This is a genomic window from Pseudomonas farris, assembly GCF_019145235.1.
Classification (GTDB): Bacteria; Pseudomonadota; Gammaproteobacteria; order Pseudomonadales; family Pseudomonadaceae; genus Aquipseudomonas; species Aquipseudomonas farris.
Genome location: NZ_JAHSTV010000002.1, coordinates 167827 through 223392 on the forward strand (window position 1 = coordinate 167827; position 55566 = coordinate 223392).

The following is a 55566-nucleotide window of genomic DNA, read 5'->3' on the forward strand; positions in this document are numbered from 1 at the left end:
TGCTACCCGATTTCCCGACTCACCCAACACCTGGAGCGACGTTATGCCTTCTACTGAAACCGTCGCCGAGCCTCTGGTCAGCCTGCGTGACCTGCACCTGTCGTTTGGCAGCAACCCGGTGCTCAAGGGTATCGACCTCGACGTGCACCGCGGCCAGGCCGTGTCGATCATCGGCCCGTCCGGTTCCGGCAAGTCGACGATCCTGCGTTGCATCACCGGGCTATTGCAGCCTCAGCGCGGCAGCATACGTGTCGGCGCCACCAAGGTTCACACCCTGGCCCAGGAAGCCCAGCGCATCGAGTTGCGCAAACGCGTGGGGTTTGTGTTCCAGCAGTACAACCTGTTCCCGCATTTGTCGGTGCTGGAGAACCTGGTGATCGCACCGCGCAAAGTGCTGGGGCGCAACCGCGCCGAGGCGGAGAAAGACGCCCGCGCCTTGCTGGCCAAGGTGCGCATGGAGCACAAGGCCGATGCCTATCCGGGACAACTCTCTGGCGGTCAGCAACAGCGGGTGGCGATTGCCCGGGCGCTGGCCATGCGCCCGGAACTGATTCTGTTCGATGAAGTGACCTCGGCCCTCGACCCGGAAACCGTCGGCGAGGTACTGACGGTAATTCGCGAGCTGACCGAAGAGGGCATGACCTGCGTGCTGGTGACCCACGAAATGCGCTTCGCCGAAGAGATCAGCGACATCGTCTACTTCACTGAAAACGGCGTGATCGTCGAGCACGGCAGCGCCGCGCAGATCTTTCAGCACCCCACCAGCGAGCGCACTCAAGAGTTTTTGCGCCACGCCCTGGGCGATCCGGGACGCCGTCCCCGCGTCGCCAACGACCCGTATCTGTTGACCAACCTGAGCCGCTACAGCCTGTCCGTCTAATACCGAGGAGTCTGTTCATGAGTACCGATAACCGTGCCGCCGTCATCGAGGATTTCCTCAAGAAAATCCGCGTCATCAATCAGCGCGGCGTCGACCGCGCCGCGTTGACGCAAATCGTCGCCTTGCTCGAAACCCTGGCCGAGCGCCGCGATCTGTTCAATTTCGATGCGTTCCCGGCTCCGGTGCCAGGGCAGGGCAGCACCGCGTTTCGCTACCGTCTCAACGACGATGGCGACACGCCGACGCTGTACCTCAACTCGCTGTTGCCGGGCAAAAGCACCATCGCGCACAACCACGAAACCTGGGCGATCATCAGTGCCGTCGAAGGCCAGGAAATCAATTACGTCTACGCCCGTGATGACGAGGACCGCGAGCCTGGATTCACCACCCTGCACCTGGAAAAACAAGTGATCGTGCAGCCTGGCACGTCGATTTCGTTTCTCGGTGAAGACCTGCATGGCATCCGTGTCGAAGGCGAGCAACCAACCCTGCATTTCCACCTTTACGGTTTGCCGCTGGAATCGCTCAATGGCCGTTATGGGGTCGAGGCCGACGGGCGCATTCTCAATTACAACGCCTCGCAAATGGCCCCGTCGATCAAGGCCTACGCATGAATCGGACTGTAACTCCAGGGAAATTGCAGCAATGGCTGTTCGACGGGCAGGAAATTGCCCTGTTTGACGTGCGTGAGCACGGCCAATATGGCGAAGCCCATCTGTTTTACGGGGTGAACCTGCCCTACAGTCGACTGGAACTGGAGGTCCGACGCCTGGCGCCGAATCCTCAGGTGCGGCTGGTGATCTATGATCAGAACGGTGGAGATGTCGCGGCCCGCGCCGCTCAGCGTCTGCAGGCGTTGGGGTACGGCCGCGTGCATATTCTCGACGGCGGGGCCGAGGGCTGGCAGGCGGCAGGCCTGCAACTGTTTGCTGGCGTGCATGTGCCCTCCAAGGCCTTTGGCGAGTTGGTGGAAGAGGCCAGTCATACGCCGCATGTCACCGCAAAACAGCTGGCCGAATGGCAAGCCCGGGGCGAACCGTTGGTGGTGCTGGACGGTCGGCCGTTCGACGAATACCGCAAGATGACCATCCCCGGTTCCGTCTGTTGCCCGAATGGCGAACTGGGCTATCGCGTACACGATCTGGTGCCGGACGACAGCACGCCGATCGTGGTCAATTGCGCCGGTCGAACCCGCAGCATTATTGGCGCCCAGACCTTGATCAATCTGGGTTTGAAGAACCCGGTCTACGCCTTGGAAAATGGGACCCAGGGCTGGTACCTGGAAGATCTTCAGCTGGAGCATGGCAGCACCCGCCGCTATGCCGATGAGGTGTCATCGCAGACCTTACCGCAACAGCGTCTTGCCGCGGCACAACTGGCCGAACGGGCCGGGGTAAAAACCGTTGCGACTGCGCAAGTCGAGCAGTGGGCCGGGGAGGCCGAACGCAGTCTGTTTCTGTGCGATGTGCGCACCGCCGAGGAGTTTGCCGCCGGCAGTTTGCCGGGCGCGCAACACACGCCGGGTGGCCAGCTGATTCAATCTACTGATTTGTACATCGGCGTGCGTCAGGTGCGGGTGGTACTGATTGACAGCGATAGTGTGCGGGCACCGATTGTTGCCAGTTGGCTTCGGCAGTTGGGGCATGAGGCTTATGTTCTGGCGGGTGGGGTGAACAGCGGTCTGGCGTTGCCGGCGGTGGAGGCCGCCGCACACGAAGCGTTGCCAGTGATCACGGCGCAGGCCCTGAGCGATGCGCTGAAGGATAACGCGGTGGCACTGATTGACCTGCGTCCAAGCATGACTTGGCGCAAAGGTCATATTGCCGGCTCGCGCTGGTCGATCCGCTCGTTGCTGGCGACTGAGGTGATGGGAGAGCAACGGCCTCTGGTGCTGCTGGCCGATGATCCGCTGCTGGCCGCTTTCGCGGTACTGGAGTTGCCCGATGCTCAGCGTATACAAACTCGGTTGCTGGATGGCGGTGTCGAGGCCTGGCGTGCGGCGGGGTTTGCACTGCAAGAGGATGCCAACACACCGCCCGATCACCAGTGCATCGATTTCCTGTTCTTTACCCACGATCGTCACTCCGGCAACAAGGACGCGGCGCGTCAGTACCTGGCTTGGGAAATCGGCTTGTTGGCGCAAATGAGCGAGGACGAAATCGCCAGCCTCAAACCGCTGCGCGCGCAGCCTCAAGCCAGCCGTGATACGCGGGTTCGTACCCGTCTGGTGCATTCGGCGCGAACTGAAAAGGGCAATGGCGGTCGGGCGGTCAACGTGCCGGTCACTCGTTTGAGCACGGTGCTGTTCGACAACCTGGCGCAAATGCGCGACGCCCGTGCTCGTCGTGATAGTGAACGTGTTCTGAGCTATGGCGCCCGTGGCAATCCCACGGCGTTCGCCCTGGAAGATCTGGTGACGGAACTGGAAGGCGGTTACCGCACGCGCTTGTTCGGCACGGGGCTGGCGGCAGTGGCGCAGACATTTCTGGCCTACTTGCGGCCCGGCGATCATGTGCTGATCACCGATGCGGTGTATGCGCCCGTGCGGCGTCTGGCCCGGGAGCTGCTTGAGCCGTTCGGCATCCAGGTCAGCTACTTCGCGCCTGACGGCAGCGGCCTGCAAGCGCAACTGCAAGCCAATACCAAAATGGTCTACACCGAGGTGCCCGGCTCGCTGCTGTATGAACTCTGCGACCTGCCGGCCATCGCTGCATTGTGCAAACCGCGCGGCATACTGCTGGCCGTGGACAACACCTGGGGCTCGGGCTATCTGTACCGGCCGCTGACCCTGGGCGCGGATATCTCGATCATGGCGTTGACCAAGTACCTGTGCGGCCACAGCGACGTAGTCATGGGCAGCGTCTGTACCCGGCAAGAGGTTTGGCAGCCACTGTCGTCGATGAGCGACACCTTTGGCATCGCCGTCAGTCCCGACGATGCCTATCTGGTGCTGCGCGGTGCACGAACCCTGGCGCCGCGCCTCGACGTACACGAACGCCAGGCTCTGGAAATCGCTCAATGGCTACAGGCGCAACCGCAGGTGAAACGGGTGTTCCATCCAGCGCTGCCCAATCATCCTCATCACGCACTGTGGCGGCGGGACTTCACTGGCAGCAACGGTTTGCTGTCCTTCGAACTGCGCGATGTCGACGCCAAGTACCTCGAGCGGTTTATCGATGCGCTGCAGGTGTTTGGTCTGGGCGCGTCTTGGGGCGGCTATGAAAGCCTGGTCACCGTCGCGGATACCAAGGATCGCAACAGCGCGGTAGATCGTGCATTGAACCCGGTGCTGCGGCTGCATATCGGCCTGGAAGATGCCGACACGTTGATCGAGGATTTGCAACGCGGGTTCGCCGCCACTGTGGACTAGGGCTTGCGCAGCAGAAGCAACAACAACGCCGCAACCGCCAGCACCGCCCCGACGACGAAGGTGCTGGCTGAGCCCGAGGTCTCCCACAGCGCGCCCGCAAGTACACTGGCGATCAACAGGCACACGCCGCTGATCAGATTGAACAGGCCGAATGCCGTACCCCTGAGATGTTCGGGCGCGGTGTCGGCGATCAGTGTCGCGAGAATGCCCTGGCTGAAACCCATATGCAGGCCCCACAGAGCCACGCCCGCCAGCATGGTCATGATCGAATCTGCTTGCGCCAATAACAGGTCCGCCAGGATCAGCAGGACGATGCCGACACACAACACTTTGGTGCGGCTGATCCGGTCGGACAACCAGCCGGCAGGGTAGGCGGACACCGCATAGAGCAGCGACATGACCACCATCACCATCGGCACCCAAGTGGCCGTCAGGCCTGTTTGTTGCGCCTTCAAAACCAAAAAGGCTTCGCTGAAACGGGCCAGCGTGAAGAGCCCGCCGACGATCACCACCCACCAATAATCGCGCGAAAAATCCCGCAGAACTTTCCAGTGGATTGGCGAGTGAAAGGCACGTTCGCCAGCGACAGTGGTCGGCTCTTTGACCCCGCCGACAATCAGCGCCACTGATATCACCGCCGGAATTACCGCAAACCACAACACCAGATGGATCTGCCCGAGCCATAACATCAGTACGATCGCCAGCATCGGGCCAAGAATGGCGCCCACGGTGTCCATCGATTGGCGCAAGCCAAAGCAAGCGCCACGGATTTCAGCGGGTGCGATATCGGCGACCAGCGCATCTCGCGGCGCGCCACGAATGCCTTTACCGATGCGATCCAGAAAACGTGCGGTGAACACCACATCCACCGACTGCGCGAGGGGAAAGAGCGGTTTCGACAAGGCGGCGAGACCGTAGCCCATCAACAGCAGGCCTTTGCGCCGGCCAATAAAGTCGCTGATGGCCCCGGAGAAGATCTTGGTCAGCATCGCGGTCGCTTCGGCGGTGCCCTCGATCACCCCGACGGTCAATGCGCTCGCGCCCAAGGTCGTGACCAGAAATACCGGCAGCAGGCTGTGCACCAGCTCCGAAGACAGGTCCATGAACAGACTGACAAAACCCAGGGCCCAGACCGTGGAGGGGATGCGTAATGAGGTCGGTCTGGGTTTTGAGAGGTTGTCCATGCTGGTTTCCGGGATTGAATGCTCACCGATTGTTTATGTCGCCAACCCCAGCGATCAGGTCTTAAAGGTTCTGACTCAAAAAGAGCAACGTATTGCCATGTGCCTCAACCGCCGCCCGTTGGTTGTAGCTGTCACGGTGTGAGCAGTTGAAGCCGTGTTCGGCCCCCGGATAAACCTCGATATCGACGTCATCGTTGAACTCGAAACGCTCGGCGATTTGTTTCACGGCGTCGATGGGGATGTGGCTGTCCTGTTCGCCGAAGTGCATCAGCACTGGCACTTTGATTTCATCGGCTCGATCCAGTTGGTTCTGAATACCGCCGCCATAGTAGGCGATCGCCACGTCGACGAAACCGTTGGCCGCGGTGTTGTACGACAGCATGCCGCCGAAGCAGAAACCGATAGACGCGATTCTGCCGTCCAGCCCAGGTTGTGCTTTCAGGGCGTCGATGGCCAGTTTGATGTCGGCCTGCGCTTTTTTGGTGTCGGTGGCATTCATCAGTTCGACGGCGCGTTTCCAGCCTGCTTCGTCGTAGCCCAGTTCGATACGGTGGCCGTTGCGCCAGAACAGATCCGGCGCTATGACCAGGTAGCCGTCGGCGGCGTATTGCTCGGCGACCGAGCGGATGTGTTCGTTGACGCCGAAGATTTCCTGAATCAGCACAATCCCCGGACCTTTAAGGGTATGGGGGATGGCCAGGTAAGCGCCGAATGTGCCCTCGGCGCTACTGATCTCGATCCATTGGGTGGTTACGCTCATGATGGCTCCTTTACATAAGTTGGGTAGGTTATCGAGACGCTGCGTATCAGCGGTGACTGCGCCGCCAGAAGTATCGAGCCAACAGCGCGTCCACGCTGAGTTTGCCGGCCCCCGAGAGCAGCAACGGCATGAGGGCTGCGAGGTAGATCAGCGGCAGTTTGAAGTTACCATGGCCTTTATTGCTGATGGCATAGCCTTGGGCAAGTTCACTCAATGTAGACCAATCGGCCGGCCAGTGAACGGCAGCGGTCGCAACGATCGTGACTATGGTCAGAATAACCGCCGAAACCCGCGTTCCCAGGCCCACCAGCAGGGCGAGGGCGCAGATCAATTCGGCCCACATCGCCAGTTCCCAGTTCAGCGTGGCCGGCACGTGGTTGAAGGGAAACGGGAAGTTGTGCTGAATGTCGGCGAACCAGTTCTGACCGTTCCATTTTTCCAGGCCTGACTCGAAAAATTCCCAGGCCAGAAACACCCGCAAGGTCAGGGGCGCGATCCAGCTACCGACACGGTCGAGGTTCAGGTGCAGGCCTTTGATGGCCGATGAGAGAGAGGTGTTCATGGGCGTGAGCTCCGAGGATTCATTGTGGGAGCGGGCTTGCTCGCGAAGACGGCGGCACATTCAACATTGATGTCGCCTGACACACCGCTTTCGCGAGCAAGCCCGCTCCCACAGGGGATTGTTGGTGTTGTTGAGATTTCATTCAGTCAACAGCGCATTCCTGAGCGACCGTTTGTACTTCAACGCAATCTTGCCCAGCAGCCGAACGACGATTGCCGAAAACATCAAACCGAACGGCAGGACGTACCAGGCGCTCATGGGGATGCGTTTGAAGTTGGAATAGGTAAACACCGCCGCGAGTACCCACATGCCGCTGACGTGCAGGGCTTTCCAGGCTTTGGGGCCGATCAGCCGCGCCGTGGTTTTGAACGAGGTCAGTGCCATGAGCAAAATAAACAGATAACCCACCGAGCCCGGGATGTTGCCGACCGTGGTGCGGCTGGGCCAGAACTCGGGGTTCAATTGGCCGTAGCTGTAGATCAGGATGGCGTGGACCAGGTGGGAAAACGCAAAGGCCAGGCCGATGAAGCGTCGTTCGCGCACCAGCGATCGGGTGAAAGGCGAGGGCACCAGCACAGCCAAAGCGGACGCAGTGAACGCAGCGAGAAACAGTGCAAACGAAGTGCGTGCAGTGGCGCGAATGGCGCTGCGGGTGGCTTCCACCAGATCCGGGTTCAGCAACAGAATCAGGCCGGTCATCAACAACACCAGCAGGGACAGCAGGCCAAACAGCGACCAGCCGTGGTAACGGGGAACTTGGGTCAGCATGGCAACACTCCTGAGCAAGGGCCGACCCGGTTTTGCCGGTGGTCAGCGGACGGCAGGAGTGTTTCAACCAGGTGTGTGGGCGGTATGTCCGAAAGGTCGCCCGGTGCAAGTTCATGTATCCCGGGCCGCGACAGATACATTCCCATACAAAACTGTGATTCATCACCGACCAGCAGCGTCTAGCGACAGTGTCCCCGCAATCCCATGGGGCGAGACTTCGGAACCCGGCATGCAAGCGCTGTTGAACGAGATCCTTGACGCAGTCCGACCGTTGATCGGTCAGGGCAAAGTGGCTGACTACATTCCCGCCCTCGGCACCGTGCCGTCCAATCAGTTGGGCATTGCCGTGTATGGCAATGACGGCGAGTTGTTTTGCGCGGGAGACGCCGACACGCCGTTCTCGGTGCAGAGTATCTCCAAGGTATTCAGCCTGGTGCAGGCCATCGACCATTCCGGCGAAGCGATTTGGGAGCGCCTGGGACACGAGCCGTCCGGCCAGCCGTTCAACTCACTGGTGCAGCTGGAGTTCGAGCGCGGGCGCCCGCGCAATCCCTTCATCAACGCTGGTGCGCTGGTGATCTGCGACATCAACCAGTCACGTTTTGCCGCGCCGGCATTGTCGATGCGCGATTTTGTCCGGCGCTTGTCCGGCAACCCGAATGTCATGGTGGACGGCAAGGTCGCCGAGTCGGAATACCAGCACCGCGCGCGCAACGCGGCCATGGCTTATCTGATGCAATCGTTCGGCAACTTTCATAACGACGTCGAAGCCGTGCTGCGCAGCTACTTCAGCCATTGCGCGCTACGCATGAGTTGCGTGGATCTGGCCCGCACGTTCTGCTTTCTGGCCAACGACGGTTTCTGCAAACACAGCGGCGCCCAGATCCTCAGCGCCCGCCAGACCCAGCAAGTCAACTCGATCATGGCCACCAGCGGGCTGTACGACGAAGCCGGTAACTTTGCCTATCGCGTCGGCCTGCCGGGCAAGAGCGGCGTGGGCGGGGGCATCGTCGCGGTAGTGCCGGGGCAATTCACGGTGTGCGTCTGGTCCCCGGAATTGAACGCTGCCGGCAATTCTCTGGCGGGCATGGCGGCGCTGGAGTTGTTGAGTCAGCGGATTGGCTGGTCGGTGTTCTGATGGCATCTCTTGACTAGCGACCGATGACCGCTACCGTGAAGCAGGCATTCTTTGACTCACCCGAACGGGTGAAGGGCTGGGTGACTTCATGGTGAAATTCGGTTCCGCGCTTCTAGTCTTCAATGAGCCGGACGCTCATTTGCGCAAAGGGTTGTCCGCCGTGGTCCAGATTGGCAACACCCTGTGGGTCGCCAATGATGAATCCTTGACGCTGGAGCGCTTCACCCTGCGTGAGCGCGCCGGTGCGGCCGAGTTTTTGTTTGACGAACACAAACAGTTCTCGCTGGGATCCCTGTTGGCGCTGCCGGTCATTCCGAAGAATGGCCAAGAATTCGTTGAAGCAGACCTGGAAGGCATGAGCTACGACCCCGACACGGGGTATCTCTGGATTGTGGGGTCTCACAGCCTGATACGGAAAAAAACCGATAGCACCAAGACCCTGAAGAAAAACGCCGAGCGTCTGGCAACTGTCAGCCGCGATGGCAATCGTTTTCTCCTGGCCCGGATTCCGGTGGTCGAAGAAAACGGGACGTTCACTTTGGTGAAGAGCACCGCCAGCGATGATCGAGTCGCCGCCCAATTGGCCGGCAATCAACTGGGTAACGAATTGCTCGATGAACTCAAGGACGATGAGCATGTAGGGGCATTCCTGCACATTCCTGGCAAGGACAACGGGTTCGATACCGAAGGCCTCGAGGTCAACGGCAAGCGTGTTTTTATCGGGTTGCGAGGGCCAGTGCTGCGGGGCTGGACCATTGTTCTGGAGATCGAACCCGAGGACCATCCCCAGACCGCCCACACGCTGACGCTGAAAAAAATCGGGCCTGGGGGGCGAAAATATCGAAAGCATTTTCTCCAGTTGGGAGGACTCGGCGTCAGGGACTTATGCATCGAGGGTGACGACATGTTGATCCTGGCCGGGCCGACGATGAACCTCGACGGGCCTGTCAGCGTGTTTCGATGGCTCGACGGCGCCAGGCCAACAAAGGAAAGTTTTGTCTTCAGCGAACAATTGACGCCAGTCCTGGAGGTTCCTTACGGGCAAGGCGAGGATAAAGGCTGCGATCATGCCGAAGGACTGACCTTTATCAGCACCGCGGGCGTAGAAGAGCCCTTGCTGCTGGTGGTCTATGACGCGAACGCCAGGTGGCGCAAACAGGGGAGCAATCGCCTGGAGCAAGATGTATTTCGACTTGCGAAAAAGTAACCGTTACCGCGCCCCAATGAATGACGCTCCACGGATTTTCCTATACATTTTCTGGCCGCTCTCCTGCATGGTGAAACCGTTTCATGTCTCTTGCGCTCGAACGTCTAGTCGCTGGCACGCCAATCCCTTTTGCCGGTAATCGTGTCACTGTCGTCAGCCCCGAACTGGCGGCGCGCTTTCAGCCCGGCGACCATCTGCTGGTGGAGCAGGTCAGTGGCGAATTGCTGCTGATCCCGGTAGCGGACCAGCAAGCGGCGGCGGTCGCCATCGAACGTGCCGAAGTGGCGTTCGCTGCGATGTCTGGCGTCTCGGATCAGGCCATTAGCGAGTTCTTCGATCGCTTTGCCCAACGCCTGGAAACGCCTGAATGCTGGGCCTTGATTGCGGCCGCGAACCTGGCCGACATCGAGCGAGCCAAGGCGCGCGGGCGTTCCACCACGCGGTTGCTCGCCGATGAACGCATGCGCGGCGACATGATTGCAGGTCTCAGGGCCTGGCGCGATGCACCGGCCACCCGCGGCAAGGTTGTGAGTTGCGTCGAGCACGACGGCTGGAAAGTCGAGCAAGTGGTGTCGCCGCTGGGCATCGTCGCATTCGTGTTCGAAGGCCGGCCGAATGTCTTTGCCGACGCCGCCGGTGTCTTGCGCACCGGTAACACCGCGGTGTTGCGCATTGGCAGCGATGCGCTGGGCACCGCTCAGGCCATCGTCACCCATGCATTGAACCCTGCATTGAGCGATGCCGGATTGCCGAGCGGTGCGGTGTCGCTGGTTGAAAGTGTCAATCACGCCGCTGGTTGGGCGATGTTCGCCGACCGACGACTGTCATTGGCTGTGGCCCGTGGTTCGGGACGTGCGGTCAGCCAGTTGGGCAGCATCGCGCAACAGGCCGGCACCGCGGTCAGCTTGCACGGCACCGGCGGCGCATGGCTTATCGCCGACAAGGACGCCGATGCCCAGCGCTTTGCCGCCGTAGTGCGCAACTCGCTGGACCGCAAAGTCTGCAACACCCTGAACGTCTGCCTGATCCACCGTGATCGCGCCGCTGAACTGCTGCCGTTGTTTCTCGACGCACTGCAACAGGCCGGCACCGCTCGGGGCCAGGGCTGCAAGTTGCATATCGTCAAGGGTAGCGAGCAGCATTTGCCAACCGATTGGCAGACCGCGAGCGTCGAGGTGTACCGCGCCGAAGGCTATCAGACCGAAGCGTTGGCCGAACCGCTGCCCGAGGATCAGTTGGGTCGCGAGTGGGAATGGGAAGAAACCCCGGAAGTCAGCCTGAAGATCGTCGACGACCTGGATCAGGCCATCGCTCTGTTCAACCGCTACAGCCCGCAATTCACTGTGTCGCTGATCAGTGAAGATGCCCCGGCGCAGGAGCGTTTCTACAACGCGGTCAACGCGCCTTTTGTTGGCAATGGGATTACCCGCTGGGTCGACGGTCAGTACGCGCTGAACAAGCCAGAGCTGGGGCTTTCGAACTGGGAGAGTGGGCGCTTGTTTGCACGCAGCGCGATTCTCTCGGGGGATGGCGTGTTTACCATCCGTAGCCGCATGACGCAGACGGATTTGTCGGTCAAACGCTGAAACAACACTCCAGAACAGCCGCGCAAACCTGTGGGAGCGGGCTTGCTCGCGAAAGCGGTGTGTCAGGCGACATCAATGTTGACTGTGCCGCCGTCTTCGCGAGCAAGCCCGCTCCCACAGGATATTCGTCGCTCTTATATCTTACCGGCATCAGGGACAGCCCCCGCCCGCAGGCAACGGCCGCACTATACTTAATGTGTGTCCGTGTCTGCGGTGGGGCGGGCGGCGCATCTGATTACGTCAGGGAGAGTTGCGTCATGAAACTTCATTCCTTTCAACATTACTCTCATGATCTGGAAGCGGTCGTTCACGACGCGTGGATTACCACCAGAGTGAAGTCGGCCCTGGCATTGGCCGACTCAACCCTTGGCCTGCATGTCCATGTCAAAACCCATGCGGGCAGGGTGGCATTGAGCGGCCGCGTCAACACTCACAGGCAGTGTGAGCAGGCTGTTGCTCTGGCCCGTTCGGTTCAGGGTGTCGTCGACATCGATGCCAGCGAATTGCTCACTCACGTGTTCACGCCGGGCAGTTTTCCAGAAGCGCCCAATGCTGAAGACACGCCTGAACGTCGGCCACCATCGTCAGCAAAGACGGACGACAAATGACAAGGATGATCTTGTGAGTATCACATTCCCGGTCGGGAACCGAGGACGGGTGTAGTCGCGCGCGTGCTCACTTTGTAACGCTGCGCCAAGCCTGGCGCAGCTCGAGCGGGTGAAGCCTTCAGGCGGCTTCGACCGCTTGACCATACACCGCACAGGTGTCCGGGTGCTCGGCCAGCGACACGAAGTTGCGACGGCTGGCATCCAGAGCATCGACCGAACCGGTCTCGATGTCATAAACCCAACCATGCAGATTCAGCAGACCTTTTTCCTGGGCCAGACGCACGCTCGGGTGAGTCTGGATATTCGCCAGTTGGGCGATGACATTTTCCCGGACCATCGAACTCACCTTGGCTGCGTCGCTGGCGTGAGGGCGGGAATCGTTGATCACCTTGGCCGACTCGGCGTGTTGCAACCAGCCGCTGACGGCGGGCAGGTGATCCATGCATTTGCACTGGGCGATGGCGGTCATGGCACCACAATCCGAATGCCCGCAGATCACGATGTCGGTCACGCCCAATACCGCGACCGCATATTCGACCGTGGCCGACACGCCGCCGGGATGCGGACTGTAAGACGGCACGATATTGCCGGCATTGCGCACCACAAACAGTTCGCCGGGCTCTTGCTGGGTCAGCAGTTCCGGCACCACACGACTGTCGGAACAGGTGATGAACAAAGTGCCGGGATGCTGGGTGGTGGCCAGGTGTTTGAACAGGTCGGTACGTTGCACAAAGGCTTCGTTCTGGAACTTCAATAAGCCTTCGATGAGCGCTTTCATAGCGGACTTCCTTGCAATGAATGAGGGGGCAGTTAAGTGCAGAACCTGTGGGAGCGGGCTTGCTCGCGAAGACGGAGGCACAGTCAACATTGATGTCGCCTGACACACCGCTTTCGCGAGCAAGCCCGCTCCCACAGGTGGGCAGTGTTCAAATTCTTAACTGACTGGCATTAGTCGATTTCAGAACGGACGCAGCGGCAGGAACTTCCCGTCCAGGGTAATCACTGCGCGGGAACCACCTTCCGGGTCTTCAACTTTCTTCATGTCCAGCTTGAAGTTGATCGCGCTGATGATGCCGTCGCCGAATTGCTCGTGAACCAGGGCTTTGAGCGTGGTGCCGTAGATCTGGATCATTTCGTAGAAGCGGTAGATGGTCGGATCGGTCGGGACACCCGCGAGGCTGCCGCGCAACGGAATGATCTGCAGGCGGGCCACGGCGTCGACGTCCAGTTCGAGTTTCTCGCCAATCACCTTGGCGGCGTCTTCCGGCAGCGGATGCTGGCCGAGCAGGGCGGCGGTGACGTAGGCCAAACCCAGGCCGGTGCCGTCAGTCAAATCCTGCCAGGACAGATTCTTGCGTGCCTTGGCATCGAGGATCGAAGTGGTCAGGGCCAGACTCGGGTCCTGGTAAGCGTGGGACTGTTGCATGGTGTGACTCCTATCGGTTGTGGCTGGAAAGTGGAGCCATCTTCGGTCGATTGATTCATAGCGTCCAAGACCGATATACAATGCTTCGCATAAGCCCTGCCTATAGATGGTGTGCCCCATGCTGCTCCGACATTTGCGCTATTTGCTGGCGGTCGCCGACCACGGCGGCTTCACCCGCGCCGCCGAGGCGTTGCACGTCTCCCAACCGACGCTGTCCCAGCAGATCCGGCAACTGGAGGAAACGTTGGGCGTGAGCTTGTTCGACCGCACCTCGCGCACGGTCAAGCCGACCGATGCAGGGCTGGCCTATATCGAAAGTGCCCGTCGGGTACTGGTGGAACTTGAAGCAGGGAAACGCGCACTGCATGACGTGAAGGACTTGTCTCGGGGCTCCTTGCGACTGGCCATGACGCCAACGTTCATGGCGTATCTGGTGGGGCCGTTGGTGCGCGACTACGTGGCGAAGTTTCCGAACATCCATCTGCAGATTTTCGAGTTATCGATGGATGACATCGAGGCCGGGTTGCTCGATGACTCGCTGGACATCGCCATCGCCTTTACCCCGGTGAGAAGCCCCGATATCGAGTGCGTGCCCGCGTTTGTCGAAACGTTGGGCGTGATGGTCGGGCGCAGTCATCCGTTGTATGAGCGCCAGAACCCGCTATCGCCAAAGGAGGTGGCGCAGCTGGAGTTCGCGTTGCTGACGCCGGACTTCATCACCCGATCCTCTATCGACGGGTATTTTCGGCAACAGAACATTACGCCCAAAGTGGCAATCGAGGTGAACTCGGTGAGTACGCTGCTGGAAGTCATTCGTCACGCGCCGATGGCCACCATCCTCCCGGAACCCATCGCCACTGCGGAACGGGCATTGCGCAAAATTCCGCTGCTGGGGGAGGCGCCCAACCGAGGGGCCGCGCTGCTTCGGCGCAAAAATAACTATCACAGTGCGGCGTCGGAGGCCTTTATGGACCTGGTGTTGGGCACGGCTGCGGTCGCGTCGGCGAAGTCAGTCATCCACTGATTGGCACAGCCCATTGGGAGCCTTGCCGGTGGAGGACACGGTCACCGAATCGTCATCGGCGAGGATGATCGAGATCGTGATGCCCGAACCCCTGGCTTCGAAGCGGCGATCGTCGATGGCTTTGGTTACCGCCTCTTTACTGTTGATCAATACCGGGCCGTCCTGATCCGCATGGACAACGACTTTACCGGGGCAGTCCACATCGAATGAGGGAATGCCAGGGAGGGTGTTCGCATGGGCAACATTCGCCATCGCGAACACTATGAATATCAGGATTTTGTTCATCGCAAGCCTCCAGAGATCCAGCAGGGCATACGGTTAACCATAGCTTTGTTTGGTGCGCACGAGACAAACGAAAAGGCCCCGCTCGATATTCCGAGCGGGGCCTTCTTTCATTACAGAGAGGGGATATCAATACAACCGATCAATCACCCGAACTTCGTTCTGGTTCTGCATCGATGCCCACGCCTGTTTCAGCGTTTGCAGCACATTACCGATGAAGTCCTTGTCGGCCGCGGCTTTTTTGCCGACATAACCCTGGCCGCGACGGTACATCTTCAGTCGGGCGAGCAGGTTCTGGTTGCTCTGGTCGAACGCTTCTTCGTGGGCATGGGGCGACAGGCAGTCGATATGTACCTGGCCCGATTTGCTGATCCACAGAATATGGCTGTCCTGGCTGTCTTTTTGCGCAGCGAACAAACGAGCCAGTTCATCGATAGTAGGTTGATTGTTCAGATTCATTGTAAGCCCCTTGACCATTTGGTGATCTTTCAAAGTTGATTCGCTAATACAAGTAGCCCATCGGTTAGTTGATCCCTGGCACCGAAACCAGGACGTCAGCGGTCGGCCGTCAATACGACGGGGTCCCGCGTCTGTTGCATGTAGTCGTGTTGAATAACTGCTACGCAATAGCGTCACAACGAAGAGAAGCAGCGAAAACCTGGAGGCCACTGCCGACATTTTCAGGGTCGGCCACAAGCTTCATGAGGATTGATCGCCAGCGCTTCTCGTCCTTGTACTGGACGTTCAGGCCAGGTCAGCTTCTTCAATCTGCCTTGTGGGCAGCGTGTATCCGGGAAAAACAGCTCGGCGGTCAGACGAGCTTGCTCAAACGTGTTACCTGCACTCCCGATCGGGGAGATGTCTGCATCATGCAAGGGCAAATCGGAGGCGTCAACGGTTTTGTAGTGATTATTTTTGCTCACTACATATTGTCGGACAAAGTGGTTTTGGAATTAGAACGTCAGGTGTGGCTAGCGATTGGAGGCTGTGATGTCACAGAATCGCCAAGATCGCAGCCTTCGGCAACTCCTACAGGGCCGGGGTAGGAACTGCCGAAGGCTGCGATCTTTTAAAGCGGTAAATGGTGCACGGATAACCGTCGATCGGCAGATGATGCAGGGTGAACTCACCGTCCGTGAGATCAGGTATCACCTTGGCCCAGAACAGCCTTGCAGGCTGGTTGGCCTCGATGTGGAAAATCTGCCATTGACCGGGGAACCGGTTCAAGAGGGCAGAGACGACAAATCTCGCGACGCCTTGGCCACGAAAGCGTCGACTGACAAAAAAGTAGCCGATGTTGTGCTTCGCGCCGACGATATGGGTTTCGTTATCCACGGTCACAAAACCAGCAAGTTCGTCGTCAACCTTGATCAGAAACGGTCTGGTTGCGGGATTGCGCCAATAATCAAGCCTGGGCTGGATGTTGAAGAAGCCATGTTCCCCGAGTTTCAGCGGCAGCCATTCGCTGAAGTCATACACGTAGAACTGCATCAGGTTTTCGATGGTTTCCAGTTCGTCGCGCTGAGCGGCGTGCAATTCTATTGAGGGCTGGCTTCTGATTGTCGTCATGGTCGTACCTTTCAGAAAGCAGGGCTGATGCCTGACGCTGAACCTGTGGGAGCGGGCTTGCTCGCGAAGAGGGTGTGTCAGTTAACATTGATGTCGCCTGACACACCGCTTTCGCGAGCAAGCCCGCTCCCACATGGATTGCATGTTGCCGGACATGAAGAACACTAGACCATTTCGATTCGTTGCAAGTGCTCTCAACCCTTGCTCGCCGGTTTCGCCGCGCGTTTGGTGCTGGTCGAGGGCTTGCGTTTGGTCGGTTTGCGTTTGTTTTTCCACGGTGTGGCGCCACGCCCGGCCGGGCTTGCCGGCCCGCTGATGGTCAGGTTCAGGCCGGCGCAACGGGCCACCTGCTTGCTCATCCATGCAGCTTGTTTGGTGACGAATTCTTCCAGGCTCATTTCACCGCTCTGCACCATGTCCAGGGCCTGTTCCCAGATTGCCGTGGTGCCGGGATCGGCAATCGCGCGCGGCACGGCATCGATCAGGCTGAACGCTGCCGGCGTCGCGGCCAGGGCTTTGCCGTTCTTGATCAGGTAGCCGCGGTCCAGCAGGCCCTGGATGATCGAGGCGCGGGTGGCTTCGGTACCGATGCCGGTGGTGTCCTTGAGCTTTTGCTTGAGCAGCGGATCTTCCACCAGTTTGGCGACGTTCTTCATCGCCTTGATCAGATCGCCTTCGGTGAATGGCTTGGGCGGCTGGGTCCAAAGGTCCTTGAGCTTCACATCGGCCACCGCGCAGTCACGCCCTTCGGCCAGTGCTGGCAATGTTTGCGGCGCCGGTGCTTCGCGGCCCTTGGCTGGCGCGAGGGCCTCGGGCAGGGCGCGTTTCCAGCCGGGCTCGACAATCTGCTTGCCCACGGCGCGTAAGGCTTCACCGGCACAGTCGAAGTCGGCCTGAGTCCGATCGTACTCATGGTTGGGCAGGAACTGCGCCAGGTAACGCGCACGAATCAGGGTGTAAACCGCCCGTTGCTTGCCTACCAGCCGGTCGAGGTTTTTCGCCGCCGCTGTGGGGATGATGCCGTGGTGAGCGCTGACCTTGGCATCGTTCCAGGCCCGTGAGCGGCGCTGAGGCTCTAGATGATCGTGCAAGGCGTTCAGGGCCGGGTCGGCTTGCCGAAGCGCCGCCAGAATACCCGGGGCTTCGCTGTGCTGACTCAGGGGCAGGTAGCCGCAGTCGCTACGCGGGTAGGTGATGACTTTGTGGGTTTCGTACAGCGCCTGGGCGATATCGAGGGTTTCTTGAGCACCGAGCCCGAGCTTCTTCGAACAAACTTCCTGCAACGTGCCTAGATCGAACGGCAAAGGCGCGACTTCGCGCATCCGCTCGGTGCGCAGTTTGATCACCCGCGCGCTCGCCGCACCGCCAATGGCCGCAGCCGCTTTCTGAGCCAGCGCCTGATTCAGGCAGCGGTCCTGATCGTCGCAAACGTCGGAGGACGCGCGCCATTGGGCGGTGAACGCGGTGCCGTCGTGCAGCAGTTGCACTTCGATCGCCCAGTAGGCCACCGGGACGAAATCGGCAATGCTGCGGTCGCGATCCACCACCAGGCGCAAGGTTGGTGTCTGCACCCGACCGACCGGCAATACACCCTGATAGCCGGACTGACGCCCCAGCAGGGTGAACAGCCGACTCATGTTCATCCCGATCAGCCAGTCGGCCCGGGAGCGCCCCAATGCCGAATGATAAAGGCTGAACGTCTCGGCCCCAGGCTTGAGCGCCGCCAGTGCCTTGCGGATCGATGCATCGTCCAGCGCCGACAGCCACAGCCGCCGGATCGGCCCGCGATAACGGCAATGCTCCACCAGTTCCCGGGCGATCATCTCGCCCTCACGGTCGGCGTCGGTCGCAATCACCAGTTCACTGGCCTCGCCGAGCAAGCGTTTGACCGCCTTGTACTGGCTGGCCGTGCGCGGTTTGACGGTCATCTTCCATTTTTCGGGAATGATCGGTAGATCCGCCAGCACCCAACGCTTGTAACGCGCGTCATAGGCATCCGGCGGTGCGGTTTCCAGCAGATGGCCGATGCACCAGGTCACCGTGACGCCCGTTCCCAGCCAGCAGCCGTCGCCCCGGCGCTTGGCGCCGAGCACGGCCGCGATGTCTTTGGCCTGGGAAGGTTTTTCACAGAGGTACAGCTGCATAACCACCATCGTCGATCAGTGTCCGAGAGGTGCACAGAATGGCGGCTGATGAGCGATGGAGCAATCTTTATCTGTATGGATGTACAGCTTGAGCTGTTGCGCTTGATGACAGCGGTCAGTCCACCACAAACAACCTGGCGCCAGTGGCGGTGGATGAACGATGCGCTTCGGCATTGTCCGCCACTTGATAGCTCATGCCCGGCGTGAGAACGAAGACTCGACCGTCTTCCAGTTCGGTGTGCAGTTCTCCCTCCAGGCAAAACAGCACATGCCCCTTTGAGCACCAGTGATCGGCCAGATACCCCGGCGTGTATTCGACGATGCGCGCACGAATCGCGCCGAACTGCCGGGTGCGCCACAGGGCGCTGCCAGTCTCGCCCGGGTGCTCGGTGGGCTCGATTTGCGACCAGTCGGTGGTGCCGAAGGGGATGTTGGCAATGTCCATGCTGCTCTCCTGATGGGGCATGCTGTTTTGGGGGCCTCACTGTAGCCCAGGCAAGCTCCGTTCGGCTGTGAAGCAGTCGCGATGCCGAAACATGAGGTATACCTGTCGGAGCGCGGATACAGCGCAACAGCGACAGAGGATCCTACTCTATGAAAGCCCCCGGCCCCGGTAATCCCATTGCCATCAGCCCTCAACCCGGCTGCGTGGTGGTGAAGTTCCATGGCATTCAAGTGGCGTCATCCACTCGGGCGCTGGTCATGCATGAGGCCAATTATCCTCCGGTGTACTACATCCCCCGGGAGGACATCGCCGAACAATATTTCGCCCGCACCGACCACACCAGCTATTGCCCGTACAAGGGCGATGCCAGCTATTTCAGCCTGCAAATCCCCGGGCATGAAGGTGCCAATGCGGTATGGAGTTATGAGCACCCGAAGGTGTCGGTTGCGCAGATTGGCGGGTATGTGGCGTTTTATCCTGAAGAAGTGACGTTTGAGGTGCTTGATACCTGAGGTGCAGAAAGCATTGTGGTAAGGGGACTGTTGCCCGCACGCAATCCATGTGGGGGCGGGCTTGCTCGCGAAGGCGGTGTGCCAGGCAACATTAATGTCGACTGACACTCCCTTTTCCCGAGCAACCCGCTCCCACAGGTAAGCCTGGGCTAGAGGTTCGTGCCGTCAGTTCTTGTCCAGATCCACATTCTTGGTCTCACGCAAACAGATCATTCCCACTACCAGGCTCACCCCGGTAATCACCACCGGGTACCACAGCCCATAGAAAATATCCCCGGTGTACACCACCAGGGCAAACGACACCGTCGGCAGGAAACCACCGAACCAGCCGTTGCCGATGTGGTAGGGCAGGGACATGGAGGTGTAGCGGATACGGGTCGGGAACAGTTCGACCATCAGCGCCGCCAGCGGGCCGTAGCACATGGCGGAGATGATGATCAGCGCGACGATCAGCGCCACGATCATCGGTTTGTTGATCAGCTGGGTGTCGGCTTGCGACGGATAGCCGGCCAGGGTCACCGCGCCGCGCAGGGCCGCTTCGTCGTAACCATCGATTTTCACCTCGCCGATGCTGATCTGCACGGCGCTGCCGGCCGGAGCCGCTTCGCTGTTGTAGGGCAGGCCTTGTTTGACCAGGAAGGTTTTGACCTTGTCGCACGGGCTATCAAATTTAGCCTTGCCGACCGGGTCGAACTGGAAGGTGCAGGTGGCCGGGTCGGCCAGCACGGTGATCGGTGCCTGGCGGCTGGCCTGGTCGATGGCCGGGTTGGCGTAGTGGGCCAGGGTTTTGAAGATCGGGAAGTACAGCGCAGTGGCCAGCAACAGGCCGATCATCAGCACCGGTTTGCGCCCGACCTTGTCCGAGAGCCAGCCAAAAAAGATGAAGAACGGTGCGCCGATGATCACGCTGACGATCAGCAGACTGTTGGCCAGGGCCGGGTCCATTTTCAGGAACTGGGTGAGGAAGAACAGCACATAGAACTGCGCCGCGTAGAAGGTTACCGCTTGCCCGGCGTTGATGCTGAACAGCGCAATCAGCACCACTTTCAGGTTGTCCCATTTGCCGAAGGAATCGCGCAGCGGCGACTTGCAGAGCTTGCCTTCTTCTTTCATTTTCACGAACGCAGGCGACTCATGCAGGCTCAGGCGAATCCAGGTCGAGATGCCCAGCAGCACGATCGAAAACAGAAACGGAATGCGCCAGCCCCAGACTTCGAACTGGTCACCGGTGAAGTAGCGGCAGCCGAGCACTACTAACAGCGACAGCAGCAAGCCGAGGGTGGCAGTGGACTGAATCCAGCTGGTGTGGAAACCGCGTTTGCCCATCGGCGCGTGTTCGGCGACGTAAGTGGCCGCGCCGCCGTATTCACCGCCCAGCGCCAGACCCTGAAGCATGCGCAGCACCACGAGGATGATCGGCGCGGCGATGCCGATGCTCGCGTAAGTCGGCAGCAAGCCGACGCAGAAGGTCGCCAGGCCCATGAGGACGATAGTCGCGAGGAACGTGTATTTGCGCCCGATCATGTCCCCCAAGCGTCCGAACACCAGCGCACCGAACGGCCGCACGATGAAGCCGGCGGCAAACGCCATCAGCGCAAAGATGAACGCCGTGGTGTCGTTGACCCCGGCGAAGAACTGTTTGCTGATGACCGCCGCGAGGGCGCCGTAGAGGAAAAAGTCGTACCACTCGAACACCGTCCCGAGGGACGAGGCGAAAATGACTTTTTGGGTTTCCTGACTGGTGCCGGCGCTGCGGACGGCTTCCAGGGGCTGAACATGTTCTGACATATCGGTATCCCTCACAGTGATTGTTTTTGTTGTTCCACTGGTGTTGCGTAGTCCTTGCAGCGGCGATCCCTTGTGGGAGCGGGCTTGCTCGCGAAAGCGGTGGGTCAGTCGACCTCTATGTTGAATGTAATGCCGCCTTCGCGAGCAAGCCCGCTCCCACAGGGGAGAGGTCTATAGGCGAAGGGCTGAGGATCAATTGCGCAGCTTTCTCAGCGATCATCAGCGTCGGCGAACAGGTGTTGCCCGAGGTGATGCGCGGCATGATCGAGGCGTCGGCGATGCGCAGGCCGGGGATGCCGTGGACGCGCAACTCGGCGTCGACCACCGCGTCCGCATCGTTGCCCATCCGGCAGGTGCCCACCGGGTGGAAAATCGTCGTGCCAATCCGGGCGGCCGCTTCGTACAACTGCTCTTCGCTCTGCAAGCTGTCGCCGGGCAGGTACTCGACCGGTTTGAACGCTTGCAACGCGGGTGCGGAGACGATGCGGCGGGTCAGGCGGATGGCGTCGGCTGCCACTCGCAAGTCTTCGGGATGGCTCAGGTAGTTGGGCTGAATCAGCGGCGCTTCCCGCGGGTCGGCGGAACGAATGTCTATTCGGCCACGGCTTTGCGGACGCAGATCGCAGACCGATGCAGTGAAGGCGGGGAAGGCGTGCAGCGGCTCGCCGAAACGCTCCAGCGACAACGGTTGCACGTGGTATTCGAGGTTCGCCGAGGTCTGCTCCGGCCCCGAACGGGCGAAGGCGCCAAGTTGGCTCGGGGCCATGGACAGCGGGCCGCTGCGGTCATACAGATAACGCAGGCCCATGCCCATCTTGCCCCACAGCGTGCCGGCAATCTGGTTCAGGGTGCGAGCGTTTTCCAGTTTGTAGATCAGCCGCAGTTGCAGATGGTCCTGCAGGTTGCCACCCACGCCAGGCAGTTCATGGGCGACGCCGATGCCCAGTTTTTGCAGCAGCAGGCGAGGGCCGATACCGGAACGCTGGAGGATGCCCGGTGAACCGACGGAACCGGCACACAGCACAATTTCCTTGCGTGCCTTGAAGGTTTTCGCCTGGCCTTGCCAACGTGCGCTGACTGCTGAGGCACGGCCGTTTTCCAGCTGCACGCGGTCCACTTCGACGTCGGTCAGCACTGTCAGATTGGCGCGCTGGCGGATCGGTTTGAGAAACGCCTTGGCCGCGTTCCAGCGGATCCCGGCTTTCTGATTGACCTGGAAATAGCCGCAGCCTTCGTTGTCGCCCTGATTGAAGTCATCGATGCTGGCGATGCCGCTTTGCTCGGCCGCCGTGCGGAAGGCATCGAGGATCGGCCACGACAGCCGCTGCCGTTCGATCCGCCATTCGCCGGCAGCGCCATGAAATTCCGAGTCGCCGGCAAAATGGTTTTCGCTTTGTTTGAACAGTGGCAGTACGTCTTGCCAGCTCCAGCCGACATTGCCCTCGGCCGCCCAGCCGTCGTAATCGCCGGCCTGGCCGCGCATGTAGATCATGCCGTTGATCGAGGAACAGCCGCCGAGCACCTTGCCGCGTGGGTAGCTCAGGGCGCGGCCTTGCAGGCCCGGTTGCGCTTCGGTCTTGAAGCACCAGTCGGTGCGCGGGTTGCCGATGCAGAACAGGTAACCGACGGGGATGTGAATCCACGGGTAATTATCGCGGCCGCCGGCTTCGAGCAGCAGCACGCGGTGTTGCGGGTTGGCCGACAGTCGATTGGCCAGCAAACAACCGGCCGGCCCGGCGCCGACCACGATGTAGTCGTATTCATCAAGGGAAGTCTGCATCCCTGACCTCGTATTGTTGTTCTTGTTGTCGGTCATCCTAGTTGTTAGCTTTCGTTAAAAGAATGTTAGTTTTTGCGCAGCTGCTGTGCGTTTTTAAACAGCGCCATTTAACGGCATAACGTCAAGGATGGTTCATGTTCGACTGGAATGACCTGCGGTTTTTTCTCGAATTGCAGCGCAGCGGCCGTTTGCTCACCGCCGCTCGCCGTTTGAACACCACCCACGCCACCGTGGCCCGGCACATCGAAGCCATCGAAAAAAGCCTCGGCACCGCGCTGTTCGTCCAGCATGCCCAAGGCTACGAATTGACCCCGGCCGGCGAAGCACTGCTCAAACACGCTGAAGCCATGGAAAACGTCGCGCTACTGGCTCAGGAAGAAATCACCCAGTCATCCGCGCCGCTGGGCAAGATCCGCGTCGGGGTGACGGAAGGGCTGGGCATCATGTTCCTCGCCAGCCGCATGAACGGGCTGTTCGAACGCTATCCTGGGCTGGAGGTGGAGCTGGTGGCGGTGCCGCGCTTCGTCAGCATTCTCAACCGTGAAGCCGAGATCAGCATTCACCTGGAACGCCCGGCCGCCGACATGCTGGTCACTCGAAAGCTCACCGATTACCGACTGGCGCTCTACGCCAGCCAGGCCTATCTGGACCGCTCGCCGCCGTTGCGCAGCCGCGAAGACCTCGGTCGCCATGCGTGGATCGGCTACGTCGACGACTTGCTGTTCAGCCAGGAACTGATGTTCCTCAACAGCTTCTGCCGCAACCCTCAGGTGGTCTTCCACAGCACCAGCGTCATCGCCCAGCAACAGGCCGCGCGCTCGGGGTTGGGGATCGCCGTGTTGCCGTGCTACATGGCCAGCGCCGATCCCCAACTGGTGCCGTTGCTGCCGGATGAAAGCATCCAGCGCAGTTATTGGATCAGTACGCGGCGCGAGTTGCACAAGTCCGTGAGGCTGCGGGTGCTGTGGGATTACGTGGTGGAGTTGTGTGAGCGTGAGCAGGAGCTGCTGCGAGGCCCCATTCCCCTGTAGGAGCGAGCGGTGCGGCGATCCGACTTGCCCGCGAAGGCGTCAAGTCTGGCACACCGCATTATCGTTCTTCGCGGGCAAACCTCGCTCCTACAGAGGCATCCGCCGCGAGTGAGGCTGCGTTTCGCCCGCAGCCCATTTAAACAAGAAAAATAGCGATCGTTTAAATGAAGCTTGCCGTTACCACCCAAAGGCTACAACGCCTTGCGCCACCGCCTACAGGTAAGACAGAATCCGCCGGCTTGTGCGTCTAGGGGGCCGTCGGTAACTTGATTCTCGTCACTGCTCATCAGTGATCGGGTCTGCAAGCCCGCCGGAATACCAGTCGCATAGCCCTGCCAAAGGACGCTCGTTTATGTCCGCGAAATGGCGGCTTTGTGCGGGAGATCTTCGGATCTGCCGGGTTCCTGGTTTCCCGGTCTTGCAGACCCGCACATAGCTGCCACCCATCATCTGCAAGTGATGTCGGTAGCTCCTAATGAACAATCAGGAGTTTCACCATGATCAAACCTACGCCCAATCCGCCGGACACCGATCCAATATCCCCGTACGAACCTGATTCAAAAAAACTCAATGGGGCCGCCAAACGCGCCCTCGACTTCCACTTTCCATCGAATGCCGATATCAAAGCCACCGCGCGTAACCCCAGCAAGCTGTTTGCCGTGGCCCCAGAGGCCACAGCCGAAACCCTGGCGATTTTTTTGGTCGAGACGCTGGCCTCGGTCGATGTGATGGTCCATCAGTTGGTAGATCATCTAGAGGGTGAGTCGCGCTACGCCTTGATGGGCATTTCAAACAGCATCATGGTGGCGGAGATCACCGCGAACCGAGTGCTGGATCACATTGATACGCCTTGGTAGGTGTGGGTTGCTGTGGTGAGGGAGTTACTGACGCAGGGTTGTGCAGTGGCTCCTTTTTTGGGGCCGCTTCGCGGCTCAGCGGGAGCAAGCTCCCTCGCCACAGAGTGTTCAGCGGCCTTTTGGCCTTGACTGGCGCCTTAATGCCAGTCAGTCACGTGCAATCCCTGTGGGAGCGGGCTTGCTCGCGAAGGCGGTGTATCAGATAACATTAATGTCGACTGACACTCCCTCTTCGCGAGCAAGCCCGCTCCCACAGGGACCGTGTATCAATCAAGAATTTCGAATGAGGTGCTGGCGAGGCGTTCACCGTTCACGAAAATGTGCACGGCGTGCTGACCGGCGTAGTGTTTGCGAGTGGTGAGTTCCTTGATGTGCTGGCTACGTGCGATGGATTCGGTAGCCTTGCCGGGCAGCGTCATCGCCTTGAGCTTGAATACCTTTGCCGACGTGCTGCCGTTGGCTTTGACATAATCAATCGCGTAGTCGATCACCAGTCGCTGACACTCCGGGACGGTGGATTTCATCGAGAAGGACAAAGTGATTTTCTCCCCCAGGCGTATCACCGCCGGTTCAACCTTAACGTCAATGATTTCAACCTCGGGCTTGCCGCCCGCGCCAATGATTGCCAGCGCCCGCTGGTTACCCTGTTTGATTAGGCTGCGCAGGGCGTGTCTGGCGATCCACGCCGTATGCTTGTTGTCCAGCGACCAACCCTCGATCAGCGCCAGCACCCACTCGGGATGATCCTTGGTGATGTCGTTGAGGTGGTTGGCCACGGATTTGCGCACGTAGAGACTGTTGTCGGCCTTGAGGTTGTCGAGGATCGCAGCCGCCAGTGTCGGGTCGGCCTGGACCTGTTCCAGGCGGAATGACCATGGCAGGCGCGGTCGGCTACCTTCGCTCGCCAGGCGCCGGACGTGTTCGTTTTCATCCAGCGACCAGACGTGCATCAGCGCCAACGAGCGTTCGATATCGTTGCGCAGAAAGTGCCGAATCGCGAATTCCGATGAGCCGAAGGCTGTGAAATATTTGAGCGCATTCATCGACAGGTCGAACGTGTGAGCGCCGTAGGTCGCGACGTAGTGCGGCAAAAACATACTGACGAAGGCGCTGTTCAGGCGCGGGGCGAGGGCACGCAGGATGTCCAGGGATTCTTCATAACCGAGTGGCAACACCGCGTGCAGGCATTCACTGACGCGGGCCATGCGTTGCATGACTGACAATTCCGCCAAGCCGGTTTTGGCCAGTTTCAGGAAAGCCTTGGCATCGAATTCGGGGTAGACCGCCGTCATTTCGGCGGCGATATGCGCGAGGCGTTCGGCGTTGAAGATTTCTTTCAGGGCGGGGGAGGTTTGGTCTGCCATTGTGAGCTCCTTGGAAATACCGTTTACCTGAAATACCGCGTTATCGTTCTTCGCGAGCAAGCCCGCTCCCACATTGGATCTATGTCAGCCGCAAATCTTGTGGCTGACGCGGTCAATGTGGGAGCGGGCTTGCTCGCGAAGAGGCCCTCACAACCGCCTCAAACCTTACCCGCTTCCTCTTCCAACTGATCCGACTCAAACAGTTTTGCCAATTCCGCCCGCGCTTCCTGCGCCGTTTGCATCACCTTGGCGGCATCGTCATACACCGCATGCTGGGCCTCCAGCACCTGCTCATCATGATGGGTAAAACGCTTGATCCGCGCATCTGCCTGGGCCTGGGTCAACCCTAGTCCAACCAAGGTTCGCCGAGTCATTTCCAGGCTGGAGTAATAGGTTTCCCGCACCGCCTGAGCCCCGACATCCACCAACCGGTGCACATGCTGACGGTTACGGGCGCGGGCGATGATTTTGATGTGCGGATAGAGCTTGTGCACCACCTCGGCCGTCTTGATGTTGGTCTCCGGATCGTCGGTGGCAATCACGAAAAACTCCGCTTGCTCGACCTTGGCCGCGCTGAGGATTTCCGGGCGCATCGGATCGCCGTAGAACACCGGCACGCCGCCGAAGCTGCGGGACAGTTCGATGGTTTCCACCGACGTGTCGAGGGCGACGAACTTGATGTTCTGCGCCCGCAGAATCCGCGCCACGATCTGCCCCATACGGCCCATGCCGGCGATCACCACGCGCGGTGTGTCGGTGTCGATTTCGCGGAATTTTTCCGGCACCTCCACCGGTTGAACCTTGGGTTTGACCAGTCGTGCGCAGGCCAGCAACAACAGCGGTGTCAGCGCCATCGACAGGGTGATGGTCAGCACCAGCAAGTCGTACAGACGCGGCTCGAACAAGCCCTGATCCCGGCCGATCTTGAACACCACAAAGGCAAACTCACCACCGGCCGCCAGCACGATGCCCAAGCGAATCGCATTGACCTTGCCCAGCCCCCCGGCCAGTCGACCGACCACAAACAGCAATGGCAGCTTGATCGCGATCAGCAGCACGGTCAGCCCCAGCACCACAATTGGCGCACTGAGCAGCAAACTCAAATTGGCGCCCATGCCGACACTGATGAAAAAAAGTCCCAGCAGCAGCCCCTTGAAGGGTTCGATCTGCGCTTCCAGTTCGTGACGGTATTCGGAATCCGCCAGCAGCAAACCGGCGAGGAACGCGCCGAGTGCCATGGACACGCCGACCAGATCCATCAACCACGCCGTACCGATCACCACCAGCAACGCGGTGGCGGTGGACACCTCCGGCAGACCAGTCTTGGCCACCACGCGAAACACCGGTCGCAACAGATAACGCCCGCCGATCACCACCACCGCGATACTGCCCAGCACCCGCAAGCCGTGGTTCAAATCTTCGGCGGCACTGGTGGTGTGATCGCCGCCGGCCAGCAGCGGCACCATCGCGATCAGCGGGATCGCGGCGATGTCCTGAAACAGCAAAATCGCGAACGCCAACCGCCCGTGGGGGCTGGTCAGTTCCTTGCGTTCGGCCAGGCTTTGCAAACCAAACGCGGTGGAGGACAAGGCCAGCCCCAGGCCCAATACGATGGCACTGTTCAGGGATTGGCCGAACACGAACAACGCCAGCACACCAATCACCGAACCGGTCAGCAACACCTGCGCCAGACCCACGCCGAACACCGATTTGCGCATCACCCACAAGCGTCGCGGCGACAGCTCAAGGCCGATGATGAACAGCAACAACACCACCCCGAGTTCAGAGATGTGGCTGACGCTTTGCGGATTACCGATCAAGCCCAACACCGACGGCCCGATGATCACCCCGGCAAACAGATAACCCAATACCGCCCCCAGTTGCAGGCGCTTGGCCAAGGGGACGGTGAGCACCGCCGCGAATAAAAAGACGACAGCGGCTTGCAACAGGTTGCCTTCGTGGGGCATGGCGAAACTCCTGGGTGGGGCAGGCGAGAGCGGCGCTCGCCCGATTTTCAGCGGGGCGTCAGGATAAAGGGTGGCGTCCGTTCAGTCAGCAAGGAGGTTGCTGAGAATTGACGGTTTAGTGGGGCCATTGTTCGAGCAGGATGGAAACGAACTTCTCCGCCGCCGGCGATAGCGATGCGCCCCGACGGTACACCAGGCCAAGTGTCCGGTTCACGATAGGATCGGTGAGAGGAATGCTCACCAGCGTCGGGTGATCCGCCGTCGGCATCGCAAGGCTCGGCATCGCGGAAACTCCCAGACCGGCTTCGACCATGCCCAGCGAGGTGGACAAATGCTGTACCTCATAAAACCACTGCGGACGCCAGCTCAGGCCCGACAGGGCGTGGTCCAGCAACATGCGGTTGCCGCTCAGGCGTCCGACGCCGATCAACCGGTAATCGCTCAGTTCTGACCAGGTCACGGACGTCCGCTGGGCCAGTTCATGGTCACGACGGCAGGCCAGGACGAAGGGTTCGTTGACCAGTGAAACGAATTCGATGTCCGGGTGCTGGCCGCTCATCATGTTGATGCCGAAGTCGGCTTCACCCCGCAACACTGCTTCGAGCCCTTCATTGGCGCTGAGGTCGAGCAAGCGGATGCGGATTTTCGGATAGCGCTCGTTATAAAGACGAATCACCGACGGCAGGAAGTAAAACGCAGCGGTTGGAATGCAGGCCAGGGTCACCTGACCGATTTGCCGCTCAGCCAACTCACGGATATTCAGGATCGAGTCGTCGAAATCATCCAATAATCGGCGAGCCTTGGGCAAGAAGTCACGGCCGACACTGGTCAGGCTGACCTTGCGCGTGGTTCGGTCTAGCAACGTAGTCCCCAAACCCTCCTCAAGTTTTTTTATCCGTCGGCTCAAGGCTGGTTGCGACAGATGCAGGGCATCGGCAGCTTCGTGAAAACTCCCCAGTTCGGCGATTTTCACGAAAGATCGGATGTCCTGAAGTTCATATTCCATGTTCTATCTCGTCGGAGGAGGGCGCTGAATCACGGTAAAACTTTCTTTTGTGAAACGCAATAATTGCGCCGATCTTTGCATTGGAAACACAATTACTTCCCTGTCACTCTTGTTTGCAAGACATCAATTACCTCGATTGATCAACAAGAGTCAGTAGCCATGCAACGAATTCCTTGTGTGCTGATGCGCGGCGGTACCTCAAAGGGTCCGGTTTTTCTCGCTTGGGATCTGCCGGTTTCGATTCAAGAACGCGATGAGTTGTTGCTCTCGGTGATGGGCTCCGGTCACGAACTGGAGATCGACGGCATCGGCGGCGGTAGCCCGCAGACCAGCAAGGTCGCTATCGTCAGTCCTTCGTTACACCCCGATGCCGATGTTGATTACTTGTTCGTTCAGGTCATGGTGTCCCAGCGTCGGGTGGATACCGCCCCGAACTGCGGCAACATGCTCTGCGCGGTCGGGCCGTTTGCCATCGAGCAGGGCCTGGTCAAGGCGGTCGGTGAGCTAACCCGCGTGCGGATTCGCAATCTCAACACCGGCACCTTCGTTACCTCTGACGTGCAGACACCAAACGGCAAAGTCAGCTATGAAGGTGACACCGCCATCGATGGCGTGCCAGGCAGCGCGGCACCGGTTCAACTGACATTCCTCGACGCCGCAGGCAGCAAGACCGGCAAGCTGCTTCCAACCGGCAGCATCCAGGACTGGTTCGACGACATTCCAGTGACTTGCATCGACATGGCCATGCCGATGATGATTCTTGAGGCGCGTCACTTGGGCAAACGCGGCGACGAAACGCCGACCGAACTGGACGCCGACAAAGACTTTCTGCAGCGCCTCGAAGCCCTGCGACTGCAGGCCGGCATAGCCATGGGTTTGGGCGACGTCAGCGACAAGGTCATCCCCAAGCCTGTGCTGGTTGCACCCGCCAAGGCCGGTGGCACGTTGCAGGTTCGCTACTTCATGCCGCACAACTGCCACCGTGCGCTGGCCATTACCGGTTCCATCGGTCTTGCCACCGCGTGTGTCAGCGCAGGCAGTGTGGTCGCGCAGATGCTCGGCCATACCGACGGGCCGCGTCTGCAACAGGTGCGGATCGAGCACCCGAGCGGCGGCATCGATGTCGTATTGTCCTACACCGGTGAGAACGGTGAGACTATCCGGGCCTCCGTTGTTCGTACCGCCCGAAGGCTGTTTTCCGGCTTTGTGTATGCCCCGGTTTCCCACCGGCTCGCCGGGTAGTCTTCCCGCACAATCACTGCAGTTTTGCATCAGAACAAGATCGGGTCGTTCGCCTGCGTCTTGGCTACGCATTCCAATAACAACAAGAGAGTTGCCCTATGCTCGCCTTACTCGGCTTGGCCATGGTGGTTGTGTTCACGTTCCTGATCATGACCAAGCGTCTGTCACCCATCGTTGCGTTGACCGTTGTTCCGATTGTCTTTGCGGTGATCGGTGGCTTTGGTGGGACCACCGGCAAAATGATGCTCGACGGCCTGAAGATGGTCGCACCGTCGGCGGCACTGCTGCTGTTCGCGATTCTGTTTTTCGGTTTGATGATCGACTCGGGGTTGTTCGATCCGCTGATCCGCAAGATTCTCAAACGGGTCAACGGCGACCCGATGAAAATTGCGGTCGGCACTGCGCTGCTGTCGCTGACTGTCGCCCTGGACGGTGACGGCACCACCACTTACATGATCACTTGCGCGGCAATGCTGCCGTTGTACAAGCGCATTGGTATGAACCCGATGATTCTGGCGACCGTTTCCATGCTGGCGTTGAGCATCATGAGCGGCATGACCCCTTGGGGCGGCCCGGCGACCCGGGCGATTGCCGCGTTGGGGCTGGATGCCGGGGCGTACTTCGTTCCGTTGTTGCCCACCATGATCGGCGGCGCTGCGTGGGTGGTATTCACCGCGTTCCTGCTGGGCCGCGCCGAGCGTAAACGCATTGGCAACGTCCAGCTGCAAAGCGGCGGGAGTGATTGCTACATCAAGGCGATTCTTGAGGACACGCCGCACAAACGCCCGAAACTGGCCTACGTCAACCTGTTGCTGGTGACGGCGGTGATGGTCGCGCTGGTGATGGGGCTCATGCACTCGGCAATCCTGTTTCTGATTGGCTTCGTGCTGGCGCTGATGATCAACTATCCGCAACTGGACATTCAGAAAGAACGCATCCTCGCACACTCCGGCAACGCCATGACTGTAGTCCTGCTGGTGTTTGCGGCTGGTATTTTTGCCGGGATTTTCTCTGGAACCAAAATGGTCGACGCATTGGCGCAAACCCTGGTGGACTGGATTCCACCGTCCTGGGGGCACCTGTTCCCGCTGGTGGTGGCGATCACCAGCATGCCGTTGACCTTCGTGCTGTCCAATGATGCCTATTACTTCGGTGTGGTACCGATCCTCGCCAACGCGGCGGCGGCCTACGGGATCGATCCGGTGGAAATCGCCCGGGCGTCGATTCTTGGCCAACCGGTGCACTTGATGAGTCCACTGGTGGCCTCGACCCTATTGCTGGTGGGGATGGTCGATCGCGACCTGGGCGACTTCCAGCGCGCCACCTTCAAATGGGCGGTGCTCACTTCCCTGGTGGTCACAGCTTTAGCCCTACTGACCGGGGCCTTGACGCTGTTCTCCTGATTCATCCCTGACTCGCCACTTGATAGAACTCCACGCGCCCGATGTCGGACGTGCGGTCACGTGCATCCTTAAAAACAACAATATGAGTAGTTCGACATGACCCACTTTCTGACTCGCGGGGCTCTTCTTCCTTTTCTGGGTGTGTTGCCGATGGCCACTGCCGGTGCGAGTGATTTCATCGACGACAGTAAGTTGAAGTTGCAACTGCGTAACGTCTATATCAACGAAAACTTTCGCGATGAGCATGGCTTGAGTGCGCGTTCAGCCAGAACCGCCAAAAGTGAGCGCACCGAGTGGGCCCAGGGTTTCCTGCTGGATTTCCAGTCGGGGTTCACCCCCGGCACTATCGGTTTCGGGGTCGACGCATTGGGCCTGCTGGGTGTCAAACTCGATTCCGGGCGTGGCCGCAGTGGCACCGGTCTGTTGCCGGTACACGACGACGGTCGCGCCGCCGATGAGTTCGCCAGTGCCGGGGCTGCGGCCAAGGTCAAACTGGCCAAGACCACCCTCAAATACGGCACCCTGCTGCCCAAAACTCCGGTGCTGATCTATAACGATGCGCGTTTGCTGCCGCAAACCTACGAGGGAGGACAAGTCACCAGCACCGACATCGAAAACCTGACCCTGACTGGTGGTCATCTGGACCGATTCAAACTGCGCGATTCGACCGATAGCGTGTCGATCGTTCCTGACGGTTACTCAGGCGACAAAGGTGGCGATTTCACCTACGCCGGTGGTGACTACAAACTCGGCAAGAATACGCGTCTGAGTTACTTCTACGGTGAGCTGGAAGACTTCTATCGGCAGAGTTTTGCCGGCATCCAGCATGATTTGCCGTTGGGCCCCGGGGTGTTGACCGGTGACCTGCGCTATTTCAACAGCAAGGATGCGGGCCGTTCCTACGCCTCGAAAATCGATAACGACATGCTCAGCGGCCAACTGTCCTACGCGGTGGCGGGGCATACCTTTGGTGGCGGTTACCAACAACTCAGCGGTGACGCCGGGTTGCCTTACATCAGTGGTGCGACGGTGTACTCGTTCAGCAACGTCGGCATCGGCAAGTTCATCGAGGAGGACGAGAAAACCTGGATGCTCAGTTACGCTTACGACTTTGCGCCGATGGGCGTGCCCGGGCTGACATTCATGACCCGCTATCTCAAAGGCAACGATGGCAAGTCCGACACCCGCATCAAAGAATCCGAACGCGACATGGAACTGGCCTACGTGGTCCAGAGTGGCACGTTCAAGGGCGTGGGCGTGAAGCTGCGCAATTATGTCTACCGTTCGGACTTTGCGCGCGGACGTGACAGCAACCGAATCTATTTCACCTACGATATTGCCCTCTGGTAAGGGCGCCGAGCGGGGTCTAACTGAATAAGTTGCCAGTCGCCCGTATTTCTGGGAAAACGGCGCCCATGAAGCCCTGTTCGGGCAAGCGCAAAAGAGTGAATGTGATGAATGATGAGTTGCAGGTCATCGACCTTGAAGTGGGCGACGGCAAAGCCGCTGTCAAAGGCGCGCTGATCACTACCCAATATCGCGGGTGGCTGGAAGACGGCACTGAATTCGATTCTTCCTACAGTCGGGGTAAACCTTTTCAGTGCGTGATTGGCACGGGGCGAGTGATCAAGGGCTGGGATCAGGGCATCATGGGCATGCAGGTTGGTGGTAAACGCAAGTTGCTGGTGCCGGCGCATCTGGCTTATGGCGAGCGGACGATGGGTGCGATTACACCGAATTCGAATCTGATTTTCGAGATTGAATTGCTGGAAGTGCTGACGCGGGATGATTGATTTGTTGGGTGTGGGCTGAAATGGCGAACCCCACCATCTCTGTTAGAAGAAATGGTGGGGTTTTTATGTGTTGGGAGGGTGATTTCTGGTTTTGATTTAGCGAGTCAGGTGAACATTTCAATATCGTCGAGCGTGTCAGCAACTGTGGCTTCAAGTGCAGGGAATTTTCCTTTTACGGAATCAAGGGCGGGCATCACGGCTTGCATTTCAAGCTCACCGAATCTGCGGGCTACATGGCCGAGTGCGGTGATTGCTGCCGCAGCCACAGACTGAGTGCCACTCTCGAGATGTTTCAGGCAAATGGTCTGAGCCCAGGCACTGTCTTGCTCATTTAATCCGATGGAAATCAGCGCGGTGACAATGTTCCTTTCTAAGCCGCTATCAAAGAGACTGATTGCTTCGTCATGGCTAATCGACGGATCGTGGTAGATAAGACTCACTGTTTAGCTCCCAGGATGTTTCCCTTGGTGTCGGCTTTTTTTGCCTTGATCAATACATTTTTCATATCTTGATGGAGTTTATTCCATGCTCTGACATGTCCGTGGTAGTCGTCCCCTCCCGTATGATCAAAGACGACAAACTCGTTGGTTTTGGGATCAATACCAATCCTGCGTTCCGATGTAGGTTTTACCTGTACCGAATTATCCAAAGCTTCCTGGCCATTCACGGGGACCCTTACTTTTAACTGGTGTATCCGTCTTTCCATGGTACCTGGCAGCATCGAATCGCAGGGAAAAGACAATGTAAAGAGGCTTGATGCCGGAATCAGCCGGAAAAACAAGGATGAAGTCCTTGTATTTAGGCGGGTAGATCGGGTTAACAATGATGCTGTCAGCCGCTGGTGTAGGCGGATAAATCCAGATTTGCGGAGCTTGTGGAGCTCCTTCTAGCGGCGGGATTCCCGAAGTGCTCGACGGATCTACGGCTGGTGTCCATATCAGCGTTACCCCGTTACCAAAGTCAGCCACTTGCTGAGAGCCTTGAGCTACGAACTGCACGACAGGAATCATTTCCCAATCGCTGCGCTTTTGAGTGTTGTATCCGTATGCCTTCAAGGTGCCATTGGCCTGTTGTTCAATATGCAGGCGAACTCGGGTGCGACCTTCTTTGAGTGATTTGAGTTGTTCTTCCGAATACAGGGAACTGTCCCCGAGCGTCGATGGCCAGAGCAACGCAACGATTCCCGCCAAAGCGCCAGCAACAACACCAGTCGTCACTACCCCCGCACCGCTTGCAGCCGTCCCGGAGCCAACAGCTCCTACGCCACCTAAAATCAGTGTTCCGAATGAGCGAGGTAATGCGCTACCACTGATTTTTTTGAGAGGTATGTTTCCTGCTTCATCCCTTTCACGGCCACCTAATAGCGAGAACTTTCCGTAGTCGGCCAATTTCTCGACCGGGACAAACCCGGTTGGATTGTCGTGGTTGATTACGCCGTCGGGGAGGTTGCAGCTTTTGGCGAATACGCAACCCATGGAGCTGGGCTGGTCATGTTGCTGAGGTTGCCTTATGAAACGATCTTCATATGCCTGTTGTCGGGCCAACATGTCTTCATATGTTTTTTGCCTGGAGTCGCGCTCTGCCAGTTCGGAGGCGGTCATGTAGCGGCTGGTGATGTGGTGCCCGTCGCCTGACGGTGGGTTTTGAACCCTGGGTATGTCTGTTTTGCGGGCCATGAGCGTCCTTGTTTCATTTTTTGAAAGCGATGCAGACGCTATATCAAAGGGTATTTGATAGATGTAGGACTAGTCTGAAACTCTGGCCGTTGTTACAAATGACGGTTGCGCACGTCGCATGTGATGCGTCGTTTGTCAGGCCGCCATCGCGGGCAAGCCCGCGATGAACGATGACGCGGTCAACCTGGCTTGCTAACCCCCAACCCTATAGGTAACCATGCACACCATATAGGGGTAGGGGGTATATGTATGTCACACATCCACGAACACAAGGACGACCTGCTAAACCGTGTCCGGCGTATTGCCGGCCAGGTTCAGGCGGTAGAGAGGGCGCTGGAGTCCGATGCTGAATGCGCCAAAACCCTGCATCTGGTGGCGGCGATCCGCGGTGCAGTCAACGGTTTGATGGACCAGTTCATCGACGCCCATGCCCGTGAACATGTGGCGCATCCCGGTCTCAGCGACGAAGCGCGCGCCGAAGGCGTTGAAGACTTGTTGCAAGCCATCCGCCGTTACTCGAAATAGAGGCCCGTCCCATGACACTGACACCTCAGGCTTCACGTTTTACCCATGACCATCTGTTTTTGGGCGCTGCCCACGATGACAATGCCCGCCGCACGTTGTGGGTGGTAGCCCTGACCTTCGTGATGATGATTGGCGAAATTGCCGCCGGTTACATCACCGGTTCGATGGCGCTGCTGGCGGACGGCTTTCATATGGCGACCCACGCCGGGGCCTTGGGCATTGCCGCGGCGGCCTACGGTTTTGCCAGGCGGCATGCCAACAACTCGCGCTTCAGCTTCGGCACCGGCAAGGTTGGGGACCTGGCGGGTTTCGCTTCAGCCATAGTGCTGGGCCTGGTGTCGATCGGCATCGCTGGCGAATCCATCGTGCGGCTGTTTCAACCGACCACCGTGGCCTTCACCGAAGCGACGATGATTGCGGTGGTGGGGCTGGGGGTGAACATCGTCAGTGCGTTTCTGCTGTCGGGCAATCATGGGCATCACGGCCATGATCATCACGATCACAGTCATGCCCACGCTCACCATCACGACAACAACCTGCGTTCGGCGTATTTGCATGTGCTGGCCGATGCGTTGACCTCGGTGCTAGCCATCGTGGCATTGTTGGCCGGGCGCTACCTGAGCTGGGTCTGGCTGGACCCGGCGATGGGGATTGTCGGCGCCATCGTGATCGCGAGATGGGCTTATGGCTTGATGCGTGACAGCGCCGCAGTGTTGCTGGATACCACCGATGAGCACGTCGCCGCCGAAATTCGTGAGCTGCTCGAATCGACGGACGATGTTCGCATCAGTGACCTTCACGTCTGGCAAGTCGGCCCTCAGGCGCGGGCGGCGATTGTCAGTGTCGTGGCGGTGGCGGGCGTCAGTGCCGACGCCATTCGCGAACGTCTGGCGCCGGTTCATGAGTTGTCTCACCTGACGGTTGAATATCGCAACGCTTGAGGTGTGTGCACGAGGGTTTCGTACAGAATCTGGTGTGCAGCGTTAAAAAACGAGGGGGCGTGAAGCCCCCTCGGCTATTGCTCATCGGTACTCGACTGCGCCAATTGTGGTTTTTGACAAGTTTGATTGGTAGCTATTGTTTCGGGGCCGCCAGTTTGGTCCTAACCATGTAGCGATTACCGTTTGTAGCGCGGCATTGTGGACGTGTTTATTCTGTTGCCAGTAAACGATCTGAGTTGCTCCGGTGACGGTGTCTTCAAACTTTTCCTGACAGTACGCCATGATCTTGACCCTCGTTCATTCCATAGAAAGTATTGCTTTGGTCTTGCTCACTTCGCTCAACAATCGGGTGTCTTGTTCATCGCAGTCCTCCTTGGTCGGCTATTGAAAAACTCCGTTTAGTGCAATACCTGGCGGCTGATTACGCCGAGTAACACCGGCAGGTTTGAATCCTGCGCATCAAAATGGATATCGACTTCACCCGAGCTGCCGCCGGCATCTGCGGGAAGCTGAACGGTGGCCGTCGCCTGAAGGTTGAACGGCCCGATGCGTGTCACCGAGTTGGCCAGGTCTTGTGCCTTGGCCAGGTTACTGACCCTCAATGTCAGGTGCGGGCGAAAGCCAATCACGGCATGGCTGGGCAGCAGGCCAATGGCCCCGTTTTCACTGAAAAAATCGGCAGCATTGGGCGGTGCGATGTAACGGCTACCGTCAAAAAAATCGGCGTCAAACCAGGCCGCAGGGCTGAGGGCGAAGCTACCGAATTGTTCAAGGGACAAGCTCATGGTGACTGAGGTGTTGCTGAGATTTGCAAGGCTGCACATTGCCGTGTGCATGGGATTGGCCAGGTTCAACCCGATAAAGGACGGTAAGTCGGCGGTAGTCAGCAACTGAGCACCCAAGGTGCTGTCTGGTACTGAGGGCAGGACGATGTCCACGGCGTTGAGCAATGCGGTGGGAGCGTTGCTGCGCAGCGCCGACAACCCGCTGCCGCGCCAGCTGGGCAAGGTCTGGGCCCATTGTTCTAGGGTGAATCCGGGGCAACGGGAAGCGGTCGCGTCGGCAGTGCTGACCACCATGTTGAGTGCTGTGGGTTCCTGAAGTGAGGCCAGCCAACACTGATTGAGTGCCTTAATAATCTGCGGTGCCCGGTTGATGAAGGTACTCGTCATGGATTGATGGACTGCTGCCAGGTCGGCGGTACTCGGTGTGCTGCTGGCAGGGCACAAGCCGTTCTGCGCGATAGCAGTCTGAGGGGGCAGTGTGGTCAGCAGCAGTTGCCGGTAGCGTTCGAAGTTGACCTGCGGAGGCGGCGCGCTGGCGTTTTCTTGCAAGTGCACCGGGACGGGCGCAACGTTTTGCAGGAGGTAACTGAGGTAAATCCAGTAAGACGAAAACAGGCCGCTGTGGGGCGCATAGCTGCCGGTGGGCGAGGGAATGCCATTGCCCAGTTGATAGATACTCCAGTTACAGAGCCCGGTATCCGAGCTGCCAAGGTCGCTGAATGTATCTATGGCCGCGACCGACAATACGTCGCTGCCTGTCACGTGCGCCCAGTTGGAAAGAGCCTGCCTGTACAACTGCCATATCGATGAATCGCTCTGCACGATATGTTCTCCCTGTTTTGACTGCGATCCAGAGGCTGGAGCCCTTCGCGTCTTCAGGCAAAGGGCAACCAGCGAGGGGCTAGACGCCGAGTTTTTGGCTAATCACCCCCAGCAGTACTGGCAGCGTGCTGCTAACCGGGCCGATGGTCACGGACGCACTGGCATCGTCGTACTTGATGTCTTGCTTGGTACCGTTGGCCGACCCTGTGAGGGAGCCGAGGCGGAACGGACCGATACCAATCGAGGTGGTGGCACTCGCCTGCCAGCTGCTTTTGACGTTGTTGTAATCGCTTGCGCTCATTTTCAGCGTTACCGTTGGCTCAAAACCCACCACCACCTGGGTGGCGATGGCTGACAACGCACCACCTTCACCGAAGAACGCAGGGGCTCCAGGTTTAAGTTTTTTGCTGTTTAACGCTACCAGGGCACTGTCCCACCACGGCCCGGGACTGACCTGAAAGCTGCCGAAGCCGGTGAAGTCGACTTGCAAGGAGAAGTCGGTGCTGGTGGTATCGATGCTGGTTTTCTGGCCGCTGGCGGAGCCGCCCAGGGAAAAGTTGAAGAAGTCGCCAAACAGGCTGGCGTTGGCCGAAGTGCTCCAGCCGGACTTGTCCAGGCTGTAGCTGGCGGTGCTGGAGGTGATGGCGATCGTGGCGCCGGCGTTGGTCTTGCCTGCAACACTGGCCGCTTGCCATTCGGCATATTTGGTGCCGAACGCCTGGAGGGTATAGGAAGGTGCCAGGGAAGACACCAAGGCGGTCGTTGGCGGTGGCGTGACGCCTCCAATCACGACTGGCTGACTCCCGGGCGGAGAGACAGTGCCTGAGGTTACCGCCATGTTGAAGGCGTTGGGTCCCATCAGGCTCTGGGCGCCGTTGATGCCGGCTTTCGTCCGAGCCGTCTGAAGGACGCTGTAGCCCGGTCCATACATCTGAATCATCAATTCTTCGTAGGTGTTAGCGGCACCGATCAGGGCGTTATTCGCCGCTGGATAGGACTGGTAGCCTTGCCCTACCCAATCCTGGAACGCAGGGATGTTAGGGAAAATGTTTTTGGCGTTGGTGTAGGCGGTGAAGGCTTGTGCCTGCACGTTGTTGAAGGTTGTCTGCGCGGTATTGAGGTTGGTGGTCGCGACAGAGACCTGGCTGGCCAGATTCGGGTTGAGCGCAGCACCCGGATCAATCCAGTCCAGAAAGGTCGCATAAGCGGACAGCAAGCCGCTGCTAGCCGAGTAGGATGGACTGTCGGCCGGCACCACATCACCCAGGCCATGGATGTAGTAGTTCTGGATGTTCGGGTTGCTATTACCCAGATCAATGTTAAGGGTGGTAGAACCTGCACTGAACTGTTGTTTATCACTAATGCCGCCCGGCAGTGCTACTGCCTGAACTGCTCCCATCCATTTTTGCCACAGGTCCAAAGTATCAATATTAGCCATTTCGTATCGCTCCAAATCGGTTGGAAAACCGAGCATCGCGGCCAGTACCGCGACCTCCTGAGACGATCAGTGCAGTGATGTGCGCATCGCTCGTCTGGAACAGAGACTATCTTTCGTTCGCAGGTGTGAACCTGTACGTAATGCTGATTCGAGGCCTCAGAAACACTGATTCTCTATAGGCATTAATACCGACCGCCCATCAGCTCTAAAGCCATCCTTCGCGTAGGGCATAGCGGGTCAGTTGAGCGATGCCCTTGAGGTTGAGCTTGCTCATGATGTGTTCGCGGTGGGTGCTCACGGTTTTACAGCTGATGTGCATGGAGTCGGCAATCGCACGGGTGGTGAGCCCCTCCACCAACAGTTGCAGGATCTGCCGTTCCCGTGGACTGAGTCGTGCACCCGCGGGGATGGAGTGTTGCGCGTTGGTCAGGCGCTGGCTCAGCACCATTGCCGTGGCTATCTCCGGTGAGAGGTAGCTGCGTCCCTGAGCAACTGTACGCACGGCTTTAACCAACTCATCTACGGCACAATCCTTGAGCAGATAACCTGAGGCGCCTGCGTCCAGGGCCGCGCTGATCCTGCGTTGTTCGCCGTGGGCCGACACGCATAGAAATTGCAGTGCTGGTGCCCTTTGGCGAGCGCGAGCGATGGTGTCGATGCCGTTCAAGAGCGGCATTTCCAGATCGATAATCACCAGGTCCGGAGGTTGCGGGGCTATCAACGCCAAGGCCTCCAGGCCATTGGCCGCCTGACCGATAATGTGTAGGTCATGTTCCCTGACCAGTAATGCGGCGAGGCCTTGGCGAAACAGAATATGGTCGTCAACCAGCAAAATCTTCAGCGGACCTGTGCTCATGAGCGCCTCCGCCTCGCGCTATCGAGGTGATGACTGGGAACCAGCAATCGAACGCTGGTGCCATTGCCTGGCTCGGAGTCCAGTATCAACCGTCCTTCCAGTGGCTTGAGCTGTAGCGCAATACTGCGCAAACCGAAGCCGCTCGACTGCCCCTCCGGATTGGGGGGGAAGCCATGGCCATTGTCTTCTACGCACAACGTGAGGTAGTTACCCAGGCAGGAGGATTTGAGTTTTGCCTGCGTCGCACCGCTGTGTTTGCGTACATTGGCCAGTAGTTCATTGACTAATCGCAGCAGGGTGGCCGTGGTGGCATCTGCAAGCGGTGCTTGCGGGCCATGCAGGTTCAGAACGATGGTCGGGGCATCGGGGAAGTCGGTCTGAATGTCGCGCACCAACCCTCGAAGTGCTTGGTCCAAGGATTGGCGTGGTAGTGGCTCTTTCCCCAGGTTGTGCACCACCGAACGTAGGCTCGCGCTGGCCTCATGGATCAAGGTCTGCAACTCCTGAATCAACTGCTTTAGCGCAGCTGCAGATGCTTGTTGTTGCAGCTCGGCCAGGCGCAATTGGGCAAGCGCCAAGTGTTGTCCGGTATGGTCGTGCAGGTCACAGGCTATACGCAGGCGTTCGCATTCGATGGCCCAGAGGCAGGCACATTTGTTTTGGCGTGACATTCCTTGTCTCCATTAACGAGGTTCACGTTCGGGCAGGCTGCTCGAGCGCTTTTCAGTTGTGGCATTTTGCCGGTACATGATTGGAGGCAGATCGTAAGGCCGGCAATACCACCGATGGCGTAGTTGGCTATCAGGATGTTGAAGGTCTGACCAGGTGTTGCTCCAGGCAATAGCGCACCAGTTGCGCGATGCTGCCGATGCCCAGTTTTCGATACAGGTTCTCACGGTGTTTACGCACGGTCAGATCACTGAGACTCAGCCGTTGGGCAATCTCTTTACTGGTGCGTCCGCATGCGATATGCAGCGCGATTTCGCGTTCTCGCCTGGACAGCATGGAAGGGGGATGGGGTTGGTCAGTCCTGGAACCATCAGTGACTGGAATGATGGCTCGTTCGACGAAAATAATATCCTACGGCGAGGACGCAGAGTTGCGCCGAATGGGTCAGGCCCTTTTTGGCCATGATGTGGCTGCGATGTTTACGAACGGTCAAAGGGCTGATATGCAACTGCAGGGAAATGGCCCGGCAATCCAGGCCCTGACTGATTAGTTGCATCACTTCTCGCTCTCGTGGCGTCAGTGGCTTGAAGTTAGCCGGGCTCAATCCGAAGTCATGTTCTTACCCGCCGCCCTGAATCCACGTTCATCATCGCGCTCCCTGCAGCAGTGACTTGAAATGATTGGTCCCTTGTAGCCACACAGGATAGTTCAAAATTCTTCGGATCTTCGATTGGGCGAACTCAGGCAAAGACCGGAATGCGCCCGTTCAGGGAAGGGCGGTACTGCCAGGTCAACCGGTCCAGCGCGGGTTTCATGGCCAGAATTTTTCTCAGCGTCGCGCTGGCAATGCTCATCGCCAACACCTGCCCCGGACATTGATGACGCCCCGCGCCGAAAGTGAAGCTGCGGCGGTTCGGGCGGTCGAGCAGGAACGTATCGGGATCGTCATTAAGCTGCGGATCGCGATTGGCCGAAGCCAGCAGTACCAGGATGACGTCGCCGGGGTTCAGGTTCACGCCGTCAATTTCACACGGCGCGGCGACGAAGCGGCGGGTGTTTTGCACCGACGGGTCGAAGCGCTGGACTTCAGCGATCAGGTCGTCAACTTGAGCCGAATCCAACTGTGGGTTTCGGATCAACGCTAATAGCGCATTGCCGATCAACCCGGCCGTGGCTTCGTAAGTCTGGGAGAACAGGCCGATCAGGTTGGCGATCAAGGTTTCAGAACCGGTCGATGTCGTCGCGAAACGCTGCCGGATACCGGCGAGCAGGGCGCTTCGGTTGTTCGGGTCGTCCAGAAGCTCGATGAAATAACCCTTCAGCTGTTCCGCCGCGACATGGGCGGCGTCCAGTTGCGCCTGATCGCTGAGAGGAGACAGGCAGGCGACGAAGTCGGCGGTCAGCTCGCTGATAGCCCGGCCCTGAGCCGGAGAAAACCCCAGCAACGCCGCCACTACGCAGACCGGCCCGCGAAACATCGCCGCGTACAACCCGTCAGCACCCGAGGTGATCAACCGAGCGCCGACCAACGCATTGACCTCGTTCACGTCAATCAACGCCAGCCCCGGCTCAATCGCCGCCCTCGGGCAACGCTGCCGTTCACCCTCGTTCATCCGCATCAACTGACCGAACACCTTGCCGGCCATGCCTTGAGCAATGGCCTTAGACACCGGCTCATAAGACGGCCGGACATGACAGTGCGGATGCGCCAGCACGGCGGCAACGGCTCGGGCGCTGCTGGCCACCCACTGTTTCAGTCCCTGATGAAAAACCAACCCACCCTCGGCGCGCAGTTGTGCGTAGTAGGGATAGGGGTCGGCGTGAGTCGCAGCGATGATCGGGTCCATGGGTCGCAGCCTTATCGGTGGTTGGAAAGTGTTGCTACTATCTCCAGTCCGAAAGGGCCTTGATTCGTCCGGGAGCGAAATATGAACGCAGAACAACACGACATCGGCGTCTCTCAAGTGGCGGCAGCGATTGCCGAACCGGCTCGGACGAAAATCCTCTGCTCATTGATGGACGGCCACGCCCGCACCAGCACCGAACTGGCGGCGGTTGCCGAAGTCAGTGCCTCGACCGCCAGCGCGCACCTGGCCAAGCTCAAGGAACTGGCACTGGTGCGTTTGCACGTTCAGGGGCGCCACCGCTATTACAGCCTCGCGGACAAGCGCGTGGCCCAGGCCCTGGAAGCGCTGATGGTGATCGGCCAGAAGGCCGCGCCGACGTTCAACCCGCGCACCCCGGACCGCCTGCAATTCGCCCGCACCTGCTACGACCACATGGCCGGTACGTTGGCGGTGTTGCTGCATGACCGGATGATCGAAGCGGGGTGGTTGCTGGAAACCGATGAGCAGGCTTATCAACTGAGCGACAGCGGCGAAGCGTTGTTCGCAGCATTGGGGATTGATGTCAAAGACCTCGGCACCTTACGCCGCCGCTTCGCCTGCCCGTGCCTGGACTGGAGCATGCGTCGGCCGCACTTGGGCGGCGCCTTGGGTGCGGCGTTGCTACAAACGGCGATCAATCGTAAATGGGTGACGCAGGATCTGGACAGCCGGGCGCTGGCGTTGACGGCGGTGGGGCGCAAGGAACTCAGTAGCCGGTTCGCCGTTGAACTACCGGTTCAGGTGACGACCGCACAACCCGCGGCCACCGAGAACAGGCGCCGCGCGATCGCCAGTCCTGCGACTTAGCGACTGGCCGAGGCCATGAGCACGCCAAAACCGGCGAAGGTCACGCCCGAGACTTTCGCCGCCAGCCAGGAACCTTTCGGGCTCGACAACCAGCCTTTGGCGGCATTGGCGAGCAAGGCATAGCAGCCATGCACCAGAATCACCAGTACCCCGTAGGAAGCGACCAGTTTGAAGAACTGGGCGTAGAAGTGCGCGGAGGTATCGATGAATTGCGGGAACACCGCCAGAAAGAAAAACACCGCCTTGGGGTTCAGAAACTGGATCGAAGCGGCTTCAAGGAAGCGATAGCCAGGGCTTGAGGGACGCGTTTCAAGCAGCGTACTGAAACGATCCGAGCGCCAGCTTTTGTAGCCCAGGTACAACAAATAGGCGGCCCCTGCGTATTTCAACGCGGTGAAGGCGTTCGCGGAGGTGTTGAGTATCAGGCCAACACTGGTGGCGCTGATGGCGGCGACGACAAACGCCCCCGATGCGATCCCCAGAATGCCCGGCACGGCTCCCGTCCAGCCGTGACGCACGGCGTTGGACAGGGTCAGGACCACGCCAGGCCCCGGGCTCAAAATGGTCAGGGTGGCGAAAAGTATAAAGAGTCCGTAGTTGTTCATGTCTTGCTCCGTCAAGTGCCGCTGGCTGCGTGCTGGCAGATTGGCGGGACGACGGGGGCGTGACAAACGCTTTAATTAAAGCGCATAGGTGACTAAATTAGACGCATGAAAAATCAACTACCGCCTCTTAATGCTGTTCGCGCCTTCGCCGTTGCCGCTCGCCATCAGAGCTTCAGGCTGGCGGCCGAAGAGCTGCATGTCAGCCACAGTGCCGTCAGCCGGCACATCAAATTGCTGGAGGAGTACCTGGGCGTGCTGCTGTTCGAGCGGCGTATCCGGCAATCGGTGCTGACGCCGACCGGCCAGCGCTTTTATGAGCAGGTCAGCGCCGGGCTGTCGCAGATCGCCGACGCTGCCGCTGCGCTCAAGCAACATGCCTCGCTGCCTATCGTGAAGATCAATGTACGTCCGTCCTTTGCCGTGCTTTGGCTGACGCCCAGGCTGGCGGATTTCATTGCGCAGCACCCGGACATCAAGCCCCAGGTGATCACGCAAACCCAGGCACCCGATCAGGCACGTGACGGGTTCGATGTCGTCATTCGCCGTGGTCGTGACGACTGGGCGCCGACGATTGAGGCGCGACCGCTCTTCGAAGACGAACTATTACTGGTTGCGGCGCCATCGCTGATCGAGCGCCTGCCACTTGAAGACCTCACTTCGTTGAGCCGGCACACGCTACTGACCGCCAAGGCACGTCGCGAAGATTGGCACCATTGGGCGATGCACTTTGGTCAGAGTCAGTCAGCCACTCAGGTAACCCGGCAGTTTGATCACATGCACCTGGTGCTTCAGGCCGCCGTGGAGGGACAGGGCATTGCCTTGTGCCCGACCTCTTTGCTGGGCACCCATCTTTTGAGCGGACAGCTGATCTGTCCGTTGTCCGAGTTGCGTGTGCCGTTGCCGCGTTATTACTACGGTGTTGCGCCGGACGTGACCGTTCAGACACGGGTGTTTGTGGAGTGGTTGTTTGCCCGGATTGCTCAGGATGAGCTGCGTTGGCAAACACCTCGTACTGTGACCGCTACGCCCTGAAAACCCAAACAATCTCCACCACACGCACTGCCAAAATCAGGTAAATCAGAAATAAAATAATTTGAAACGCCGTGTGATACGGCAACTTGGACAGCCGGCGCAGGCCGTCACTGACACTCAGCAACATCAGCATCGCTGACACCAAAATCAGCCCCCAACCCGCCAGATTCGAAGCGAGTAACCCCATGAACAGGTGATGCTCGCGACCCAGTACGTTGGTGCCCGCCGCGAACAGCAGGGCACACACCAGCAGGTTCTTGATGTTGTCGAACACTTGCGTGGTGAAGTCGGTGTCCAGCAAGGCCAGATACTTTCGCCAGAGTCTGTTCATGGTTTTGAGGCACCTGTTGAGGTTGTTGCACGCGGCAAGTTTAGTGACGAATGGAGCAGGGCGCTGATTTGATCCGATGCAATTATTGGCTCCGACGTTCACCTTTGAAGGCTGGAGGCTCGGGAAATATTGGCGTGCGGTATCAGGTTATAGTGTCAAATTTGCAAGGCTGACTTCACCCATTGGCGGGTGTTGTGTCAAACTCCCTGTTGAATGGCTATGTGCCATGCTGGTTCAGTGGGCTAATTTCAGGAGCTCGGGGTATCAGCTTTTTTATAGCGACAGCCAGTAGAATGATGCTATTTTTGCGTTCGCGAAAACGAATGGGAATTAACTATTTTGTTCTGGGTGCGATTATTTTTGGTTGTGGTTTTCTATGTCGGTCATTACCTGTTTGATTTTTTAAACATCCTGACCTCGTTAGATGACCAGCAATTTAACACCTGGGAAATATGATATGAGAGTGTTTTTTTTAGGGTGGAAAGCTCGGTACGAGCAGATTATGATCGATGGTCTGGCTGAAAACCATAATGTTCATAAACTCCACATCCCCGCTTACGCCAAAAGAATCAACCGTACTATAAGATCACTTCAAAAGAAAACCCCGCTAACTATTTCAACGTCTTGGCTCGGGAGGTTGGTCAATGCGAATAAATCAATAAGTTCTAAAGACATATTGATTTGTAATGAGGGGCAAGCTAAACGCGGATTAAATCCTAGTGTTATTAAAACCTTCAAAGGCGTAAAAGTCCTTCTGATCAGAGATCTGGTTGATGCGCCTTTTGTAGATGAAATGAGAAAGATTTTCGACAGAATCTACAGCTTCGACCCGGTGCAGTGTCGTTTATTTGGTATCGACTACCTCGAGCAGTTCTTTCCTTTCAATGCAGAAGCAGCAAGAAAGCTGAATACAAATAAACGGGAGCCTTCCCGCAGTATTACTTGTTTTTTTCTTGGCAGGGATAAAGGTCGCTCTCAACTGATAGAAGAGATTGCCAATGATCTTGAAAGCTTGGGTTGTAGTATTAAATTTCAAATCGTGAAGGATGAGTCATCCATTCCTCTAACGAAATATCATACTGATTCAGTATTGTCGTATGAGGAAAACCTCCAGCAAGTAATTGATGCTGACGTGCTAATAGAGATCAACCAGCCAGGGCAATCTGGCCTCACTCTTCGAACCTTGGAAGCGGCATTTTTTGACAAAAAACTAATTACTACCAACAAAGCCGTCAAGGATTTGTATTTTTATGATCCTAGTCGCTTCTATATTTTTGAAGAGTTTGACAAGGAGGCTATTTCTCAATTTTTAGCTTCACCCTCAAAGCCGATTGACGTGGAAGCCCTGAAAAAACATTGCCCTGAGACCATGCTTAAACGCATACGAGAACTGCAAGGTTCCAGCAGGTGCAATTAACGCAATAAAAAACCCACCCACCGCCAAAGCGATGGATGGGTTATATGCCGCTTGGGGTCAGGCCCCGTCAAGTCAAACCTTGACGATCCAGCCCGCTGGCGCTTCGACGTCGCCGGTCTGTACACCGGTCAGCTCTTTGTAGAGCTTCTGGGTGACCGGGCCGACTTCGGTTTCGCTATGGAACACGTGCAGCTTGTCGTTGTAACTGATGCCGCCGATCGGGGTGATCACTGCAGCGGTACCGCAAGCACCGGCTTCCTTGAAGTCGGACAGCTTGTCGATGAACACGTCACCTTCAACCACTTCCAGGCCGAGACGTGTTTTGGCCAGCTCGATCAATGACAGACGAGTGATACCCGGCAACACCGAAGGGGAGTTCGGGGTGACGAACTTGTTGTCGTGGGTGATCCCGAAGAAGTTGGCCGAGCCGACTTCTTCGATTTTGGTGTGGGTGAGCGGGTCCAGGTAGATGCAGTCGGCGAAATGCGCCTTCTTGGCTTGGGAGCCCGGCATCAGGCTGGCGGCGTAGTTGCCACCGACCTTGGCCGCGCCGGTGCCTTGTGGGGCTGCACGGTCGTAGCTGGAGATCAGGAAGTTGTGCGGGGTCAAACCGCCTTTGAAGTAGGCGCCGACCGGGATGCAGAAGATCGAGAAGATGAACTCGGGCGCGGTACGCACGCCGATGTTGTCACCCACGCCGATCACGAACGGGCGCAGGTACAGCGCGCCGCCAGTGCCGTAAGGCGGGATGAAACGCTCGTTGGCGCGAACCACTTCCTTGCACGCTTCGACGAACTGCTCGGTGGACACTTGCGGCATCAGCAGGCGACCGCAGCTGCGTTGCATGCGTGCGGCGTTCTGGTCCGGGCGGAACAGGTTGATCGAACCGTCCTTGCAACGGTAGGCCTTCAGGCCTTCGAAGCACTGCTGGCCATAGTGAAGGGCAGTGGAGCCTTCGCTGATGTGCAGCACGTTGTCTTCGGTCAGGGTGCCTTTGTCCCACTCGCCATTACGCCAGTGCGACAGATAGCGCTTGTCTGTCTTGATGTAGTCAAAACCCAGCTTGTCCCAATTGATGCTTTCGTTACCCATGACACCCTCTATCACTTAACAACCGCCGAAACGGTTCAAGGCTTCTGACATTTTTCTGGATGGGGACAACAATACTTCATTCCGGGCCCATTTCGCAGCCCGGACTATCAGGTGAATGGCATATAAATGATGTCGACCTTGAGAATTCGCGAGCAAGCCTGCTCCCACATTCGATCTGTGGTTGCCATAGCACCTACAAACACCACAAATCCAATGTGGGAGCGGGCTTGCTCGCGAAGAGGCCATCACCTACGCCATCAATCTCCCTGGGTTACAGATGCAGCGCGTGACCAAGAGCACGCAACGCCGCTTCCTGCACCGCCTCACCGAGCGTCGGATGCGCGTGGATGGTGCCGGCGATGTCTTCCAGACGAGCGCCCATTTCCAGGCTCTGGCCGAACGCCGTCGACAACTCCGACACGCCCACACCGACCGCCTGCCAGCCAACAATCACATGATTGTCACGCCGCGCTACAACGCGCACGAAGCCGCTTTTCGACTCCAGCGTCATCGCCCGGCCATTGGCGGCGAACGGGAAGCTGGAAGCGATGCAGTCCAGCCCCGCAGCCTTGGCCTCGTCCGGGGTCTTGCCGACCACTACCAGTTCCGGGTCGGTAAAGCACACGGCGGCGATGGCGGTCGGGTTGAATTCGCGGTGTTTACCGCTGATCAGCTCGGCAACCATTTCACCCTGAGCCATGGCCCGGTGGGCGAGCATCGGTTCGCCGCTCAAGTCGCCGATGGCGTAGACGTTGCGCATGCTGGTCTGGCAACGGTTGTCGATCTTGATCGCCGAACCGTTCATCTCCAGATTCAAGGCTTCGAGGTTCCAGCCTTGAGTGTTGGGTTTGCGACCGACGGCTACCAGTACCTGATCGGTTTCCAGGTTCAAGGTGTCACCGTTCGGGTCACGAACTTGCAGTGTATTTCCTTGTGAATCAAAGCCTTCAACGCTGTGCTTCAAGTAAAGCTTCACGCCGAGTTGCTTGAGTGCCTCATGCACCGGGTGGGTCAGTTCGGCGTCGTAGGCCGGCAGGATGCGATCCTGCGCCTCGACCACACTGACCTCGGCGCCGAGCTTGCGATAGGCAATCCCCAGCTCCAGACCGATGTAACCGCCACCGACCACGACCAACCGTTTCGGTACGCTTTTCGGCGCCAGCGCTTCGGTAGAGGAGATGATCGGCCCGCCAATCGGCAGCATCGGCAGGTTCACGCTTTTCGAACCGGTGGCCAGCACCAGGTGCTCGCACTGAATGCGCGTGTCGCCGACTTCCACGGTTTTGCCGTCGATCACTTTCGCCCAGCCTTGAATGACCTGGACCTTGTGCTTCTTTAATAGCGCCGAGACGCCGGTGGTCAGGCGATCAACAATGCCGTCCTTCCACTCGACGCTCTTGCCGATGTCCAGGGTGGGTGCCGACACGCTGATGCCCAGCGCCGAGTGTTGGCTGTGGTGTTGCGTCTGATGGAACTGTTCGGCGACGTGAATCAACGCCTTCGACGGAATGCAGCCGATGTTCAGGCAGGTGCCGCCCAACGATTCGCCTTCCACCAGAATGGTTGAAATGCCCAGCTGACCAGCACGGATCGCCGTCACATAACCGCCGGGGCCGCCGCCGATGATCAGCAGTGTGGTGTTCAAAATCTGCATGTCTGCTCCATTAATAATCAGTCCACAAACAAGGTTGCGGGTTGTTCGAGCAGGCTGCGAACGGCCTGGATGAATTGCGCCGCGTCCATGCCATCGACCACGCGGTGATCGAAGGAGCTGGAGAGGTTCATCATCTTGCGAATCACGATCTGGCCTTTGACGACCATCGGCCGTTCGACGATTTTGTTCACGCCGACGATCGCCACTTCCGGCAGGTTCAGCACCGGGGTGCTGACGATGCCGCCCAGGGCGCCGAGGCTGGTCAGGGTGATGGTCGAACCGGACAGCTCATCGCGGCTGGCCTTGCCAGTGCGCGCAGCAGTCGCCAGACGCGAGATTTCCGCGGCGCTGTCCCACAGGCTGCGGGTTTCGGCATGACGCACCACCGGCACCATCAAGCCGATGTCGGCTTGGGTGGCGACGCCGACATGCACCGCGCCGAGGCGGGTGATGACTTGTGCTTCGTCGTCGTAGCGGGCGTTGATCTGCGGGAAGTCTCGCAGAGCCACGACCAGCGCGCGGACCAGAAACGGCAGCAAGGTCAGCTTGCCGCGAGTGGCACCGTGTTTTTCGTTCAAGTGTGCGCGCAGTTCTTCCACGGCGGTGACGTCGATTTCTTCGACGTAGCTGAAGTGGGCGGCCCGCTGAGTGGCGTCCTGCATGCGCTGGGCGATCTTGCGGCGCATGCCGATCACCGGGATTTGCTCTTCATCGTTGCGCTGGGCGTAAGCGGCGGTGGCGGTCGATGCGTTCGACTGACCCTGAGCCAGCCAGGCTTCGAGGTCTTCGTGCAGCACACGGCCGGCAGGGCCGCTGCCACGCACCAGACGCAATTGAATGCCGAGGTCCAGCGCATGCTTGCGCACGGCCGGGGAGGCCAGCGGACGCTCATCGGCCTCGCGGGCAACCATCGGGCCTTGGCAGACAGCGGCCGGGCGAGGCACCGCAACCGGTTTGCTTTCAACAACAGCTTCAACTTTAGGCGCTGCAACGGGTGCTTCTTTAACCGTTACTGGCTGGGCCGACTCTTTAACGTTGCCCGCGCCTTCGACTTCAATGCTGATCAAGATGCTGCCAACCGCCATGACTTCGCCAGGCTGGCCGCCCAGCGCAATCACCTTGCCATGCACCGGGGATGGAATGTCGACCATCGCCTTGTCGGTCATGACATCGGCCAGCACCTGATCCTCGACGACCATGTCGCCGACCTTGACGTGCCACTGAGACAGTTCAACTTCTGCAATGCCTTCGCCAATGTCCGGCATTTTAATAACGTGCGTGCCCATTCAGACCTCCATAACCCGATGCAAAGCCGCGCCCACTCGGGACGGACCAGGGAAATACGCCCACTCTTGCGCGTGCGGGTAGGGGGTGTCCCAACCGGTGACGCGCTCGATCGGCGCTTCCAGGTAGTGGAAGCAATGCTCTTGCACCAAGGCGACCAGTTCGGCGCCGAAACCGCAGGTACGGGTCGCTTCGTGAACGATCACGCAACGGCCGGTTTTCTTCACCGATTTGACGATGGTTTCCAGGTCTAGCGGCCACAGGCTGCGCAGGTCGATGACCTCGGCGTCGATGCCGGTTTCTTCAGCCGCCACTTGCGACACATAAACCGTGGTGCCGTAGGTCAGGATGGTCACGTCTTTGCCCGGACGAGCGATGGCGGCGACGTCCAGCGGCACGGTGTAGTAACCGTCCGGCACTTGCGCGGCGGGGTGTTTCGACCACGGGGTTACCGGGCGGTCGTGGTGGCCATCGAACGGGCCGTTGTACAGACGTTTTGGTTCGAGGAAGATCACCGGGTCATCGTTTTCGATGGAGGCGATCAGCAGGCCTTTGGCGTCGTAAGGGTTGGACGGCATGACCGTGCGCAAACCGCAAACCTGGGTGAACATCGCCTCGATGCTCTGGCTGTGGGTCTGGCCGCCATAGATGCCGCCGCCGCAGGGCATGCGCAGGGTCATCGGTGCGGTGAACTCGCCAGCCGAGCGATAGCGTAGGCGTGCGGCTTCGGAAATGATCTGGTCCGATGCCGGGTAAACATAATCGGCGAACTGGATCTCGGCCACCGGCCGCAAACCGTAAGCGCCCATGCCCACGGCGACGCCGACGATGCCGCTTTCAGAGATCGGTGCATCGAATACGCGGGAGGTGCCGTACTTGTTCTGCAGGCCTTCGGTGCAACGGAACACGCCGCCGAAGTAGCCCACGTCTTGGCCGAACACCACGACGTTGTCGTCACGCTCAAGCATCACATCCATGGCCGAGCGCAGGGCCTGGATCATGGTCATGGTGGTCGTGGTCATGGCGGTTTCCAACTCGATTTTGTTGTTGTGATCGTTCATGTCAGATCCCCAACTCTTGACGCTGGCGCTTCAAGTGCTCCGGCATCTCTTTGTAGACGTCTTCGAACATGGTCGCGGCGCTTGGAATCTGGCCGCCGGCGAGGGTGCCGTACTGCTCGGCTTCTTTCTGTGCGGCGATCACTTCGGCTTCCAGTTCGGCGCTGACCGCGACGTGCTCCTCTTCGGACCACTGACCGATTTTGATCAGATGCTGTTTGAGGCGCGCAATCGGGTCGCCCAACGGGAAGTGGCTCCAGTCGTCGGCAGGACGGTATTTGGATGGATCATCAGACGTCGAGTGCGGGCCGGCGCGGTAGGTGACCCATTCGATCATGGTCGGGCCGAGGTTGCGGCGTGCGCGTTCGGCGGCCCAGGCGGAAGCGGCGTATACCGCGACAAAATCGTTGCCATCGACCCGCAGGGAGGCGATGCCGCAACCGACGCCGCGTCCGGCGAAGGTGGTGGCTTCACCACCGGCAATCGCCTGGAACGTCGAGATCGCCCACTGGTTGTTGACCACGTTGAGGATCACCGGTGCACGGTAGACGTGGGCGAAGGTGAGGGCGGTGTGGAAGTCCGATTCAGCGGTAGCACCGTCGCCGATCCAGGCCGAGGCGATTTTGGTGTCGCCCTTGATCGCCGAGGCCATGCCCCAGCCAACGCCCTGAACGAATTGAGTGGCGAGGTTGCCGGAAATGGTGAAGAAGCCGGCATCCTTGACCGAGTACATGATCGGCAGCTGACGGCCTTTGAGCGGATCGCGCTCGTTGGACAGCAGTTGGCAGATCAGGTCCACCAGCGGCACTTCGCGGGCCATCAAAATGCTTTGCTGACGGTAGGTGGGGAAGCACATGTCGTCGATGTTCAAGGCCAGGGCCTGGGCGCTGCCGATGGCTTCTTCGCCAAGGCTTTGCATGTAGAACGACATTTTTTTCTGACGCTGGGCGACCACCATGCGGTTGTCGAAAATCCGCGTCTTGAGCATGGCGCGCATGCCTTTACGCAGGATCTCCACCGGCACGCCTTCGGCCCATGGACCGAGGGCATTGCCCTGGTCGTCGAGCACGCGAATCAGGCCTTTGGCCAGATCAGCCGTGTCGGCCGGTTCAACGTCGATTGGGGGTTTGCGCACCAGGCCTGCGTCAGTCAGATGCAGGTAGGAGAAGTCGGTTTTGCAGCCGGGGCGGCCCGAAGGTTCGGGAACGTGCAGGCGCAGCGGTTCGTACGCTTGGTTCATGGCTTCTACGCTCGATCTTGTGAATTTCTTGTAGTGAGCTGGCAGTCATTCTTCGGTAAAAGAATTCTTGTCCTACAACAATCATAGGCCGGCCCAAGAAGAATATTTCTCTCTGTTTCGTTGCGCCCGAGGTCATTTGAGGATAAAAATTCTGCATAAACATAAAAAGCAGGTGGTTTTGTCTCATGCGCAAACTGGACCGTACCGATATCGGCATTCTCAACAGCCTTCAGGAGAACGCGCGCATCACCAACGCCGACCTCGCGCGCTCGGTGAACCTGTCGCCGACGCCGTGCTTCAACCGGGTCAAGGCGATGGAAGAATTAGGGCTGATTCGTGAGCAAGTGACCCTGCTGGACGCCGACCTGCTGGGGCTGCATGTGAATGTGTTCATTCACGTCAGCCTGGAGAAACAGGTGGAGGAGGCGTTGCAGCATTTCGAAGAGGCGATCTCGGATCGCCCGGAAGTGATGGAGTGCTATTTGATGGCCGGTGACCCGGACTACCTGATCCGCGTGCTGGTGCCGACCATTCAGTCGCTGGAACGCTTCATGATGGACTTTCTGACCAAGGTGCCGGGGGTGGCGAACATTCGTTCGAGCTTTGCGCTCAAGCAGGTGAGGTATAAGACGGCACTGCCGTTGCCGGCGAATGGGTTGACGTTGGCCAACTGAATGATCGTTCCCACGCTCCGCGTGGGAACGATCGACAGGATTAGAGTTGATTCAGGGGAATCTTCAGGTAACTCACACCATTCTCTTCCGCCGGCGGCAAATTCCCCGCCCGCACATTCACTTGAATCGCCGGCAACAACAGCGTCGGCATACCCAACCCGGCATCGCGCTGAGTACGCATGGCGACGAAAGCAGCCTCATCAATGCCATCGTGAATATGAATATTGCTTTTGCGCTGCTCACCCACCGTGCTCTGGCATTGTGGGGCGCGGCCCTCGGGCGGGTAATCGTGGCAGACGTAGAGACGAACGCTGGCGGGGAAGGCCAATAGTTTGTGGATCGAAGCAAACATCTGGTTGGCGTCGCCGCCGGGGAAATCGCAACGCGCGGTGCCGACGTCCGGCATGAACAACGTATCGCCCACCAGAATCACATCGCCGTCGATCAGATAAGCCATGTCCGCCGGGGTATGCCCGGGAACGTGCAGGGCCGTGACCTTGAGGTTGCCGATCCGGAATGACTCGTCCGGCGCGAACAGGTGATCGAACTGTGAACCATCAACGCTAAATTCCGGTTCAAGGTTGAACAGCGTCTTGAACACCCCCTGAACCTTGCTGATCGACTCACCAATCGCAATCTTGCCCCCCAGTTCCCGACGCAGATAAGGCGCGGCCGACAGGTGATCGGCATGGGCGTGGGTTTCCAGCAGCCATTGCACCTGCAACTGGTGTTCACGCACGAAGGCGATGATCTTGTCTGCCTGGACGGTCGCGGTGCGTCCGGCCGCGGGGTCGTAATCCAGCACCGGATCGACAATCGCGCAGTGCCCGCCATCGTGCTCGTAGATTACATAGCTGTAGGTTGACGAGGCGGGGTCGAGGAAGGCTTCAATCAACGCAAACATGGCAGGAACCTGTGGAAAGGGGCGGGAGGACAATAACCGGTTGCAACACTTTATGTTTAAACATAATGTCCGCAGCTTAAGTGACGTCGAAGGCATCCTGCAAATGCAATCCAGTCTGACCGAATGTGAAGTCGCCCAGCTCCGGGCCTCGGCCTCCAAAGCTTGCGCGCTGCT

Annotated in this window: 57 protein-coding genes (2 of these 57 cut by a window edge); 23 read left to right on the forward strand and 34 right to left on the reverse strand. The window is 58.8% G+C overall.

The window, feature by feature from the left end; all coding sequences use genetic code 11:
• The 4 genes in view from KVG95_RS04055 to metC are tightly spaced (at most 17 nt apart) and all read left to right on the forward strand, a layout consistent with a single transcriptional unit that may run on beyond the window.
• On the forward strand, positions 1–57 hold the end of the coding sequence (locus tag KVG95_RS04055) for an amino acid ABC transporter permease (protein ID WP_217854609.1). 732 nt of this gene lie to the left of the window's left edge; only the last 57 of its 789 coding nucleotides appear in the window; its start codon lies beyond the left edge, outside the window; the stop codon is at positions 55–57.
• Positions 44–880, forward strand: coding sequence for an amino acid ABC transporter ATP-binding protein (locus tag KVG95_RS04060; RefSeq protein ID WP_217854610.1), 837 nt, complete (start codon positions 44–46; stop codon positions 878–880). The genes KVG95_RS04055 and KVG95_RS04060 overlap by 14 nt, the downstream gene beginning before the upstream one ends.
• Positions 881–897: 17 nt before the next feature.
• The gene (locus KVG95_RS04065) at positions 898–1494 is read left to right on the forward strand and encodes a cysteine dioxygenase family protein (protein ID WP_217854611.1); all 597 of its coding nucleotides are present in this window, start codon (positions 898–900) and stop codon (positions 1492–1494) included.
• Positions 1491–4250, forward strand: coding sequence for a cystathionine beta-lyase (metC, locus tag KVG95_RS04070; RefSeq protein ID WP_217854612.1), 2760 nt, complete (start codon positions 1491–1493; stop codon positions 4248–4250). The genes KVG95_RS04065 and metC overlap by 4 nt, the downstream gene beginning before the upstream one ends.
• On the opposite strand, the gene KVG95_RS04075 is transcribed toward metC, so the two are convergent.
• From KVG95_RS04075 to KVG95_RS04090, 4 genes are all read right to left on the reverse strand, one after another.
• A complete protein-coding gene (locus tag KVG95_RS04075; RefSeq protein ID WP_217854613.1) occupies positions 4247–5434 on the reverse strand; it encodes an MFS transporter in 1188 nt (395 codons plus the stop codon). The two genes, metC and KVG95_RS04075, sit on opposite strands and share 4 nt — an antisense overlap.
• A 61-nt stretch (positions 5435–5495) precedes the next feature.
• Positions 5496–6194 carry a dienelactone hydrolase family protein gene (locus tag KVG95_RS04080; RefSeq protein WP_217854614.1) on the reverse strand — a complete coding sequence of 233 codons (699 nt, stop codon included), beginning with the start codon at positions 6192–6194 and terminating at the stop codon, positions 5496–5498.
• Between the two features lie 46 nt (positions 6195–6240).
• A complete protein-coding gene (locus KVG95_RS04085) occupies positions 6241–6756 on the reverse strand; it encodes an HvfX family Cu-binding RiPP maturation protein (RefSeq protein WP_217854615.1) in 516 nt (171 codons plus the stop codon).
• Between the two features lie 138 nt (positions 6757–6894).
• The gene (locus KVG95_RS04090) at positions 6895–7524 is read right to left on the reverse strand and encodes a ferric reductase-like transmembrane domain-containing protein (RefSeq protein ID WP_217854616.1); all 630 of its coding nucleotides are present in this window, start codon (positions 7522–7524) and stop codon (positions 6895–6897) included.
• Positions 7525–7753: 229 nt separating this feature from the next.
• On the opposite strand from KVG95_RS04090, the gene glsB reads away from it, so the two are divergent.
• The 4 genes from glsB (at position 7754) to KVG95_RS04110 (ending at position 12063) form a co-directional block, all read left to right on the forward strand.
• Positions 7754–8662: a glutaminase B gene (glsB, locus tag KVG95_RS04095; protein ID WP_052962965.1), complete on the forward strand. Its 909-nt coding sequence runs from the start codon at positions 7754–7756 to the stop codon at positions 8660–8662.
• 88 nt (positions 8663–8750) lie between these two features.
• Positions 8751–9869, forward strand: a complete 1119-nt coding sequence (locus tag KVG95_RS04100; RefSeq protein WP_217854617.1) for a DUF3616 domain-containing protein — start codon at positions 8751–8753, stop codon at positions 9867–9869.
• 83 nt (positions 9870–9952) lie between these two features.
• Positions 9953–11455, forward strand: a complete 1503-nt coding sequence (locus KVG95_RS04105; protein ID WP_217854618.1) for an aldehyde dehydrogenase family protein — start codon at positions 9953–9955, stop codon at positions 11453–11455.
• 257 nt (positions 11456–11712) lie between these two features.
• The gene (locus KVG95_RS04110) at positions 11713–12063 is read left to right on the forward strand and encodes a BON domain-containing protein (protein WP_052962963.1); all 351 of its coding nucleotides are present in this window, start codon (positions 11713–11715) and stop codon (positions 12061–12063) included.
• Positions 12064–12181: 118 nt separating this feature from the next.
• On the opposite strand, the gene KVG95_RS04115 is transcribed toward KVG95_RS04110, so the two are convergent.
• Together KVG95_RS04115 and cynS are read right to left on the reverse strand one after the other, a co-directional pair.
• A complete protein-coding gene (locus KVG95_RS04115; RefSeq protein WP_217854619.1) occupies positions 12182–12841 on the reverse strand; it encodes a carbonic anhydrase in 660 nt (219 codons plus the stop codon).
• Between the two features lie 180 nt (positions 12842–13021).
• Positions 13022–13489, reverse strand: a complete 468-nt coding sequence (cynS, locus tag KVG95_RS04120; RefSeq protein WP_217854620.1) for a cyanase — start codon at positions 13487–13489, stop codon at positions 13022–13024.
• Between the two features lie 118 nt (positions 13490–13607).
• Between cynS and cynR the strand changes: the two genes are divergently transcribed.
• On the forward strand, positions 13608–14513 hold the full coding sequence (gene cynR / locus KVG95_RS04125) for a transcriptional regulator CynR (protein WP_217854621.1): 906 nt from the start codon (positions 13608–13610) through the stop codon (positions 14511–14513).
• Here the strand turns inward: cynR and KVG95_RS04130 are convergent.
• The 5 genes from KVG95_RS04130 to KVG95_RS04150 all read right to left on the reverse strand — a co-directional run bounded on the left by KVG95_RS04130 (position 14499) and on the right by KVG95_RS04150 (position 18953).
• Positions 14499–14798, reverse strand: a complete 300-nt coding sequence (locus KVG95_RS04130) for a hypothetical protein (protein ID WP_217854622.1) — start codon at positions 14796–14798, stop codon at positions 14499–14501. The two genes, cynR and KVG95_RS04130, sit on opposite strands and share 15 nt — an antisense overlap.
• A gap of 126 nt (positions 14799–14924) precedes the next feature.
• A complete protein-coding gene (locus KVG95_RS04135) occupies positions 14925–15254 on the reverse strand; it encodes a hypothetical protein (protein ID WP_217854623.1) in 330 nt (109 codons plus the stop codon).
• A gap of 570 nt (positions 15255–15824) precedes the next feature.
• On the reverse strand, positions 15825–16364 hold the full coding sequence (locus tag KVG95_RS04140; RefSeq protein ID WP_217854624.1) for a GNAT family N-acetyltransferase: 540 nt from the start codon (positions 16362–16364) through the stop codon (positions 15825–15827).
• 194 nt (positions 16365–16558) lie between these two features.
• Positions 16559–18508, reverse strand: coding sequence for a DNA topoisomerase III (locus KVG95_RS04145; RefSeq protein WP_217854625.1), 1950 nt, complete (start codon positions 18506–18508; stop codon positions 16559–16561).
• Positions 18509–18623: 115 nt separating this feature from the next.
• Positions 18624–18953 carry a DHCW motif cupin fold protein gene (locus KVG95_RS04150; protein WP_217854626.1) on the reverse strand — a complete coding sequence of 110 codons (330 nt, stop codon included), beginning with the start codon at positions 18951–18953 and terminating at the stop codon, positions 18624–18626.
• A gap of 149 nt (positions 18954–19102) precedes the next feature.
• Here KVG95_RS04150 and KVG95_RS04155 point away from each other — a divergent pair, with 149 nt between their 5' ends.
• Entirely contained in the window at positions 19103–19465 is a 363-nt protein-coding gene (locus KVG95_RS04155; protein WP_007907061.1) for a DUF427 domain-containing protein, read from the forward strand.
• Positions 19466–19630: 165 nt separating this feature from the next.
• Here KVG95_RS04155 and KVG95_RS04160 read toward each other — a convergent pair whose 3' ends face one another.
• Entirely contained in the window at positions 19631–21253 is a 1623-nt protein-coding gene (locus tag KVG95_RS04160; protein ID WP_217854627.1) for an MFS transporter, read from the reverse strand.
• A gap of 115 nt (positions 21254–21368) precedes the next feature.
• Positions 21369–23033 (reverse strand): GMC family oxidoreductase, encoded by a 1665-nt coding sequence (locus KVG95_RS04165; RefSeq protein ID WP_217854628.1) that lies wholly within the window; start codon positions 23031–23033, stop codon positions 21369–21371.
• Positions 23034–23167: 134 nt separating this feature from the next.
• Here KVG95_RS04165 and KVG95_RS04170 point away from each other — a divergent pair, with 134 nt between their 5' ends.
• Together KVG95_RS04170 and KVG95_RS04175 are read left to right on the forward strand one after the other, a co-directional pair.
• Entirely contained in the window at positions 23168–24064 is an 897-nt protein-coding gene (locus KVG95_RS04170; protein WP_217854629.1) for a LysR family transcriptional regulator, read from the forward strand.
• Positions 24065–24561: 497 nt separating this feature from the next.
• Entirely contained in the window at positions 24562–24921 is a 360-nt protein-coding gene (locus KVG95_RS04175) for a DUF6124 family protein (protein ID WP_217854630.1), read from the forward strand.
• Positions 24922–25187: 266 nt separating this feature from the next.
• Here the strand turns inward: KVG95_RS04175 and KVG95_RS04180 are convergent, their stop codons facing one another.
• From KVG95_RS04180 to KVG95_RS04190, 3 genes are all read right to left on the reverse strand, one after another.
• A complete protein-coding gene (locus KVG95_RS04180) occupies positions 25188–26285 on the reverse strand; it encodes a DNA alkylation repair protein (RefSeq protein ID WP_217854631.1) in 1098 nt (365 codons plus the stop codon).
• 158 nt (positions 26286–26443) lie between these two features.
• Positions 26444–28252 carry a monovalent cation:proton antiporter-2 (CPA2) family protein gene (locus tag KVG95_RS04185; RefSeq protein ID WP_217854632.1) on the reverse strand — a complete coding sequence of 603 codons (1809 nt, stop codon included), beginning with the start codon at positions 28250–28252 and terminating at the stop codon, positions 26444–26446.
• Positions 28253–28367: 115 nt separating this feature from the next.
• Positions 28368–29258, reverse strand: a complete 891-nt coding sequence (locus KVG95_RS04190; protein WP_217854633.1) for a LysR family transcriptional regulator — start codon at positions 29256–29258, stop codon at positions 28368–28370.
• A 159-nt stretch (positions 29259–29417) separates the two neighbouring features.
• On the opposite strand from KVG95_RS04190, the gene KVG95_RS04195 reads away from it, so the two are divergent.
• The 4 genes from KVG95_RS04195 to KVG95_RS04210 all read left to right on the forward strand — a co-directional run bounded on the left by KVG95_RS04195 (position 29418) and on the right by KVG95_RS04210 (position 33696).
• Positions 29418–30500 (forward strand): 4-oxalomesaconate tautomerase, encoded by a 1083-nt coding sequence (locus KVG95_RS04195; protein WP_217854634.1) that lies wholly within the window; start codon positions 29418–29420, stop codon positions 30498–30500.
• A 98-nt stretch (positions 30501–30598) separates the two neighbouring features.
• Positions 30599–31903 (forward strand): CitMHS family transporter, encoded by a 1305-nt coding sequence (locus tag KVG95_RS04200; protein WP_217854635.1) that lies wholly within the window; start codon positions 30599–30601, stop codon positions 31901–31903.
• A 96-nt stretch (positions 31904–31999) separates the two neighbouring features.
• On the forward strand, positions 32000–33253 hold the full coding sequence (locus KVG95_RS04205; protein ID WP_217854636.1) for an OprD family porin: 1254 nt from the start codon (positions 32000–32002) through the stop codon (positions 33251–33253).
• Between the two features lie 104 nt (positions 33254–33357).
• Positions 33358–33696 carry an FKBP-type peptidyl-prolyl cis-trans isomerase gene (locus KVG95_RS04210; RefSeq protein WP_007895103.1) on the forward strand — a complete coding sequence of 113 codons (339 nt, stop codon included), beginning with the start codon at positions 33358–33360 and terminating at the stop codon, positions 33694–33696.
• A 104-nt stretch (positions 33697–33800) separates the two neighbouring features.
• Here the strand turns inward: KVG95_RS04210 and KVG95_RS04215 are convergent, their stop codons facing one another.
• Genes KVG95_RS04215 through KVG95_RS04220 form a run of 3 tightly spaced genes read right to left on the reverse strand, consistent with a single transcriptional unit; the run spans position 33801 to position 35372 of the window.
• Positions 33801–34136, reverse strand: coding sequence for a hypothetical protein (locus KVG95_RS04215; protein ID WP_195840088.1), 336 nt, complete (start codon positions 34134–34136; stop codon positions 33801–33803).
• The gene (locus KVG95_RS29690) at positions 34133–34363 is read right to left on the reverse strand and encodes a hypothetical protein (protein WP_225922902.1); all 231 of its coding nucleotides are present in this window, start codon (positions 34361–34363) and stop codon (positions 34133–34135) included. The genes KVG95_RS04215 and KVG95_RS29690 overlap by 4 nt, the downstream gene beginning before the upstream one ends.
• Positions 34338–35372, reverse strand: a complete 1035-nt coding sequence (locus KVG95_RS04220; RefSeq protein ID WP_225922903.1) for an S-type pyocin domain-containing protein — start codon at positions 35370–35372, stop codon at positions 34338–34340. Before KVG95_RS04220 ends, KVG95_RS29690 begins: the two co-directional genes overlap by 26 nt.
• A gap of 249 nt (positions 35373–35621) precedes the next feature.
• On the opposite strand from KVG95_RS04220, the gene KVG95_RS04225 reads away from it, so the two are divergent.
• A complete protein-coding gene (locus tag KVG95_RS04225; protein ID WP_217854637.1) occupies positions 35622–35897 on the forward strand; it encodes a metal/formaldehyde-sensitive transcriptional repressor in 276 nt (91 codons plus the stop codon).
• A gap of 11 nt (positions 35898–35908) precedes the next feature.
• On the forward strand, positions 35909–36838 hold the full coding sequence (dmeF, locus tag KVG95_RS04230; protein WP_217854638.1) for a CDF family Co(II)/Ni(II) efflux transporter DmeF: 930 nt from the start codon (positions 35909–35911) through the stop codon (positions 36836–36838).
• Positions 36839–37236: 398 nt separating this feature from the next.
• Here dmeF and KVG95_RS04235 read toward each other — a convergent pair whose 3' ends face one another.
• From KVG95_RS04235 to KVG95_RS04265, 7 genes are all read right to left on the reverse strand, one after another.
• On the reverse strand, positions 37237–38445 hold the full coding sequence (locus tag KVG95_RS04235) for a hypothetical protein (protein WP_217854639.1): 1209 nt from the start codon (positions 38443–38445) through the stop codon (positions 37237–37239).
• A gap of 79 nt (positions 38446–38524) precedes the next feature.
• Complete coding sequence (locus KVG95_RS04240; RefSeq protein WP_217854640.1) at positions 38525–39883, reverse strand: hypothetical protein; 1359 nt, start codon at positions 39881–39883, stop codon at positions 38525–38527.
• A gap of 205 nt (positions 39884–40088) precedes the next feature.
• Positions 40089–40739, reverse strand: coding sequence for a response regulator (locus tag KVG95_RS04245; RefSeq protein WP_217854641.1), 651 nt, complete (start codon positions 40737–40739; stop codon positions 40089–40091).
• On the reverse strand, positions 40736–41410 hold the full coding sequence (locus KVG95_RS04250; RefSeq protein ID WP_217854642.1) for a sensor histidine kinase: 675 nt from the start codon (positions 41408–41410) through the stop codon (positions 40736–40738). The genes KVG95_RS04245 and KVG95_RS04250 overlap by 4 nt, the downstream gene beginning before the upstream one ends.
• Before the next feature lie 130 nt (positions 41411–41540).
• On the reverse strand, positions 41541–41744 hold the full coding sequence (locus KVG95_RS04255; RefSeq protein ID WP_217854643.1) for a response regulator transcription factor: 204 nt from the start codon (positions 41742–41744) through the stop codon (positions 41541–41543).
• Positions 41745–41778: 34 nt separating this feature from the next.
• Entirely contained in the window at positions 41779–42012 is a 234-nt protein-coding gene (locus tag KVG95_RS30100; protein WP_225922904.1) for a response regulator transcription factor, read from the reverse strand.
• Positions 42013–42148: 136 nt separating this feature from the next.
• Entirely contained in the window at positions 42149–43255 is a 1107-nt protein-coding gene (locus tag KVG95_RS04265) for a cytochrome P450 (RefSeq protein WP_217854645.1), read from the reverse strand.
• A gap of 81 nt (positions 43256–43336) precedes the next feature.
• On the opposite strand from KVG95_RS04265, the gene KVG95_RS04270 reads away from it, so the two are divergent.
• Positions 43337–44101 carry an ArsR/SmtB family transcription factor gene (locus KVG95_RS04270; RefSeq protein WP_217854646.1) on the forward strand — a complete coding sequence of 255 codons (765 nt, stop codon included), beginning with the start codon at positions 43337–43339 and terminating at the stop codon, positions 44099–44101.
• Here KVG95_RS04270 and KVG95_RS04275 read toward each other — a convergent pair.
• Positions 44098–44706 (reverse strand): LysE family translocator, encoded by a 609-nt coding sequence (locus tag KVG95_RS04275; RefSeq protein ID WP_217854647.1) that lies wholly within the window; start codon positions 44704–44706, stop codon positions 44098–44100. The two genes, KVG95_RS04270 and KVG95_RS04275, sit on opposite strands and share 4 nt — an antisense overlap.
• Positions 44707–44811: 105 nt before the next feature.
• Here KVG95_RS04275 and KVG95_RS04280 point away from each other — a divergent pair, with 105 nt between their 5' ends.
• Entirely contained in the window at positions 44812–45738 is a 927-nt protein-coding gene (locus KVG95_RS04280) for a LysR substrate-binding domain-containing protein (protein WP_217854648.1), read from the forward strand.
• Here KVG95_RS04280 and KVG95_RS04285 read toward each other — a convergent pair.
• Positions 45728–46069 (reverse strand): hypothetical protein, encoded by a 342-nt coding sequence (locus tag KVG95_RS04285; protein ID WP_217854649.1) that lies wholly within the window; start codon positions 46067–46069, stop codon positions 45728–45730. The genes KVG95_RS04280 and KVG95_RS04285 overlap by 11 nt on opposite strands.
• Positions 46070–46571: 502 nt before the next feature.
• Here KVG95_RS04285 and KVG95_RS04290 point away from each other — a divergent pair.
• Entirely contained in the window at positions 46572–47486 is a 915-nt protein-coding gene (locus KVG95_RS04290) for a WaaS/CpsH family glycosyltransferase (protein WP_217854650.1), read from the forward strand.
• Between the two features lie 72 nt (positions 47487–47558).
• Here KVG95_RS04290 and KVG95_RS04295 read toward each other — a convergent pair whose 3' ends face one another.
• The 5 genes from KVG95_RS04295 to KVG95_RS04315 form a co-directional block, all read right to left on the reverse strand.
• Positions 47559–48578, reverse strand: coding sequence for a branched-chain amino acid aminotransferase (locus tag KVG95_RS04295; protein ID WP_038984199.1), 1020 nt, complete (start codon positions 48576–48578; stop codon positions 47559–47561).
• A 271-nt stretch (positions 48579–48849) separates the two neighbouring features.
• Positions 48850–50232, reverse strand: coding sequence for a dihydrolipoyl dehydrogenase (lpdA, locus tag KVG95_RS04300; RefSeq protein WP_217854651.1), 1383 nt, complete (start codon positions 50230–50232; stop codon positions 48850–48852).
• Between the two features lie 17 nt (positions 50233–50249).
• Entirely contained in the window at positions 50250–51518 is a 1269-nt protein-coding gene (locus KVG95_RS04305) for a dihydrolipoamide acetyltransferase family protein (RefSeq protein ID WP_217854652.1), read from the reverse strand.
• On the reverse strand, positions 51519–52577 hold the full coding sequence (locus KVG95_RS04310; RefSeq protein ID WP_048394689.1) for an alpha-ketoacid dehydrogenase subunit beta: 1059 nt from the start codon (positions 52575–52577) through the stop codon (positions 51519–51521).
• A gap of 1 nt (position 52578) precedes the next feature.
• Positions 52579–53814 (reverse strand): 3-methyl-2-oxobutanoate dehydrogenase (2-methylpropanoyl-transferring) subunit alpha, encoded by a 1236-nt coding sequence (locus KVG95_RS04315; protein WP_008005369.1) that lies wholly within the window; start codon positions 53812–53814, stop codon positions 52579–52581.
• Between the two features lie 185 nt (positions 53815–53999).
• Between KVG95_RS04315 and bkdR the strand changes: the two genes are divergently transcribed.
• Positions 54000–54488: a Bkd operon transcriptional regulator BkdR gene (gene bkdR, locus KVG95_RS04320; RefSeq protein ID WP_017339472.1), complete on the forward strand. Its 489-nt coding sequence runs from the start codon at positions 54000–54002 to the stop codon at positions 54486–54488.
• Positions 54489–54528: 40 nt separating this feature from the next.
• On the opposite strand, the gene KVG95_RS04325 is transcribed toward bkdR, so the two are convergent.
• The gene (locus KVG95_RS04325) at positions 54529–55392 is read right to left on the reverse strand and encodes an MBL fold metallo-hydrolase (RefSeq protein WP_217854653.1); all 864 of its coding nucleotides are present in this window, start codon (positions 55390–55392) and stop codon (positions 54529–54531) included.
• A 103-nt stretch (positions 55393–55495) separates the two neighbouring features.
• On the opposite strand from KVG95_RS04325, the gene KVG95_RS04330 reads away from it, so the two are divergent.
• Positions 55496–55566, forward strand: the 5' end (the start) of a protein-coding gene (locus KVG95_RS04330; protein WP_032830345.1) for an ArsR/SmtB family transcription factor. The gene runs 265 nt beyond the window's last position; 71 of the gene's 336 nt are visible here — the first part of the coding sequence; its start codon is at positions 55496–55498; its stop codon lies off the right edge, out of view.

Excerpts from the sequence above, each read along its gene's own strand:
- KVG95_RS04080 (WP_217854614.1), bottom strand. The coding sequence starts at position 6,194 with ATGAGCGTAACCACCCAATGGATCGAGATCAGTAGCGCCGAGGGCACA.
- cynR (WP_217854621.1), top strand. The coding sequence starts at position 13,608 with ATGCTGCTCCGACATTTGCGCTATTTGCTGGCGGTCGCCGACCACGGC.
- KVG95_RS04255 (WP_217854643.1), bottom strand. The coding sequence starts at position 41,744 with ATGCTGTCCAGGCGAGAACGCGAAATCGCGCTGCATATCGCATGCGGA.
- KVG95_RS04220 (WP_225922903.1), bottom strand. The coding sequence starts at position 35,372 with ATGGCCCGCAAAACAGACATACCCAGGGTTCAAAACCCACCGTCAGGC.
- KVG95_RS04180 (WP_217854631.1), bottom strand. The coding sequence starts at position 26,285 with ATGGCAGACCAAACCTCCCCCGCCCTGAAAGAAATCTTCAACGCCGAA.
- KVG95_RS04115 (WP_217854619.1), bottom strand. The coding sequence starts at position 12,841 with ATGAAAGCGCTCATCGAAGGCTTATTGAAGTTCCAGAACGAAGCCTTT.
- KVG95_RS04065 (WP_217854611.1), top strand. The coding sequence starts at position 898 with ATGAGTACCGATAACCGTGCCGCCGTCATCGAGGATTTCCTCAAGAAA.
- KVG95_RS04315 (WP_008005369.1), bottom strand. The coding sequence starts at position 53,814 with ATGAACCAAGCGTACGAACCGCTGCGCCTGCACGTTCCCGAACCTTCG.
- KVG95_RS04285 (WP_217854649.1), bottom strand. The coding sequence starts at position 46,069 with ATGAACAGACTCTGGCGAAAGTATCTGGCCTTGCTGGACACCGACTTC.
- KVG95_RS04155 (WP_007907061.1), top strand. The coding sequence starts at position 19,103 with ATGAAAGCCCCCGGCCCCGGTAATCCCATTGCCATCAGCCCTCAACCC.
- KVG95_RS04165 (WP_217854628.1), bottom strand. The coding sequence starts at position 23,033 with ATGCAGACTTCCCTTGATGAATACGACTACATCGTGGTCGGCGCCGGG.
- KVG95_RS04160 (WP_217854627.1), bottom strand. The coding sequence starts at position 21,253 with ATGTCAGAACATGTTCAGCCCCTGGAAGCCGTCCGCAGCGCCGGCACC.
- KVG95_RS04105 (WP_217854618.1), top strand. The coding sequence starts at position 9,953 with ATGTCTCTTGCGCTCGAACGTCTAGTCGCTGGCACGCCAATCCCTTTT.
- KVG95_RS04075 (WP_217854613.1), bottom strand. The coding sequence starts at position 5,434 with ATGGACAACCTCTCAAAACCCAGACCGACCTCATTACGCATCCCCTCC.
- KVG95_RS04185 (WP_217854632.1), bottom strand. The coding sequence starts at position 28,252 with ATGCCCCACGAAGGCAACCTGTTGCAAGCCGCTGTCGTCTTTTTATTC.
- KVG95_RS04225 (WP_217854637.1), top strand. The coding sequence starts at position 35,622 with ATGTCACACATCCACGAACACAAGGACGACCTGCTAAACCGTGTCCGG.
- KVG95_RS04060 (WP_217854610.1), top strand. The coding sequence starts at position 44 with ATGCCTTCTACTGAAACCGTCGCCGAGCCTCTGGTCAGCCTGCGTGAC.
- metC (WP_217854612.1), top strand. The coding sequence starts at position 1,491 with ATGAATCGGACTGTAACTCCAGGGAAATTGCAGCAATGGCTGTTCGAC.
- KVG95_RS04130 (WP_217854622.1), bottom strand. The coding sequence starts at position 14,798 with ATGAACAAAATCCTGATATTCATAGTGTTCGCGATGGCGAATGTTGCC.
- glsB (WP_052962965.1), top strand. The coding sequence starts at position 7,754 with ATGCAAGCGCTGTTGAACGAGATCCTTGACGCAGTCCGACCGTTGATC.
- KVG95_RS04175 (WP_217854630.1), top strand. The coding sequence starts at position 24,562 with ATGATCAAACCTACGCCCAATCCGCCGGACACCGATCCAATATCCCCG.
- KVG95_RS04085 (WP_217854615.1), bottom strand. The coding sequence starts at position 6,756 with ATGAACACCTCTCTCTCATCGGCCATCAAAGGCCTGCACCTGAACCTC.
- KVG95_RS04170 (WP_217854629.1), top strand. The coding sequence starts at position 23,168 with ATGTTCGACTGGAATGACCTGCGGTTTTTTCTCGAATTGCAGCGCAGC.
- lpdA (WP_217854651.1), bottom strand. The coding sequence starts at position 50,232 with ATGCAGATTTTGAACACCACACTGCTGATCATCGGCGGCGGCCCCGGC.
- KVG95_RS04195 (WP_217854634.1), top strand. The coding sequence starts at position 29,418 with ATGCAACGAATTCCTTGTGTGCTGATGCGCGGCGGTACCTCAAAGGGT.
- KVG95_RS04280 (WP_217854648.1), top strand. The coding sequence starts at position 44,812 with ATGAAAAATCAACTACCGCCTCTTAATGCTGTTCGCGCCTTCGCCGTT.
- bkdR (WP_017339472.1), top strand. The coding sequence starts at position 54,000 with ATGCGCAAACTGGACCGTACCGATATCGGCATTCTCAACAGCCTTCAG.
- KVG95_RS04205 (WP_217854636.1), top strand. The coding sequence starts at position 32,000 with ATGACCCACTTTCTGACTCGCGGGGCTCTTCTTCCTTTTCTGGGTGTG.
- dmeF (WP_217854638.1), top strand. The coding sequence starts at position 35,909 with ATGACACTGACACCTCAGGCTTCACGTTTTACCCATGACCATCTGTTT.
- KVG95_RS04265 (WP_217854645.1), bottom strand. The coding sequence starts at position 43,255 with ATGGACCCGATCATCGCTGCGACTCACGCCGACCCCTATCCCTACTAC.
- KVG95_RS04210 (WP_007895103.1), top strand. The coding sequence starts at position 33,358 with ATGAATGATGAGTTGCAGGTCATCGACCTTGAAGTGGGCGACGGCAAA.
- KVG95_RS04100 (WP_217854617.1), top strand. The coding sequence starts at position 8,751 with ATGGTGAAATTCGGTTCCGCGCTTCTAGTCTTCAATGAGCCGGACGCT.
- KVG95_RS04325 (WP_217854653.1), bottom strand. The coding sequence starts at position 55,392 with ATGTTTGCGTTGATTGAAGCCTTCCTCGACCCCGCCTCGTCAACCTAC.
- KVG95_RS04090 (WP_217854616.1), bottom strand. The coding sequence starts at position 7,524 with ATGCTGACCCAAGTTCCCCGTTACCACGGCTGGTCGCTGTTTGGCCTG.
- KVG95_RS04290 (WP_217854650.1), top strand. The coding sequence starts at position 46,572 with ATGATCGATGGTCTGGCTGAAAACCATAATGTTCATAAACTCCACATC.
- KVG95_RS04245 (WP_217854641.1), bottom strand. The coding sequence starts at position 40,739 with ATGAGCACAGGTCCGCTGAAGATTTTGCTGGTTGACGACCATATTCTG.
- KVG95_RS04135 (WP_217854623.1), bottom strand. The coding sequence starts at position 15,254 with ATGAATCTGAACAATCAACCTACTATCGATGAACTGGCTCGTTTGTTC.
- KVG95_RS04270 (WP_217854646.1), top strand. The coding sequence starts at position 43,337 with ATGAACGCAGAACAACACGACATCGGCGTCTCTCAAGTGGCGGCAGCG.
- KVG95_RS04200 (WP_217854635.1), top strand. The coding sequence starts at position 30,599 with ATGCTCGCCTTACTCGGCTTGGCCATGGTGGTTGTGTTCACGTTCCTG.
- KVG95_RS04190 (WP_217854633.1), bottom strand. The coding sequence starts at position 29,258 with ATGGAATATGAACTTCAGGACATCCGATCTTTCGTGAAAATCGCCGAA.
- KVG95_RS04240 (WP_217854640.1), bottom strand. The coding sequence starts at position 39,883 with ATGGCTAATATTGATACTTTGGACCTGTGGCAAAAATGGATGGGAGCA.
- KVG95_RS04150 (WP_217854626.1), bottom strand. The coding sequence starts at position 18,953 with ATGGACATTGCCAACATCCCCTTCGGCACCACCGACTGGTCGCAAATC.
- KVG95_RS04140 (WP_217854624.1), bottom strand. The coding sequence starts at position 16,364 with ATGACGACAATCAGAAGCCAGCCCTCAATAGAATTGCACGCCGCTCAG.
- KVG95_RS04275 (WP_217854647.1), bottom strand. The coding sequence starts at position 44,706 with ATGAACAACTACGGACTCTTTATACTTTTCGCCACCCTGACCATTTTG.
- KVG95_RS04295 (WP_038984199.1), bottom strand. The coding sequence starts at position 48,578 with ATGGGTAACGAAAGCATCAATTGGGACAAGCTGGGTTTTGACTACATC.
- KVG95_RS04305 (WP_217854652.1), bottom strand. The coding sequence starts at position 51,518 with ATGGGCACGCACGTTATTAAAATGCCGGACATTGGCGAAGGCATTGCA.
- KVG95_RS04250 (WP_217854642.1), bottom strand. The coding sequence starts at position 41,410 with ATGTCACGCCAAAACAAATGTGCCTGCCTCTGGGCCATCGAATGCGAA.
- cynS (WP_217854620.1), bottom strand. The coding sequence starts at position 13,489 with ATGCAACAGTCCCACGCTTACCAGGACCCGAGTCTGGCCCTGACCACT.
- KVG95_RS04145 (WP_217854625.1), bottom strand. The coding sequence starts at position 18,508 with ATGCAGCTGTACCTCTGTGAAAAACCTTCCCAGGCCAAAGACATCGCG.
- KVG95_RS04310 (WP_048394689.1), bottom strand. The coding sequence starts at position 52,577 with ATGAACGATCACAACAACAAAATCGAGTTGGAAACCGCCATGACCACG.
- KVG95_RS04110 (WP_052962963.1), top strand. The coding sequence starts at position 11,713 with ATGAAACTTCATTCCTTTCAACATTACTCTCATGATCTGGAAGCGGTC.